Below are 48,436 nucleotides of genomic sequence, written 5' to 3' on the forward strand. Positions count from 1 at the left end.
GCAACTCGATCACCTCAGGCACCTGCCGCGCCTCTGCCGTGAAAACATCAAAAGCATTCGCCTGCGTCTTGTCCAAGGTCACCCGCAAGGACACCTCCAAAGCATAGCCAAGCGCCGCCCAATCAATCACCACCCCGCTGCCCTGCACGATCCCCTGATCTTGCAGCCGCGCAATCCGCCGCGCCGCCTTGCCGGAGGTGATATTGCACCGCTCCGCCAATTCCCCGGGGCTGAGACTCGGCTCTGCCTGCCAATAGCGCAGAATACGGCGATCCAGATCATCAAGCATGATTTTTCCGTTTTAGAGCGATACCACGAATAACTATCTTCATCCTTTCACAAATACCTCTGCGATGACAATGGCTACTGGGCGCAACTTCGCTATGGTGAGACCCAGAACGAGACAAACCAAAGGACAAGATCATGCGCGTTTACTACGACCGCGACTGCGACGTGAACCTCATCAAGGACAAGAAGGTGGCGATCCTCGGCTACGGCTCCCAAGGCCACGCCCACGCGCTGAACCTGCGCGACTCGGGTGCCAAGAACCTCGTCGTCGCCCTGCGCGAAGGCTCCGCCTCCGCTGCCAAAGCCGAGGGCGAAGGCCTCAAGGTCATGGGCATCGCCGAAGCCGCCGCTTGGGCCGACCTGATCATGTTCACCATGCCCGATGAACTTCAGGCCGAAACTTACAAGAAATACGTGCATGACAACATCCGCGAAGGTGCCGCCATCGCCTTCGCCCACGGTCTGAACGTGCACTTCGGCCTGATCGAGCCGAAAGAAGGCGTCGACGTGATCATGATGGCCCCCAAAGGCCCCGGCCACACTGTGCGCGGCGAATACACCAAAGGCGGCGGCGTGCCCTGCCTTGTGGCCGTGGACAAAGACGCCTCCGGCAAGGCGCTTGAAATCGGCCTTAGCTATTGCTCCGCCATCGGCGGCGGCCGCTCCGGCATCATCGAGACCAACTTCCGTGAAGAATGCGAAACCGACCTCTTCGGCGAACAGGCCGTGCTCTGCGGTGGTCTGGTCGAACTGATCCGCATGGGCTTCGAGACACTGGTCGAGGCGGGCTACGCCCCCGAGATGGCCTATTTCGAATGCCTGCACGAGGTGAAGCTGATCGTGGACCTGATCTACGAAGGCGGCATCGCCAACATGAACTACTCGATTTCGAACACCGCGGAATACGGCGAATATGTCTCCGGGCCTCGCATCCTGCCCTACGACGAGACCAAGAAGCGCATGAAAGACGTGCTGACCGACATCCAGAACGGCAAATTCGTGCGTGACTTCATGCAGGAAAACGCTGTGGGCCAGCCTTCGTTTAAAGCGACCCGTCGCATCAACGACGAGCACCGCATAGAACAGGTCGGCGAAAAGCTGCGCGAGATGATGCCGTGGATTTCCGCAGGCAAGATGGTGGACAAGGCCAAGAACTGAGCCAAATCTCCCCAAAGATAAGACGACATCGACCCCGGCCTCGCGCCGGGGTCTTTGCCTTTACGCCGGAGCCCCGATGAACACCACGCCTCAAATCACGCTGACAAGCTGGCTGCTGATCGCCCTTTTGGGGTTTGTCTGGGGGGGCACCTTCCTTTTTACCGAAGTGGCGCTCACCGGGATCACGCCCTTCTGGCTCGCCGCCTCGCGGATCGGGTTGGCGGCGGTGGTGATGCTGGCGCTCTGGGCCCTGCGGGGGTTCGCGCTCTTCACCGCGCGCCCCTCTGCCTCCGACATCCTCGTGCTGGTGACGATCGGCATCATCAGCTCGGCCCTGCCCTTTTCGCTGCTCGCATGGGGGCAGCAATATGTGACCTCGGGCTTTGCTGGGGTGACCATGGCTTCTGTCGCACTGATCGTCCTACCCATGGCCCATTTCCTGCTGCCGGGAGAGCGCATGACCCCGCGCAAGGTCGGCGGCTTTGTCATCGGTTTTGTCGGCGTCGTCGTGTTGATCGGCGGGCAGGCGTTTGAAAGCACCGGCGCTGCGATGGAGACGGCAGGGCGTATGGCCTGCGTCGCCGCGGCCTCTTGTTATGCGGTAAGCTCAATCCTCATGCGGCGGCTGCCTTCGGTTGATCCGATCGGGCTCGGGACGGTGCTGATGCTGATCGGTGCCGTGGTCATGCTGCCCGCCGCCTTCCTCAGCGAGGGCCCGCCGCCCCTGCCCGCGCCCAAGATACTGGCCGTGCTGGCCTTTCTCGGCCTCATCCCCACCGCAGGCGCGGCGTTTTTGCGGGTCTATGTGGTGCGCACCGCGGGGCCGGTCTTCATGTCACTGGTGAACTACCAAGTGCCGGTCTGGTCCGTCCTGCTGGGCGCGCTGGTCCTGTCAGAGCCGCTGCCAATGTCGTTGCTCTACGCGATGGCGCTGATCCTTGCGGGGGTCGGGCTCAGCCAATACGGCGCGCTGAAACGGTTGTTCCGGGGAAGCTGAGGTAGGCTCGCGGCCGACGAACGCGCCCGCGAACCCGTCGGATCAGTAGCGTCCCAAGGCCATTTTGGTCTTTGCAGTCACCTTTCCGGCACCGTTGACGGCCTTCACCACGGCCTCATAGCTGTTGCCCTTTCCCCCTGAACAGGGTGGCAGATAACCGGCAGATCGGTAGTCGCCCGTCCCCCTTGCCGCTTTGATGACCTGCACGCCACGCGGCATTTTCGCGGTCAGTCCCGGAACCGCGGGCAATTTGGCGCTACTGCCCTTTACGTTATAGCCGATTGTCCCATGCCCACCGCCGGAGGACAGAGGGCCATAACTACGGTCATTGAACTCGACCACGACCATCGCGGTCCCGGTGGGAAGACCGGTGACCTGAAAGGGCGGTGTCATCCCCTTACCGCCGAACAGGGTGCATTGCTGGCCGGCGGGGACAGTCTTGCCATTCCACGGCGCAAGAACCTGCGCCTTCATATCGGCAAATGCAGGGACGGCGAGAAACAGGGTGGCGCAGAAAGTCAGCGAAAAGCGCATTGGGGAAATCCTATAAAGTTAAACCATCAAACTATGCACGCCGACCAGATACCCATCAACCTTAAATTGTAGAGACCACCCTACCCACCGCTTCGACCACGCTATTGACCGCACGCTCCATCAGTGCCGCGTCCTCATGTTCGGCCATGACGCGCACCAAGGGTTCCGTGCCCGATTTGCGGATCAACAGCCGCCCACCCTGCGCCAAATCGCCTTCGGCCTGCGCGATGGCGGCTTTGACCTGCGCGTTTTCCAGCGGGGTCTGCCCGGCGGAGAAGCGCACGTTTTTCAGCAGCTGCGGGACCGGGTCGAATTGGTAGAGCAGTTCCGAGGCAGGTTTGCCCGAGCGGACCATCTCGGCCAGAAACTGCATCCCAGCCATCAGCCCGTCGCCCGTGGTCGCATAGTCGGTCATCACGATATGGCCCGACTGCTCCCCCCCGAGGTTGAAGCCCCCTTCGCGCATCCGCTCCACCACATAGCGGTCGCCGACGCCGGTCCGCTCCAGCCGCACACCACGGTCGTTCAGGAAACGCTCCAGCCCCAGATTGCTCATCACCGTAGCGACGAGCGCCTTGCCCGCAAGACGCTCCTCTTCGGCCCAACGCGCGGCCATCAGCGCCATGAACTGATCGCCGTCGCCGATGCGGCCATTCTGATCGATCAGGATCACCCGGTCAGCGTCGCCGTCAAGGCAGATGCCCACATCGGCACCATTGGCCACCACGGCCTCCGCCGCCGATTGCGGCTGGGTGGAACCGCAGCCGTCGTTGATGTTGAACCCGTTCGGGTCCACGCCGACGGGGATCACATTCGCCCCCAATTCCCACAGCGCCATCGGCGCCACATGGTAGGCCGCGCCATGGGCGCAGTCGATCACCACCTTCAACCCATCAAGACGCATCTGCCGCGGGAAAGAGGATTTGACCCGTTCGATATAGCGAAAGCGGCTGTCATCGATCCGCTTGGCCCGGCCAATCTGATCCGGCGCCGATGGCTCGACCCCCTCGGCGACCAGCGCTTCGATTTCCTGCTCAACCTGATCGGAGAGTTTGAACCCATCCGGGCCGAAGAACTTAATGCCGTTGTCGCTGGCCGGGTTGTGACTGGCCGAGATCATCACCCCCAGATCGGCCCGCATGGAACGCGTCAAAAGCCCCACCGCGGGTGTCGGCACCGGCCCCAGCAGCAACACGTTCATGCCGGTGCTGGTGAGGCCCGCAGTCAGCGCGTTTTCGAACATATAGCCTGACAGGCGCGTGTCTTTGCCGATGACCACACGGTGCACGCCGCTTTTCTCACGCCGGAAATAGCGCCCGACGGCGGCACCGATACGCAGCGCCATGTCGGCGGTCATGGGGTGAATATTGGCGGTGCCCCGCACGCCGTCTGTACCAAAAAGCTTTGTCATATCTATTTTCCTGCCAGTGCCGAACGATAAAGTAAAATGGATTGAATGGTTTGCGCCACATCGTGAACGCGTAAGACTTGGGCCCCGTGGTTCAGTGCCGCCAGGGCCACCGCGATGGAGCCGGGCGCGCGATCTTCCCCCGCCGCGCCGCCGCCGATCGTGCCGATGAAACGTTTACGCGACGCACCGAGCAAGATCGGCACCCCGAGGCTGTGGAACAGGCTCAGCCGCGCAAGCAGCGCGAGGTTGTGCTCCAGCGTCTTGCCAAAGCCGATGCCCGGATCGGCGATGATATTTGCGCGCGGGATGCCCTGCGCCTCAAGCGCCGCGATCCGCTCGGCCAGATAGTCATAGACGTCGAGCAGCACGTCATCATAGCGCGGGTCGCGCTGCATTGTGGCCGGGTCGCCTTGGGCGTGCATGACACAGACCGGCAGCCCCCGCGCCGCGCAGAAGGGCGCAAGCGCCGGGTCGAAGGTCAGCCCTGCCACGTCATTGACCAGATCCGCCCCCGCCGCCACGGCGGCTTCGGCCACAGCAGCCTTGCGGGTGTCGATGCTGATCGCCCCCTCCCCGGCGGCCCGCAGCCCTTCGATCACCGGTCGAACACGCGCAATTTCTTCGCCCTCCGGCACGGTCTCCGCTCCGGGGCGTGTGGATTCCCCGCCGATGTCGAGCATATCGACCCCCGCCGCCCGCATCGCCGCCCCCGCCGCAACCGCGACCTTCGGGTCGGCATGGCGGCCCCCATCTGAGAAACTGTCAGGCGTGGCATTGAGGATGCCCATCACGCGGGGGCGGTCGAAACTCAAACCCGCGATGGCTGGGCGCGGCGCGGTGAGGGCATCGCGCGCGGCGTAGGGGAGCGCATCTGCCGGAATCACGCGCGGCGCCTGCCCCCGCGACAGGACTTCAACATGGGTGAACCAGCCCCAACCGCCCGCGAGGGTCAGCGCAGCTTCGGGCCGCGCGGGGCCGATTTGAACCAAGGGGCGGTGGTAGTCGGTCATCAAACGATCTCCGCGCTGTCGACGTCAAGCAGGCGCATAGGCAGCGCCGTGCCCTCGGGCTGGTCTGCGCCGATCAGCACCAATTCGCAGCCCGATGAACTCTCGGCGAACCAAGCGGCCAAGGCGGGTGCTGCGCTTGGCGGGGCCGTGGGGCCGTCCACCGCGTCGAGCACGATCCGCGCAGGCGCCCAGATGCTGATCTGGCCGTTCTTCATCGCCCAGTCCAACTCCGTCCGGCTGCCGACCACCGCGCCCCGCGGATCGCGGGTTGAAAGCAACCAAGCGTTCTGTTCGATGGCTAAGAGGTCAATGTGGCGCTGCGCTTTCTCATCCTCGGCCTGTGGCAAAGGGGTGTCGGGGGGACCGACACAGAGGATTACCGGCTCCGCAGCGGCTTTCAATTGGTCCAGCCATCCCGGCAAACGCGCTGAAGCAATCGCCGCGTTGGAGAGATAAACCACGCGCGGCTGCGGAGCCTCTTGGCCCGCGTCCTGCGAAGCGGCCTCTTCCCGCGCGCGGACGATCTCGACCCCAAGGGCACCGGGGCCCCGGTCGAGTTTTTCAATCCGCACGAAAACCCGCATCGCTTGCGGCTCGATCAGGATACGGTCGGCCACCCGTTCGGCCAGCGTTTCCAAAAGGTTGAGCCGTTCGGCGGCAAGCTCGGCGGCGATGGCTTCGGTCACGCGGTCGTAGGATAGGATACGGTCGACATCGTCGTCCACCACACCCGTCAGGGGGGCCACCTCGACCACCACGTTAAAGCAGACCCGCTGGGTCACGTCCCGCTCGGCCTGAAAGGCACCGATCTCAACCTCGACGATATGATCGCGCAGGGAGATACGATCACGCGGCTCAGGGCCGGCCATCGTCTCTGCCCGCTCGGAAGGGTGGGCAAAGGCAAGTCGAATTTCGTCGTCGGACATCGGCAGCGCCTATCGGATCAGGGTAATGGCCCCACCGGGGGCGCTTCGATGCACATTTAGCAGGCCCACCGGCGGCAGGCCAGCACCCGAAGGCACATCCCGCCCCTCAGTTCGAGGCGGTCTTCCATGTGTGGCGATAGAAGAGGTGCTGCCCGATCCGCGCGGTCTTGGTATAGACCCGCGCCCAATTGGGGTTCACGGCAGTGGTGTGATAGTGGGTCGCGCCATTGGTCAGCTTCGGCGCGCTGCCGTCGATGATCGCACGCGCGACTTTCGAGACACGGGCAAAAGCGCGCGGCTCATTGATGACCTCTTTGTGGCCGTCGCAGGTGTAGGTGAACTGGCACTGATACTTGCGCCCGGTCCCTTGGTTGATCACGCCGCAAAGCGTGCCGGGGAAACGGGCGGATTTCACCCGGTTCATGATCACTTCGGCCACGGCGAACTGGCCCTTGACCGTCTCACCGCGCGCCTCGAAATACAGCGCTTCGGCAAGGCACTGCAATTCGGCGTTGCCTTCGGCCTTGGGCTGGCTGTCGATCCAAGCCGTGGAGAATTTCACATCTGTCGCGCTGGCCGACACGGGCTGTGCGACCATCTCCTGAAGCCGCGCCGCACCGGCGGACTTCAGACCTTGAATTTCAATCTGCGCAAGATCGCTCGCACTTTCAGAGCTGGCCTGAACCGCCAGCGGGCTGCTGCACAGCGCCATGGAAAGAACAAAAGAGATCGACCGGATAAAACGCATTATGCGCCTCGCATCATTGTTAGGGCTGCGGGGCGGATAGCCAAAAGGTTCCCGGCGGTAAACCCAACCAGACGTTACGTGCAGAAACTCGCCGAATTATGGTATAAATTGGGCTGGAGCCCGCCGCCCCTACCCGATCTTGTGGGCAATGGCGAGTTGGGCGGCGGCCAGACGTGCAACTGGCACGCGAAATGGCGAACAGGAAACATAATCGAACCCCGATTCGCGGCAAAAGGCGATGGATTCGGGGTTGCCGCCATGCTCCCCACAAATGGAAAGGGTGATTCCGGGCTGCGCCTTGCGCCCTCTTTCCGCCCCGAGTTGCAGCAATTCGCCGACCCCATCGGTATCGAGCACATGGAACGGATCCTCCGGGTAAACCCCCTGTTGCACGTAGTTCGACATGAAGCGCCCCGCGTCGTCGCGCGAGAGACCGTAGGTCATCTGCGTCAGGTCGTTGGTTCCGAAGCTGAGAAAGGCACAATGCGGCGCGATATCATCGGCGCGCAGACAGGCGCGCGGGGTCTCCACCATGACGCCAAGGCGGTAGGTAAAGCTCGCGTCACGCTCGCTGCGCACGGCGGCGGCCACGGCATCAACACTGGCTTTCACCAGTTCCACCTCGCGCCGGGCGCTGACCAGCGGGATCATGATCTCGGGCACCACCGGCTCGCCATCGCGGCTGGCCTCGATCGTGGCCTCGAAAATGGCGCGGGCCTGCATCTCGTAGATCTCGGGCACCGTGACCCCTAAGCGCACGCCGCGCAGGCCCAGCATCGGGTTATACTCCGTCATCGCCGCCACACGCCGCGTCACGTCGGACATCTGAAGGCCAAGCGCCTCGGCCAATTCGCGCTGCCCGGCTTTGTCGGAGGGCAGGAACTCATGCAGCGGCGGGTCGAACAGGCGGATGCAGACCGGCTGACCCTGCATGATGCGGAAAAGCTGGGTAAAATCCTCGCGCTGCATGGGCAGCAGACGTTCCAGCACGGCGCGGCGGTCTTCGCCGCTTTCGGCAAAGATCATCTCGCGCATCACGGTGAGGCGGCCCGGCTCGAAAAACATATGCTCGGTCCGGCACAACCCGATGCCATGGGCGTTGAAGTTGCGCGCGGTCTGGGCATCGGTCGGCGTGTCGGCATTGGCGCGAATGCCAATGTCGGCCACGTCCTCGGCCCAGCCCATCAGCCGGTTAAAGGTATCGTCGAGCGCGGCCTCCTGCATCTTGGCCGCCCCCGCCAGCACCTGCCCGGTGGAGCCATCGACGGTAACTTGATCGCCTTCGACAAAGACCCGCCCGTCGGGGGCGATGATCTGCCGTTGGGTCACCACAAAGCGCATGTTCGAGGCACCAACCACGCAAGGCAGCCCCATGCCGCGCCCGATCACCGCCGCATGGCTGGTGATGCCGCCGCGTTCAGTCAGCACGGCGGCGGCGGCATGCATGCCGCGAATATCCTCGGGCGAGGTCTCACGCCGGACGAGGATGCAAGGCTCCCCGCGCGCGGCACTGGCCTGCGCGTCGCTGGCGGAAAAGACGATCCGCCCGGTCGCCGCGCCGGGGCTGGCGGCGATGCCACGCCCGATCACGTCACGCTTGGCGCTTGGGTCGACTTGGCGGTGCAGCAGTTCCGACAGCGTGCGCGGCTGCACCCGCATGAGTGCTTCCTCGCGGCTGATGATCCCCTCATCGGCCAGCGCCACGGCGATGCGCACCGCCGCACGGGAGGAACGCGCGACCTTCACACCGTCCAAGATATGCAGCTTGCCCTGATCGATCACAAACTCGACCTGCATCTCGGCCCGCAGCCTCTTGCGCATCAGCGCCGCGTGATCCTTCAACTCGGCAAAGGCTTCGGGCACCAATTCTTCGAGCGATGGCCCGCGCGGATCGCGGGTGAGATACATCGCCGCCGCATCGCCTTCGAGCGCATCGCGGCCTTGGCTCTGGCTCAGATAGCGCCCGGTGATCTGCGGCAGGCCGGTGTCGCTGTCGACCAGTTGCAACACGCCCGAGCCGCATTGCCCCTGCCCCACGCCAAAGGCCATCTCTTGCACCACCAGACCCAGCCCCGCATCCGCAGGCGCGCCTTTCGCCTGTCGCAACAGCCGCGCCGAGGTGCCATTCCACGCCCGCGCCATTGACCGCAACACCGCCGCCAGTTGCGTTGCCGGGTCTTGGGGAAAACGCTCTTCGGTCTCGGCCTCATAGGCGCGCAGGGATTCCATCAGCGCCGCGCGGCCATCGCCATTCACATCGTCGAACATATCCGGATCAAGACGCGCGACATTGACCGCATAGGACTGCACGAAACGCGAATAAAGCGCCGCCGCTGGCCCTTCGCCGATGGTGCCAGCATAGCTTTCAAACAGCGCGTCGTTGATCCCGATGTTCAGTACCGCCCCCGGCCCGCCCCAATCGGGGTCTTGGCTGGAGGGCCGCACGCAAAGCAGCGCACCCTTCGGGAACTGATCGACCACCGCCTGCACGTCGGGCATCTGGCCCCGCGCGATCTGCTGCACCGCGTCAAAGGACAGCGCAATGGTGCGCGGCACCGGCAGGTCGAGCCGCACGAGACGTTGCAGGCATTTGGCCCGCCCGCCATGGGTGGTATTGGCAATCGGCGCGGTGGGGGTCACCAGCGTGGTATGGGGGTCGTTCTGCACTGCGGCACCTTAATCGTTCCGGTGCAGCATAGGGGTTGAGGCAGAAGGGGCAAGGGATCTCGCCCCCTCTGGGGTCAGCCGTCCAGTTTGGTCAAGTCCGCCACGGCGCTACAGATCGTGCGAATGCGGCTCAGCAGATTAAGCCGGTTGCGCCGCACGGTGGGGTTCTCGGCGTTGACCTGTACCGCCTCAAAGAAGGCATCGATCGGCCCGCGCAATTCGGCCATGGCCGCCATCGCAGTCGAGAAATCCTGCGCCGCCATTGCCGGGGTTATCTTGGCCTCTGCCTTGTCGAGTGCAGAGAAGAGGTCTTTCTCGGCCTCCGTCTCGGCAAACTTCGGATCGGCGCCAAAGGAGTATTCCACGCCATCGGCCTCTTCGGCTTGGCTGAGGATATTGTTGGCGCGTTTGAAGCCTTGGATCAGGTTTTCGCCATCGTCGGTTTTGAGCGTCTCTGACAGGGCGCGGGCGCGTTTGACCAGCAGGGTGAGATCGTCGCTGCCGTCCATGGCGATGCAGGCGTCGATGACGTCGTGACGGATGCCTTGGTCGCGGAGATAGACTTTGAGGCGGTCGTGGATGAAGCCCAGAATGTCGGCAGTGTCAGCCCGGCCCGCGTCACGGTCGCCGACGATCTCGGCGCTTTGGCCCAGTACGTCGTTCAGTGTCAGCGACACATCATTCTCAACCAAAATCCGGATCACACCCAAAGCCGCACGGCGCAGCGCGAAGGGGTCCTTGCTTCCGGTCGGTTTCTCATCAATCGCCCAGAAGCCGGTGAGCTTGTCGATCTTCTCGGCCAGCGCTACGGCAATCGACACCGGCGCGGTCGGCACGTCATCGGACGGCCCCAGCGGCGCATAGTGATCCTTCGCGGCGTCCGCGACGGCATCCGACATCCCCGCCTTGCGCGCGTAGTAGCTGCCCATCAGGCCCTGCAACTCGGGGAATTCATAGACCATCTCGGAACTGAGATCGGCCTTGGCGACGCGGGCGGCCTTCTCGGCCTCGTCAGCGTCAGCACCGACCAGCGGCGCCAACTCGCGCGAGAGCGTCGCTATGCGGTCGATCAACTCGGCCTGAGTGCCGAGCTTGTTATGGAAGGTCACGTTTTCCAGCGCCTTGACCCAAGTCTCCATGCCCGCGCCGGTGGTGACCGTGCGCAGGTCGTTGTCCCAGAAGAACTTGGCGTCCGAGAGCCGCGCGCCCAGCACTTTCTCGTTCCCGGCGAGGATCGTGGCGCCCTCGTCGGCGGTCGTGCGGTTGGCGACGGTGATGAACCGCTCGATCTGCCCCGACTTCGGGTTGCGGACCGAGAAGAACTTCTGATGCTCTTTCATGGAGGTTTGCAGCACTTCCGGCGGCAGGCCGAGGAAATCCTCGCCGATGCGGCCCATCAGCACGACGGGGTATTCCACGAGGCCCGCGACTTCGGCCAGAAGCCTTGCGTCCTCAACCACTTCCAGCCCGGCGGCGAAGGCCATGTTGGTGGCGTCATGCCAGATCGTATCAGCCCGCGCGGCGGGGTCGAGCACAACGAAGGCACGGCTGAGCTTGTCCTGATAATCCTCGAAGCCCGAGACTTCGATCTCATCGGGGGCGAGGAAGCGATGCCCCCGCGTGGTGTTCCCGGCGGTGATGCCGTCGATGGTGAGCGGCACCGTCTCGGCCCCGGCCTCATCGCTGATGACGCAGAGGATGGAATGCAGCGGGCGGACCCATTTGAGGCTACCCGTGCCCCACCGCATCGACTTGGGCCAAGGGAAGTTGCGGATGGTCTGCTCCAGCACCTCGGCCACGATCTCGGCGGCGGGGCGGCCCGGCTTCTCGATCTTGGCAAAAAGCACCTTGCCCTTGGGCGTGTCGCGCTCCTCTAGCTGGTCGCGCGTCAGACCCGCGCCGCGCAAAAAGCCTTCGATGGCTTTCTCGGGCGCGTCGGCCTTGGGGCCCTTGCGCTCTTCCACCTGTCGGGGGCTGGCGGCGAGCATGTCGCCAAGCGCCAGCGTCAGGCGGCGCGGGGTGGTGAAGACGGCGGCGGAGCCATAGGTCAGACCGGCCTCGACCAAACCATTGGTCACTAGCTTTTGCAGGTCTTCGCCCGCGCGTTTCTGCATCCGCGCGGGAATTTCTTCGGAAAAAAGTTCAATCAGCAGATCTGGCACGGGCGGCCCCCAATTCTTGCCGCGACGGCGGCGTCTCATCGGGGGCTTGGATAACGAGTGCTAGGCGGAGGGTCTAGCCCCCCGCCCCGCGTTTAATCCAACAAGGTGCGGATATCCGGGTCGGAGAATTTTGGCACCACGCGGTAGCCCGCTTCGACGAAGTTATAGACCGCGAAACCGATCAGCCCCAGCCCGGCCCCGCCCAGAAGGAAGCGCCCAAAGGCCATGCCGCGCAGGTCTTGCAGCGCCTCGCCCAGACCGCCCGCCTGTTCGGGGTTGGCCGTGAGCGCCGCATAGCCCAGCGAAAAGGCGACGAGCGCGAGAATGCCGCCATAGATGACAAGGCCGATTTTCACGATGGGGTCGATGCTTTCGGTGAAATGGGTGCGCGCCAGATGGCCCTTATACTTCCCGCTCAGCCCTTTGTAGGCGTAGTAAATCCCCGCGCCCAGCAGGATCAGCGCTCCCGCGGCCACGATATAGCGCCCGGCGGGCATGGCCATCAGCTTTTGCGTCCAGTCCTGCGCGGAACTGCCGCCGGAGTTCTTGCCGCTCAGCGCCAGAGCGAGAACCGAGACGCCGATACCGCCGTGGATCAGCCCGGTCGTGATCTGCCCCAGCCGCGCGATCAGCCCCTTGGCGTCAGTCCCGTGGTCTTCGACATCCTTCACGCCCGCAGCCACACGCCAGACCAGATAGGCAAGCAGCCCGATGCCGATGGCAAAGAGCGCGGGGATGCCATAGGGCTCATCCCGCAGCGCCGCGAGGGCGTCTTTCGTACCCGAGGCTTGGGTGCGTTTCAGGGCGGCCAAAAGCGCCAGCCCCCCGATGATCGTATAGATCACCCCGCGCGCGCCATAGCCTGCGCGCATCACCCATTTCAGCCCCTCATGTGTTTTCTCTGACATTCTTGCCCCCGTTCTATGTGGGGACAAGCGTTCGGCAGCGTCAAAAGGTTCCGCCGAAAGGGTCCGCGCGCGGGGATAAGGTCAGTCGGCGGGGCGTTCCGGGCAGGCCTCGCCCACCACGGTGCCGTCATAGGACTTCTCACCGCAGTCGTTCAGCTCATGCCAGATATAGCCGCGCCCGTCGTCGGTCAGTGCCACGATCCGGTCGACGCCGTAGTGCACGTTTTTGCCGCCGAGGAAGGTCAGCGCGCTGCCCGCTTCGATCTCAGCCGCGATGGCGGGGGCGTCGAAACAATCGAACCAGCCCGGCGCGTTGCGCGGATCGGTGTGGTCGGTCATCTCATAGGTCTCGGTCGCCATGGCGAGGCTGATGTCATGCTCGAAACAGGCGCGAAACCGGATCGGGGAACTGTCGGCGTCGATGGCCTGTAGGTTGTTCGCCGCGATCTCCTCCGCCTCCTCCGTCGTCAGAGAGACGAGTTCGACCTTGGCCTCGGGCACATCATGGTAAAAGCCATAGATCTGAAGGTAATAGAGCGCCGCACCGGCGATCACTGCGGAGACGAGGATCACGATGCCAACAATCTTGCCGCTCATGCCGCGCTGTCCGCCTCGGGCGTCCAGCCGCCGGCGCGGGTCTGCACGAAGGCATCCGCGCATTGCTTGGCCAGCGCCCGCACCCGCCCGATATAGGCCTGCCGCTCAGTGACCGAGATCACGCCGCGGGCATCCAGCAGGTTGAAGATATGGCTCGCTTTGATGCATTGGTCATAGGCTGGATGCGCCATGACGATGCGCTTGCCGGTCTTGGGGTCCTCGGCGGGTTGTTCGAGGATGAATTTGCAATGCGCCTCAGCCTCATTGAACTGATCGAGCAGCACCTCGGTATTGGCCGTGTCGAAGTTCCAGCGCGCGAATTCCTCTTCGGTCTGTTTGAAAACATCGCCGTAGGTCAGCGGGATCGGCGCGTCGGGGCTGTTGAAGGGCATGTCCATGACGTGGTCGACACCCAACACATACATCGCCAGACGCTCCAGCCCGTAGGTCAGCTCGCCCGAAACCGGGTGGCAGTCATGGCCGCCGACCTGCTGGAAATAGGTGAACTGCGAGACTTCCATGCCGTCGCACCAAACTTCCCAACCCAGACCCCAAGCGCCGAGCGTCGGGCTTTCCCAATCGTCCTCGACAAAGCGGATGTCATGCAACGCCATGTCGATGCCGATGGCTTCGAGCGAGCCGAGGTACAGGTCTTGCAGATTGGGGGGGCTGGGTTTGATCAGCACCTGATACTGGTAGTAATGCTGCAAACGGTTCGGGTTCTCACCATAGCGCCCGTCGGTCGGGCGGCGCGAGGGCTGAACATAGGCCGCAGCCCAAGGCTGTGTGCCAAGGCTGCGCAGCGTGGTGGCCGGGTGGAAGGTGCCCGCGCCCACTTCCATGTCGTAGGGTTGCAGCACCGCGCAGCCCTGCCGCGCCCAATAGCTCTGCAAAGCAAGGATGATCTCTTGGAAAGAGCGTGGTTTCTGCGCTGCGTCAGACATGGTGATTGCCCCTTAATGATGCGCGCCTTTCCTACGTCTGCAAGCCATGGGGGTCAATCACAGCTTTATCAGAATTTCGCCCCCTTTGGCATGGCATTCGCGCCGCTTTCCGGCGTAATCTGGCTCGGATTTGGTTTTGCGAGAGTTGAGTGACGATGAAGCGAATTCTACGTGCCCCCGTGGCGATCTTCTTGGCCCTGAGCCTGACCTGGGCTGGCCTTGCGCGGGCGCAATCGGCAGAGGATGTCGTTTGGGTTCAGATCGAGGCGCAACCGTCCTTGGCCGAAGCCACGGACCGGGCGCGCGCCTATGAGACCCTGTTGGATGACGTGAATGGCTTTGCCTTGGGCGGCGGTTGGTACGGCATCGCCGTGGGCCCCTACCGGCGCGAGGATGCGGAACTAGTGCTGCGCAGCTATGTGCGCGACGGTCTGGTGCCGCGCGACAGCTTCATTCAGCAATCCAGCCGTTTCCAGCAGCAGTTCTGGCCCGTTGGTGACAACGTTCTGGAAACCGGCGTGATCGACGCCCCCGTGGGCGTGGATGGCATTGCGCCAGAGGAAGCCGCCGCGGGCAGCAGCACCCCCGATGTCACGACAACCCCGCTTGATCCGGCAGGGACGGAGGGTGAAACCCAAGCCGCAGAGGCCGAGACCGCACCGGCCCCCACCCCGCCCGAACCAGATGAGACCCCGGCAGAGGCGCGCCGCTCGGAACGCGCCCTTTCGGCGCAGGAGCGCAAAGACCTGCAAATCGCCCTGCAATGGGCGGGCTTTTATGATGCCGCGATTGACGGTGCCTTTGGCCGTGGCACCCGGGCCTCCATGCGCGCGTGGCAGGGCGCCAACAGCTATGAGCCGACCGGTGTGCTGACCACGCGCCAGCGGGCGGCTCTGATGGCGCAGTATAACGCCGTGCTCGACGGGCTGGGCTTGCAACTGGTGCGCGACGAGAAGGCCGGGATCGAGATCATGATGCCTACCGCCGAGGTCGACTTCGCCCGCTACGAGCCGCCCTTTGCCCATTACGACAGCAGTGGCAACATCGGCGCGCGGGTCTTGTTGATCAGCCAGCCGGGCAATCAAGATACGCTCTATGGCCTGTACGACATCATGCAAACGCTTGAGATCGTCCCCTTGGATGGCCCGCGCGAGCGCAAGCGCAATTCCTTTGAGTTGATCGGCGAGAACGGCAGCATCATCAGCCAGACGCAGGTCTCGCTGGAGAACGGTCAGATCAAGGGCTTCACCCTGATCTGGCCCGCCGGGGACGAAGACCGCCGCCGCCGCGTGGTGGCCGAGATGTCCAAAAGCCTCACGCGTCTGCCCGGCGTGCTCGACGCCGGCGCAGGCAACAGCGACGCGCAGGCGATCGATCTGGTCGCCGGTCTGCAAATCCGCCAGCCCAAGATCGCCCGCAGCGGCTTTTTCATCGATGGCAATGGCGCGGTCGTCACCACCAGCGAAGTCGTGGCCTCTTGCGGGCGGGTGACGCTGGACGCCGATACCGACGCCACAGTGGTCGCCACCGATGAGGCGCGCGGCCTTGCACTGCTCAAACCCGAAAGCCGCCTCGCCCCGCTGGCCGTGGCCCAGTTCAGCAACGCGGCCCCGCGCCTGCAATCGGAAATATCCGTCGCGGGCTACTCCTACGAGGGCGTGCTGAGTGCCGCGACCCTGACCTTTGGCGCGCTGTCCGACCTCAAGGGGCTGAACGGCGATGAAAACCTCAAGCGCCTCTCGGTCAACGCCCAGCCCGGCGATGCCGGGGGTCCGGTCTTTGACGAGAATGGCCATGTCGTGGGCATGTTGCTGCCCCAACCGGATGCCGACCGCAAACTGCCCGAAGACGTGAGCTTTGCGCTCGATGGCGATGTGATCCTAAATGCAGCGCAGGAGGCCGGGCTAGGCAGCAAACAGGCGCAGGGGGCCACAGGCCCGATCGCGCCGCGCGACCTGACCCTGCGCGCGCAGGGGATGACCGTCTTGGTCAGCTGCTGGGAATAACGCGGCGGGCTCAGCCCCAAACGACAAAGACAAAGGGCGGTGCCATCGGCGCCGCCCTTTCGCGTTTCAAGCGCGCCAGAACTTGGCGGTGAACATGACGTAGACCGCCATCAGCTCCAGCCGTCCGATCCACATGGCGATGATCAATATCCACTTCGCCGTGTCATTAAGGCTGCTGAAATTCCCCGCCGGGCCGATGATCTCTCCCAAGCCCGGGCCGATGTTCGCCAGCGCCGCCGCCGCCCCCGAAACCGAGGTGACGAAATCCAACCCCGTGAGGCTCAGCGCGACCGAGATCAGGCCGAGCGAAACGACGAAGAACATGAAGAAGGACATCACCGAGCTTAGCACGTCCGCCCCAACCGGGCGGCCATCGTAGCGCGGGGTAAAGACGCCATGGGGCGAGCGGATCCGCCGCAACTGCGCGCGGATCGAGGCAAAGAGCAATTGATAGCGGAAGATCTTGATCGAACAGGTAGTCGACCCCGCGCAGCCGCCGATCAAGCCGATGAAAAAGAACAACGCCACGGCAAAGCTGCCCCATTGCATATAGTCAGCCGAGGCATAACCGGTGCCCGAGATGATGGAAGTGATGTTAAAGATCGCCTCCCGCAAGACCCGCTCGGATTCGTAGGTCGTGCCGCTGCGCAGAACGAAAAAGACGATCACCACCAGAAAGGTCATCGTCATGAAAAAGCCGCGCACCTGCGGATCGCGGTGCAGCGCCACGGGGTTGCCGTTGATAAGCTGCACATAGCGCACGAAGGGCAGCGCCGCGAGGATCATGAAAATCGCGGCGACATATTCGGCGGGGCCGGAAAAGGTGCTGAAGGAGGCGTCGTAGTTGGAAAAACCACCCGTTGAGACCGTGGTCAGCGCATGTACGGTCGCGTCAAAGGTGGTCATCCCAAGGGCCAGATAGCTCAGCATGCAGGCCAGCGTGAGCCAGAGGTAGATCACCGAAATCTGCGTTGCGATCTGCCCCGCGCGGGGCAGGATTTTCCCGAAAGTGTCGAAGGATTCGGATTTGAAGATCTGCATACCACCGACCCGCAACTCAGGCAGGAAGACCATGGCGACAACAACGATACCGATGCCGCCCAGCCATTGCAGAATGCCGCGCCAGATCAGCAGACCTTTGGGCAGGTCTTCCAACCCGGTCAGCACCGTGGCCCCGGTGGTCGTCAGCCCCGACATCGCCTCGAACATCGCGTCGGTCACGCTGGCCTCGGTCGCGCCCAGCACGAAAGGCAAGGCCCCGAAGAGCGGCAGCATCAGCCAGACGCCGGTGGTCAGCATGAATGTCTGTTGAATGGTGAGCCCTTCACGGACTCCATTGGCGCTGGCGAGGGCGATCATACCGCCACCCAGCGTCGTGATCAGCGCGCTTTCGACAAAGACCCACCACTGGCCCCGGCCTTCGGCCAGATCGACCAAGATCGGGATGATCATGGCAAGGCCGAGCACGGCCACCAAAAGGCCCACGACATATCCGACAGGTCGTATATCCAACATGCGCGCAGCGTTGGCTTGGCCGCTCGTCGCTGTCAAGCCGAGACGGGACCGGGGCGCGATTTGGCCCCGGTCCGTGGCGTCTTAGATGTAGTAGAGGTCTTTGAAAACGTGGTGAACGATGTCGTCACGCTTGATGCCCATGGCGGCCAGTTCTTCGTCGCTTTTCGCTTGCAGGCCTTGGACCTGCTCAAAACGGCGTTGGGCGGTGGAGCCCATCATGATGCCATGGCCGATCCCCGCGAAAAAGCGGCGCAGACCGGCGCCGGCGCGCCGCAGCCCTTCGAGGGGAGAGACGGAGTGGGCGGGGTGAGCAGTGCTCTGGTAGGTCATCTGATTGCCTTTGCAATTTCCAGTATTTCGATGACCGTTAGATAGACAATGCTGCGCCGCAGCAGAACCGACGTTTTCGCATAGCCGCTGGTCGGGACTTGCAGGGCTGACAGGGCGACATTCACCATTTCCGCGCTAAGACAGGCGGAATGCCCCGCAAAGGGGCGCGGCGCGGGCTGCGAACAACCAATGCGCGATTGCCGCGCCGTCCGGGGTCAGCCGACGTGGAAGAGCGTGTTGAAAAGCTTGGGGTCGATGCTCTGCGCGGCAAAGGTCTCACCTTGGGTCAGCACGCTGATCGCATCGTGGCTGTGCAGGCTTTCTTGATGGCTGGCGACGATGCGGAAATCGCCCACCCGACCATCGGCCAAAAGCTGTTCGCAAAACAGCCGCGCGGCATCCTCGACAAAGATCGGATTGGCGGCGTTAAGCTCTGCAAACGCCTGTTCGTCTTCGCGTTTGACCATAACCTGCGTCTCGGTCGGCACGGCGCGGCGGCAAATCTCGATCAGGTCTTCGAACCACAGGCAATCGCCCTCGTCCCGCGTCTCGACCGATATCCGCGCGACGGAGCGCTGCGAATGCGGCGTCGCCAGTTGCCCGCGGGTCTGGCGCGCGTGTTCGCTCAGTTCCAGCGAACAGGGGCAGGTGCTGGAATAGACATAGTCGAGATGCACGATCTTCTTGCGCTCGCCGTTCTGTTCGACCAACTCCAGCGCGATGTCGTAATACTGATAGCCCGTGAGGCCCGAGCGCAGGCTGCCGATCTTCATCGGGAAGGAAAAGCGCATCTGAATTCGCGCATCCAAGCTCTCCAGATCGGCCTTGTAATCGTCCAGCGCCGCTTCGATCACCTCGAAGCTAAAGGTCGCCTCGGCATGGCGGTAGAAACTGCGCATGATGCGGGACATGTTGATGCCCTTCTTCTCCGCATCGAGCGAGACCGTGCCGGTGACCGAGGTCTCAAGCCGCAGATCCCCGCCCTCGCGGCTGCGATAGCGGATCGGCAGGCGAAAGTTCGAGATGCCGACATGCTGGATCAACTGTTGCGCGCCGCGGATCAGGCTGGAGGGGCCGTTTTGCAGGTCCGGCAGGCTGGCGCGGTAGTTGTCGCCCGCCGTGAAATCTTCGGGATAGGCGCGGCTAAGGGCGGGATATTCGGCGGGGGCCAGCATCCGGGCCATGGCCGGGTCCAGCGCCGCAATCTCAGCCGGGGTGGCCGTTTCGGCCCAAGCGCGCAGCGTGGCGAGCGCGGATTGCGCCGCCTCCCGGTCCGGTGTCTCGGACATCTCAGTCACGATGTTCATTGCGCGGCCCTCCGGTCTGTCGCTTTCAATGTATGATGCGCGGGACCAAAATGCCACCGCGCCCGCGACACATCAGGTCAGGCTTGCGCCGCCGCATCCAAGGCTTGCAGCAGATCGGCCTTGAGATCGCCGCTATATTCCAGCCCTACGCTGATCCGCACCAGCCCCGGCGTGATGCCCAAAAGGTCTTTGGTGTCCTGCGGCAGACGCTGGTGGGTCGTGGTGGCCGGATGGGTGACGATGGTCTTGGCGTCGCCAAGATTGTTTGAGATCACCCCCACCTGCAACGCATTCAGGAAAGCGAAAGCCGCCGCCTTGCCGCCTTTGAGGTCGATGGACAGCACCGTGCCCCCTGCCCCCATCTGGCGCATCGCCAGTGCGTTCTGCGCATGGCCCGCAAGGCCCGGGTAAAGCACCCGCGCCAAGGCCGCGTGACCTTCCAGCGCCTCGGCCAATTCCTGTGCGCTGGCCGCCTGCGCCCGCACCCGCAGGTCAATGGTCTCCAACCCTTTGAGCATGATCCAAGCCGTGAAGGGGCTCATCGAGCCGCCGGTATGTTTCATGTAAGGCTCAAGCGTGCCGCGGATGAACTCGCGGCTGCCCAGCACCACGCCGCCAAGCGCGCGGCCCTGCCCGTCGATATGTTTGGTCGCGGAATAGACCACCACATCTGCCCCCTGCGAGATCGCGCGCGAAAAGACCGGCGTGGCAAAGACATTGTCGACCACCACCAGCGCGCCCTTGGCATGGGCAAGCTTGGCCACGGCCTCGATGTCGATCACTTCAAGCGTGGGGTTGGCCACGGATTCAAAAAACACCGCGCGGGTGTCCTCGCGGATCGCGGCCTCCCAAGCGGAGAGGTCGCTGCCGTCGACGAAAGTGACCTCCACCCCGTAGCGGCCAAGGATCTCTTCCAGCACATAGATACAAGACCCGAATAGCGCCCGGGCCGAGACGACATGATCGCCCGCCTTCAGCATCGAGATCAGCGCGCCCGAGACCGCCGCCATGCCGCTGGCGGTGGCAAAGGCATCCTCGGCCCCTTCCAAAGTGGCGATACGGTCCTCGAACATGGCGACCGTGGGGTTGCCATAGCGGGCATAGATGAACTCATCCGGACCGATCTCTTCGAAACGCGCCTCGGCCTGTTCGGCGCTGTCATAGACGAAACCTTGGGTCAGGTAGATCGCTTCGCTCACCTCGCCATATTGGCTGCGGCGGGTGCCTGCGTGGATCGCTTGGGTGCGCGCGTGACGGTCGTTGCTCATCTCTCTCATCCTTCCGGCCCGACCTCGCGGGCATAAAAAAACCCCAGACGCGGCCAAGCGAAAGGGGTCTTTCATCCTGACCTTTTAGCGGCATGTTTAACGTGGCCCACAATCCGGTAACAAATCGCCACGCGGGGTGGATTACGCCGCGCGACGCTACAGGTCAACAGTTTCGCGCGGGGCCTTCGTTAAATTTGAGCGGATCAGCCTTGGTCTTTCTTTTCGCCGTAGGCTTCGAACAGCTTGCCCTGCGCCATGAAGAAAACGAAAATCGCCGCCGTCAGGCCGAAGGTTTTAAAGTAGACCCATGTGTCAGTCGAAAAGAACCGCCAGATCACCTCATTCGCCAGCGCCAGACCAAAGAAGAAATACATCAGCCGTTTGGTCAGCAGCATCCAGCCCTCATCGCGCAGGGGCATCATCTCTTCCATGACGTATTTGAGGTAGGATTGCCCGCGAAGCAGGCCGACGGCCAGAAGGCCGCCGAAAAGCACATAGATCAGCGTCGGCTTCATCTTGAAGAAGCGGTCGTCGTTCAGCCAGACCGACAGCCCGCCAAAGATCACCACCAGCACCACGGTGGCGACCTGCATCCGGCTAAGCTTGCCCGTCAGCGCCCAAAGCGCGCCGGTCGAGAGTACCAGCAGCGGCACGAACATCGCGGTGACGACGATAAAGCCGTCATACTCCGTCCCGCCGAAGGTATAGGTGTTATCCTTGAGCCACAGATAGGCCACGAGGAAGGCCAAGACCGGCCCGTATTCCAAGCCTGCCCGCAGCATTGGGTTGATCTCTCTTGGTTCTGACATGCCTGTTCCTTTAGCCGCCCATTTCAACAATCACCGCCCCGGCTGCGATCAGCGCCATCAGCGCGATGCGGCGCGGGCCGACGGTTTCTTTCAGCACCAGCACCCCGATCAGCGCGGCAAAGACGGTCGAGGTCTCGCGCAGCACCGCCGCCTCGCCCACCTTGTCGAGCCGCGTGGCCAGCATGACCGACCCGAAACTCGCAAAAGCGATGATCCCGCCGATAAAGCCGCGCAGCATCAGCGGCGCCACCTCGGGCGGGTTCTCCATCGCGTGCCAGCGCCGCCATGCGATCACCGGCATCACCAACCCGTCGATCATGAAAAACCATGCGAGGAAGGTGAAAGGATCCGCCGTGGCGCGGATGCCGTATGCGTCATATGTGGTGTAAAGCGCCACGAACAAGCCCGTCAGCACCGCCAGCCCGAGCGCTGCGTGCAGCGTGTCGCGCGCGGCGACCAGATTGCGCAGGTTATAAAGAGCAAGGCCGAAGATGCCACTTAGCAGCACCGCCACGCCAAGCCATTGCACCGCGTTAAACCGCTCACCAAAGATCAAATAAGCGCCGACCACGGCAAAGAGCGGCCCCGTCCCGCGCACCACAGGGTAAACCACCGTATAAGCGCCCTTGGTATAGGCCCATGCCTGCAACAGCTTGTAGATAACATGGATCACGAAAGCGCCGAGGAAGATCACCCACATATGCGGCTCGGGCCAAGGCACGACGAAAAGCGCAAAGGGGGCCGCCATCACGCCATAAGAGACATCGATCGCCCCGCGCGTGAGCCAAGGATCATGCCGCCCCTTTTGCAGCGCGCCGAAAACCGCGTGCAGGAAGGCCGCCGAAAGCGCCAGCCAAAGAGCTGCGGTATGGCCCGCCGGGGTGCCTTCGATCGACAGGATCCAATCGGTCATCGCGGAACCACCACGGCGGCGAGAGGTTTATATCTCAAAGCCTTTATCACCAACGGAATTTCCATGTTTGAAAGCCTGATCGCGGATCTCACCCACAGTTTTTCCAAAGTGCCGGTTACCGTGGCCGCGGCGCGGCTGCTCATGGCGGCCTTTCTGGCGGGTATCGTCGGGTATGAACGCGAGCGGCGCGACAAACCTGCGGGTCTGCGGACGCACATCATGGTGGCCATCGCCGCCTGTCTCTTCATCATCATCGGGCAAGAGCTTGGCAGTCTGGAGTTTGGCGATGGCGACCAAATGCGCTTCGATCCCTTGCGCCTCATTGAGGCGGTGACCGCAGGTGTCGCCTTCCTCGCGGCGGGGATCATTTTCACCTCGAACGGCGAGGTGCGCAACATCACCACCGGCGCGTCGATGTGGCTGGCCGGGGCCATCGGCCTGTCCTGCGGCGCGGGGCAAATCCTGCTGGCCTGTTTGACCGCAGGGGTCGTGGTGCTGGTTCTCACCGTTCTGCGCTGGATCGAACGAAAGCTTGGCACCCATGACTGAACGGGGCCGCCGCCTCCGGCGACCGGGGTTTCGTCAGCCATCCGTGCCCACCAAGGCGGCGGCGAATTCTTCCGGATCGAAGGGAGACAGATCGTCAATCTGCTCACCCACACCCACGGCATGAATGGGCAGGCCAAATCGATCCGCCAGCGCCACCAGCACCCCGCCTTTGGCGGTGCCGTCGAGCTTGGTCATCACCAGACCGCTGACATCGGAAATCTCTTGAAAGACTTTCACCTGATTGACCGCGTTCTGCCCTGTCGTCGCATCCAGCACCAATAGGGTGTTATGCGGCGCACTCTCATCCTTCTTGCGGATGACGCGCACGATCTTGGCCAATTCCTCCATCAGGTCGCCCCGGTTTTGTAAACGGCCCGCGGTGTCGATCAACAGCAGGTCGGCCCCCTCTTCCTGCGCGCGGCCCATGGCGTCAAAGGCAAGGCTCGCCGGGTCGCTGCCCTCGGGCGCGGTCAGCACGGGCACGTCGGCGCGTTCGCCCCAGACCTGCAACTGCTCGACCGCCGCGGCGCGGAAGGTATCCCCCGCGGCGATCACGACCTTCTTGCCCGCCGCACGGAATTGCGAGGCCAATTTGCCGATGGTCGTCGTCTTGCCCGAGCCGTTCACGCCGACCACCAGCACCACCTGCGGGGTCTTGGCATAGAGCGGCAGGGGCCGAGCCACAGGCTCCATGATGCGGCTGACTTCGCTGGCGAGCAGCTGTTTGATCTCTGCCACCGAGAGTTTTTTTCCAAAGCGCCCTTCGGCCATGTTGGCGGTGACCCGCAGCGCCGTGTCGACGCCCATGTCGGCGCTGATCAGCAGCTCTTCGAGCTGTTCGAGCATCTCGTCATCCAGCGTCCGGCGCACCACGGGCTGTGCGGCACCGCGCCCCATGAGACGGCCCAAAAGGCCCGGTTTGGCGGCGGCGGCCTCGGCTGGGGTTTCGTCCAGCGCCGGGGCGACGGGGGTCATCGCTTGGCGCAGGTCGGTCGCCGCGGGAACTTCCTCCGGGGTCGGGGTGGGCTCAGGATCAGCGGCGGGGGGGGCCTGCGCGGGCGTGGGGTCCGGCTGGGCCTCAGACGGTTCGGGCTGCGGTTCAGGCGCAGGCTGCGGTTCGGGCTCTGGGAGGGTCTCAGGCTCGGGTTCCGGGGCGGGTTCAGGCGCGGGGGTCGGCTCTTCCGCCTCCCGCTCTGCCGCCAACATTGGGCCGCTGTCCTCCTGCCCGTCGGGCATCACGTCAGAGGCCGCGCCGGGCTGGTCCATCACCGCATCCACGGGGGCCGCTTCGGCCTCCGCCTCTCCGCCATCGCTGACGATTGCCTCCAACCCCTCGTCAAGTTTGGACGAGGATTTGAACAAGCGGTCCTTGAGCTTCGTGAAGAAGGCCATCGGCGTCTCCCATGCAGTTTCGTCTTGATCTATAGGCTTGCCCGCGCAGATGGAAGGGCGCCCAGGCAGATCAAGCCCGCCGGGAGGGGGCGGGGTCAGATTTCATCGGGGAAATGCTGCATCACCAGCCGGATCGGGTTCGGCGCCGCCTGCCCCAGCCCGCAGATCGAGGCATCGACCATGGCGGTCGACAACTTTTCCAGTAGAGCTTGGTCCCAGCGGTCCACCTGCATCAGCTTCACCGCCTTTTCACAGCCGACCCGGCAGGGCGTGCATTGGCCACAGCTTTCATCCTCGAAAAACCGCAGCATGTTGAGGGCGGCGGCCCGTGCGCTGTCGTGTTCCGACAGGACAACCACCGCCGCCGAGCCGATGAAAGACCCATGTGGCTGCAACGTGTCAAAGTCCAACGGCAGCTCCGCCATCGACGCGGGCAACAGCCCCGAGGACGGGCCACCCGGTTGATAGGCTTTGAACAGATGGCCCTCTGCCATGCCCCCCGCCGCGGCGATGATATCGGTGATGGTCGAGCCTGCGGGCAGCAGATACATCCCCGGGCGCGCCACACGGCCCGAAACGGAATAGCTGCGCAGCCCTTTGCGGCCATTCTTTTCGACCCCGTTCAACACCTGCGGCCCCTCGCGGCAGATGCGGGCGATCCAATGCAGGGTCTCGACATTATGCACCAAGGTCGGGCGGCCAAAGACACCGACCTGCGCCACATAGGGCGGGCGGTGGCGCGGCAATCCGCGCTTGCCTTCGATGCTTTCGATCATGGCGCTTTCCTCGCCGCAGATATAGGCCCCCGCCCCGCGGCGCAGATCGACATAGCCGGGCGCGATGAGGCCCGCGCCTTCCAGAGCGGCAATCTCACGGCGCAGGATCTCCAGCACCGCCGGGTATTCGTCGCGCATGTAGAGAAAGACCTTCTCCGCCTCCACCGCCCAAGCGGCGATCAACATGCCTTCGAGGAAGAGATGCGGCCTGCGTTCGAAATACCAGCGGTCCTTGAAGGTGCCCGGCTCGCCCTCATCGCCATTCACCGCCAGATAGCGCGGGCCGGGATTGCCGCGCACGAAGCCCCATTTCTTGCCCGAGGGGAAACCCGCCCCGCCAAGACCGCGCAGCCCAGCCTGCAACAATTGCTCTTGCACCGCCTCCCAATCGCCCCCCTGACGCAGGTTCAACAGCGCGTCGTAACCCCCTGATGCCGCGTAGGTTTCGTAAATCTCATAGTCAGGCAGGCGGGCATGGGTATCTCCGGCGCCAATGGCCGCCAGCACTTTCTCGGGCGTCGCGTGGTCGATATGGTTATGCCCCAGTTCCAGCACCGGCGCAGTGTCGCAGCGCCCCATGCAGGGCGCGCGCAGGACGCGCACTTCGGTCGGGTCTAGCCCCTCCTCCAACGCGGTTTTCAAGGCCTGCGCCCCGGCCAGCTCGCAAGACAGAGAATCGCAAACACGAATGGTCAGTGCGGGCGGCGGTGTCTCGCCCTCTTTCACCACGTCGAAATGCGCGTAGAAACTGGCGACCTCATAGACCTCGGCCATCGACAGGCGCATCTCTTCGGCCAAGGCGCGCAGATGCGCGGCCGACAGGTGGCCAAAGCGGTCTTGGATCAGATGCAGAAACTCGATGAGCAGATCGCGGGCGCGCGGGCGGTCGCCCAACAGCGCGCGGACCTCATCCCACGCCGTATCCTGCAACTGCCGCCCCTTGGGGTGATGCCGCCCCTTGCCCTTGCCGGATTTCCAAACGCCCTTTCGCGGCTCCCCCGCCGCAGCCTTGCCGTGATCGTCCAGCGCCATGTCTCTCCCCCCGCCTTGCTTTCCGCCTTGGTAACAAATCCAAAGGCCGAGGCGCGATCAAAAAGCGACAATCGCGCGGGTGTTTGCGTTGTGCGCGGCCCCTGCGGCGGGCAAAATGACGCGGACCGTGCCGATTAGCGCGGCTTTGCAGGGGAAAACGCATGCTGTGGTATGTGATCGCAAGTTTGACACCGGCGGTACTGATCGCCGCCGCCGCCCTCTGGGGCGGCGTCTGGCCCGTGCTGGCGCTTTTGTCGATCACGGTGCATGTGGCCTTTATGGACCGGTTGGGCCGCGCGCTGCGCCTTTCCGATAGCTCAGGCCGCGCCCTGACGCTGACCTTGGCCGCCGCGCATTTCCTGCTGCTGCCGCTCGGGGTCTGGGCTATTGGCGCAGCCCCGCATCTTGAGGGGCTGGACCGCGCCCTGATCTTTGCCGCCCTTGGCCTGTTTCTGGGCCAGATCAGCAATTCCAACGCCCATGAGTTGATCCACGCCAGCCGCCGCCTGCCCCGGCGGATCGGCACGGCGATCTATATCTCGCTGCTGCACGGGCATCACGTCTCGGCCCATCTGCGGGTGCATCATCCCGCCGCCGCCACCCCGGCTGATCCCAACTCCGCGCCCAAGGGCATGGGGTTCTGGCGGTTTCTGCTGAGCGCAAGCTTGGGGGAGTTTCGCGCCGGGTGGCAGGCCGACAATGCGCAGCGGGCGCGCAAGACGGGGGCGCAGGGGCTGCACCCTTACGCACTCTACCTCATTGGCGCGGCGCTGGCGCTGCTCACGGCGCTGCTGCTGGGCGGGGTCGCCGGGCTGCTCGCCTATATCGGGCTGGCAGCCTATGCACAGATGCAACTGCTGCTGTCGGACTATGTGCAGCACTATGGGCTACGGCGGGAGCAGCGCCCCGATGGCCGGTTTGAGCCGATGGGCCCGCAGCACAGTTGGAACGCGCCGAAATGGTACTCCGCCGCGATGATGCTGAACGCCCCGCGCCATTCGGACCACCACATGCGCCCCGCCCGCGCCTTCCCGGCACTGGAAGTAACGCATGAGATGCCGAAACTGCCCTATTCCCTGCCCGTGATGGCGGTGATCGCCCTCGTTCCCCCGCTGTGGCGGCGGGTGATGGACCGACGCGTGGCGCGGTGGCATCAGCGCTGACCCCACTGGCGCGGGGCGCGGGCTTCTGGCAGGCTCGTGGCATGAGACATGCCCTCGCCCTGATCTGCGCCTTCCTTCCGCTGCCTGCCTTGGCCGAGATGTCGGCGGCGGAGTTCGAAGCCTATACGGAAGGAAAAACGCTCTATTTCGGCCAGTCCGGCGCGCCCTATGGGGCGGAAATCTATCACGAGAACCGGCGCGTCCAGTGGTCCTTTCTCGATGGCCATTGCAAAGAGGGGCGCTGGTATGAGGCCGATGGGCTGATCTGCTTTGTCTATGAAGACGACCCCGCCCCGCAATGCTGGAGCTTTACCGAAAGCCCGACCGGGCTGGTCGCGCGGTTCGAGAATGACCCGGCCGAGACCGCGCTTTATGAGGCGCGGGAGATGACTGAGCCGCTGCTGTGCCTTGGGCCGCAGGTCGGGGTCTAGGCCAGTTCAGCCCGCGCCTTTGACGGGCAGCCGACCGTCGGCGAATTCGATCTCCAGATGCGCCGCCTTCTTGGCAGCCTCCGCACTGGTCACCACATCACCATCGCCCCGCACCACGGCGAAACCACGGGCCAGCGTTTCGCGGTAGCCGAGCGTGCCGAGCGTGCGGCCCATCGCGTCGATCTGGCGGCGGCGGCGGTCCTGATCGGCGCGGCCTGCGCGCGCCAGCCGGGCCAGCACCTCTTTCAACCGTTGGTCTTGACGCGACAGGTCACGGCGCAAAACCTCAGGGCGGAAGGTTTGGGTGCGGTCCAAAAGCCGCTCCCGGCGGCGGAGGATCTGACGGTGCAGCACCTCGGGGTGGAACCGGTTAATCCGCGCGGCCAGCCGTTCGCGTTGCCCGGCCAGATTGCGTTGCCACGCCGGGTCTAGCCGCGCCGAGAGCTGCGCCAGACGTTGGCGATCCGCCTCCAACTGGCGACGCAGGGTGCCGGGGCGCAGAGCGCCAGACATATCAGCCAGCTTGACGCGGCGGCCTTGGACGCCCGCAATCAGCGCGGGGGCCAGTTTCTCCCCCCCGCGATCAAGACGCTGGCGCGGCCCCTCCAGCAGCGTGTCGGCCCGGGGCAGGGCCCGCGCCAGATCCCGCATCCGCTGGCCCCGGCGGGTCAACCCTTGGCTCAGCGCCTGCCGCATCCTCGCGCCCTGCCCCTCCAGCCATGCCGCCAGCTCATGCCGCACCGGCACCGCCAATTCCGCCGCCGCTGTCGGCGTGGGCGCGCGTTTATCCGAGACGAAGTCGATCAGCGTCGTGTCGGTCTCATGCCCCACGGCAGAGATCAGCGGAATGTCCGAAGCCGCCGCCGCGCGGGCGACGCTTTCCTCGTTAAAGCCCCAGAGGTCTTCGACCGAGCCACCGCCACGGGCCACGATGATCAACTCGGGCCGGGGCAATGCGCCACCGGGGGTGAGCCGGTTGAACCCTTGGATGGCGCGCACCACCTCGGGCGCGCATTTCGCGCCCTGAACGGCGACCGGCCAGACCAGCACCTTGCGCGGGAAACGATCCCGCAGCCGGTGCAAGATGTCACGGATCACCGCCCCCGAGGGCGAGGTCACAACGCCGATGATCTCGGGCAAATAGGGCAGCGGGCGTTTGCGTTCGGGGGCGAACAGCCCCTCCGCCGCCAGCGCCGCCTTTCGTTTCTCCAACAGCGCCATCAGCGCGCCCATGCCCGCCGGTTTAATGTCCTCAATGACGATCTGATATTTCGACTGACCGCCAAAGGTGGTGATGCGCCCGGTGGCAATGACCTCCATCCCCTCTTCAGGCTGGGTTTCAAGCCGTGCGGTCACGCCTTTCCAGATCACGCCCGAGATGACTGAGCGGTCATCCTTGAGGTCGAGATAGACATGGCCCGAACGCGGGCGGCTGACGCGGCCCACTTCACCGCGAATCCGCACATGGCCGAACTCCCCCTCGATCACCCGTTTGATCGCGCCCGAAAGCTCGGTCACCGTGAATTCGGGGCTGTTGCCACCGGGGGCGGGGTCGTCGAACAGATCCATCTGGGCACCTTGTGTCTGTGGGCCCCCCAGCTTAGAACGCGGAGCAACGAAGTCCAAGGGAGTGCGCGGCATGAATATCCTGATCCTCGGCAGCGGTGGCCGCGAACATTCACTTGCTTGGGCGGTTATGCAGAACCCCAAATGCGACAAGCTGATCGTGGCACCGGGCAATGCGGGGATCGCGGCCATCGCGCAATGCGCCAAGCTCGACATCATGGATGGCGCGGCGGTTGTGGCCTTTTGCGAGGGCAATAACATCGATTTCGTCATCATCGGCCCCGAAGCGCCCCTCGCCGCGGGTGTGGGCGACGATCTGCGCGCGGCGGGTTTCGATGTCTTTGGCCCCTCCAAAGCGGCAGCGGCTCTGGAGGCTTCCAAAGCCTTCACCAAGGAAATCTGCGACGCCTGCGATGCGCCCACGGCGGGCTATGGCCATTTCACCGATGCCGCCAGCGCCCGCGCCTATGTGGAAAAGCAAGGCGCGCCGATTGTGATCAAGGCCGACGGTCTGGCGGCGGGCAAGGGTGTCATCATCGCCATGAGTGACGCCGAAGCCCTCGCCGCCGTGGATGAGATGTTTGACGGCGCCTTTGGCGAGGCAGGCGCCGAGGTCGTGATCGAAGAGTTCATGGAAGGCGAAGAGGCGTCTTTCTTCGTGCTCTGCGACGGGGAGACGGTGCTGCCCATCGGCACGGCCCAAGACCACAAGCGCGTCGGCGAAGGCGACAGCGGCCCCAACACCGGCGGCATGGGCGCCTATTCCCCCGCCCCGGTGCTGAGCGACGAGATCGCCGAACGCGCGCTGGAAGAGATCATCCGCCCCTGTATGGCCGAGATGGCGAAACGCGGGATGCCCTATCAGGGCGTGCTCTATGCCGGTTTGATGATCAAAGACGGCCAGCCGCGTCTCGTGGAATACAATGTCCGTTTCGGTGATCCGGAATGCCAAGTGCTGATGATGCGCCTCGGCGCGCAAGCGTTCGACCTGATGCAGGCCACGGCCAAGGGGGCGCTTGCCGATATGCAGGTGAACTGGGCCGAAGATCACGCGCTGACCGTGGTGATGGCCGCCAAAGGCTACCCCGGTGACTATGAAAAGGGCAGTGAGATCAAGGGCCTCTCCTCCCTCCCAGAGGACAGCGCCAATATGGTGTTCCACGCGGGCACCAAAGCGCAGGACGGGGCGATCTTGGCCAATGGCGGCCGCGTGCTGAACGTCACCGCGCGTGGGGCCACTTTGGCCGAAGCGCAGGAGCGCGCCTATGCAATGGTCGATGGGATCGATTGGCCCGAAGGGTTCTGCCGCCGTGACATCGGCTGGCGTGCGCTGAGCTAACAGACGACTTAGGCCACCCCAGCACGCTCACTTACAGCCAAGCGCCGTGGCAAAGCTCTCGGCCCCATCAAAAGGGCCGATATCGCGCCGCGCAAGCTGTCCGTCCTTCAGGCTTACCCCCACCACACGTTCCCAATCGGCATCCGCCAGCACCATTTCCGGCCCCGCACCGCAATCGCGCAGACCGCCTGAGATATGCCGCTTTCCGATGCGATGATTGGTCAGCCCCGTCATCTGCGCGATTTCGCTGAGCCGCCCATCGGCAAAGCGCCAGACCCGCAGCACCCGCGCCAGATGGGGCCGGTCGATATAGGCGATCTCGACCGCGCCGTCGCCATCCAGATCGGCGGCACCTATGGGGGCGAGCCACCGGTTGCTTTGGCCGATATGCGGGGTCTCGGTGATCTTGCCCTCGGGGCCGTAGATCGCCAGCGCCGCGCCACGATTGACGTCCGTCTCGACCACCAGAACCTCGGGCGCGCCATCGCCGGTCACATCCACGAGCCGGGGGGCGATATCTTCGAAAACATGGTCGCGCGGCAGATGGAAGCGCCGCGCACCGCCATCTGTCAGAGAGACCTGCAAGCCGCCCCATTCCAGCGCGTCGCCAAGAATGCCATGGGCGTAGCGCCCCGTGGGCGCGATGTAATGCGCGGCGGTGATGGTCTCCGCCGCCGCATCTGTTGCGATCAGCGCCAGCAGTGCCGCGCCGATCGCCCGCATCAGATTTGCTTTTCCGGCATCTGCACGCGCAGACCGTCCAGCGCATCGGTGACCTTGATCTGGCAGGTCAGACGCGAGCGCGCGGGATCGGGCTCGAAGGCGAAGTCGAGCATGTCTTCTTCCATGTCGTCCATCGGCGGCAGTTTTTCGGCCCAAGCCGGATCGACATAGACATGGCAGGTGGAGCAAGCGCAGGCCCCGCCACAGTCGGCTTCGATGCCGGGAATGTTATTGTCCCGCGCGCCTTCCATGACGGTGAGACCATTGGCCACCTCGACCACATGTTCGGTGCCGGAGTGTTCGACATAGGTGATTTTGGCCATGATGATGCCCTTTCGTCCTAAAAGTTCGGCCTTGTTTAACGGGCTATGGCAGCCGGTTCCAGCCCCCTTTTCGCAAGGTCACGGCGCGCCCGACATTGCGGTGGGCAAGGCCCACGCATCCGGCTAGTCTGCCCCCGAACAACAGGCGAGCCCGAGAGACCGGCATGACACAGCCCCTCCCCCCCAGAACCGCGCGGCGCTGCGCCGCTTTGCTGCTGGCCGTCGCGGCCTTGGCGGGCTGCGAGACGACGGCACCGGCCACGCCCCGCCCTGAGCCGGGGGTGCTAGAGGCCACCCGCCACGGCCCCGCAGGCGCGCCGGAAGGGAGCTGCTGGGGCCGCACGGTCAGCCCTGCGGTGATCGAGACGGTGACCGAACAGGTCGAAGTAACCCCGGCCAAGATGAACCCCCATGGCAGCATCGCCAATCCGCCCGTCTACAAGACAGAGACACGGCAAGAAATCGTGCGCGCGCGGGTCGACAATTGGTTCGAAACGCCCTGCCCCGATGTGCTGACGCCCGAGTTCAACAGCAGCCTGCAACGGGCGCTAGAGGTGCGCGGGTTCTACGCGGGGCCGATCACCGGTGAGATGGACAGGGCAACTCGGGCAGCCGTCCGCCGCTATCAGGCCCAAGAAGGGCCGAATAGCGAGGTCTTGTCGCTGACCACCGCCCGGGCGCTCGGGCTGGTCGCGGTGCCCCGGCAAGGCGGCTGACTGCCAACGGAAAAGGGCGCCCGCAGGCGCCCTTTCCAAACCATTCCGGCAGATCACTCCGCCAATGACAGCGCCACGAAGCGTGGGTCGCCACCCCGGCGTACCAGCAGCAGCAGGGAGCGGCGGCCCGCCTCTTTCGCCGCGGCGATCCGGGCTTCGAGATCAGCAATGCTCGACACCTGCTCCTGCCCCGCTTCGGTGATGATGTCGCCCATGCGCAGGCCCTTCTCGAAGGCCTCCGATGTTTGATCCACATCCGTCACGGCAAGGCCGGTCATATCGTCATCGGCCCCGAGTTCCGCGCGCAGGTCGTCTGTCAGCGGCATCAGGGTCAGGCCCATCAGCATGGTCGACTGCGGCTCGGCCTCGGCCCCCTCATCGGCGTTCTCGTCCATACCGGCGGGAACCGCGCCATCGGCCTCTTCGCGGCGGCCAAGTACGACCTTGATGGTCTGGGTCTTGCCGTCACGCAGCACGGTCACGCGCACCGTCGCGCCCACGGGGCTGTTGCCCACCTGACGGACGAGACCACGGGTATCGACCACTTCGACACCGTCGAAGGATTTGATCACGTCGCCGGTTTTCAGCCCCGCTTCACGCGCAGGCCCCTCGGGCACATCGGTGATCAGGGCGCCGACGGCTTTCTTGAGGCCCATGGCATCGGCCACGTCATCGGTCACGTCTTGAATGCGCACGCCCAGCCAGCCGCGGCGGGTCTCGCCGTATTCCTGCAGTTGGTCGATCACGCGGGTGACCACATTCGACGCCATCGAAAAGCCGATGCCGATGGAGCCGCCGTTGGGCGACAGGATCGCGGTGTTCACCCCGATCACCTCGCCATCCATGTTGAACAGCGGCCCGCCGGAGTTGCCCCGGTTGATCGCGGCGTCGGTCTGAATGTAATCATCATAGGTGCCCGACAGCGCCCGGTTGCGCGCTGACACGATGCCAGCCGAGACCGAAAAGCCCTGCCCAAGCGGGTTGCCCATGGCAATCACCCAGTCCCCCACCCGCGCGGCGTTGCTGTCACCGAAAGAGACGAAGGGCAGCGGCGCGTCCGCTTCGACTTTCAAAAGCGCGATGTCGGTCTTGGGGTCGGTGCCGATGACCTCGGCAACCAATTCCTCGCCCGAGAAGAATTCGATGGTGATCTCATCCGCGCTTTCGATCACGTGGTTGTTGGTCACAACATAGCCGTCTTCGGAAATCACGAAACCCGAGCCAAGCGCAGAAGAACGGCGGGGCCGGTTGCCCTCACCATTGTTGCGATCCTGAAACTCGCGAAAGAAGTCTTCGAAGGGCGAGCCTTCGGGCACGATGCCCTGCGGCCCAGTGCGGCCCTCAACCGTGGTGGAGGTGGTGATATTGACCACCGAAGGGCTGATCTTCTCGGCCAGCGGGGCGAGGCTTTCGGGTTTGGCCAGCGCCATGCTGGCTTGCAGGATCAGGAGGGTCAGCGCCATCACCCCCATTGCCATCGCTCGCATCCATTGGGTGTGTTGTGCTGTTGTGGACAGGGAAACCGCCTTGGCCTGCATTCATCGTCTCCTGATTGTTCCTGTTGTTGCCAACGTGGGCAGAGTGCATTCCGAAAGGACGCGCTGCAACAGCAAAGATGGGGCCGATCACGGGCATTTCAACGGGTGGGAATGTGACGATTTGCGCCCCCGGCCTGCGAGGTCGTGGGCAAAACGGACGCCGTTTCACCCCGCCCGCGCGGCGTCAAAACCCCAACTGAAAGGCGAGCCAAACCAAGATCAACCCGGCCACCACCGCCAGCGCGCCAAGCTGGCGCAGCGCGGCCTCAGGGATGCGTCGGAGCATTTCGAGCATCTGTTCCAAAAACGAAGGGGCCAGTGCGTACACCAGCCCCTCGAAAATCAGAACCGACCCTAGAGCCAGTAGAACCAGCGTCATTCTTCCAGCGCCGCTGGCAGATCTGTCTCAGCCTCCGGTGCGGCGGGGGCTGGCGTGGCGGGGGCCGCGGGGGCGGCCTCCTCCTGCGTATCCTCTGCCGCGGCGGCGTTATCTGCCTCCGGTGCGGACTCAGCCGCGGGCGCATCGGCGGCAGGGGCCTGCGGCAGTGCAATCACATCGACCGAGGTCGTGGCGCTGCGATCCGACCGCAGGTAGTTGAAGAACTCACTATCCGGCGACATCACCATAGTGGAGTTCTGCCCCTGCAAAGCCTGCTCATAAGCGCTGAGCGAGCGGTAGAATTCAAAGAATTCCTGATCCTTGCCATAGGCCTGCGCGAAGATGTTGTTCCGCTGCGCGTCCGCCTCACCTTCGATGATCCGCGCGTCACGACGGGCCTCCGAGAGGATCTCTTCGTAGGTACGATCGGCAAGAGCGATGACACGCTGCGCGGCTTCGCGGCCACGGGCGCGTTCGTCGGTCGCTTCACGCTCACGCTCGGCGATCATCCGTTGCAGGGTCGCGTCGAAGTTCTGCTCGGGCAGGTTTGTCTGACGCAGACGCACGTCCACCACCTTGAGGCCAAGCGCCTGCGCGCGTGCATCGGCGCGAACACGAATCTGCTCCATCAGGTCGGCCCGTTCGGGCGACAGGATGGTGTTGGATGTCACGCCCTGCGAACCAAGCACGGCACGGATTTGGCTTTCCATGATGCCGCCCATCTCGCTTTCAGCCTGACGTTCGCCGCCCGCACCCAAAGCTTGCCGGTACTGCACCATATCGTCGATGCGGTAGAGCACGAAGGCGTCGATCTCAAGGCGCCGGTCATCGGCGGGGGTGACTTCGATCACCGGGGTTTCCAGCGACAGGATGCGGTCTTCGTAGCGCACGACCTCATCCAAAAGCGGGACTTTGAACCCAATGCCCGGCTCGTTGCGGACCTGTTTGATCTGGCCAAAACGCAGCACCAGCGCCTTCTCGCGCTCGTCCACCACGAAGACAGCCGACAGGATGCCCACGATGGCGATCACCAAGATGGGGATGATAAGACTTGTTTTCCGCATCAGTTCGACCCTCCGCCGCGCCGCAATTCATTGAGTGGCAGATAGGGAACAACGCCCTGCCCGCCTTGGCCGCTGCCGTTTTCGAGGATGATTTTATCCACGTCGCCCAGCACCTTTTCCATGGTCTCAAGATACAGACGTTTGCGCGTCACGTCGGGCGCGTTGCGGTATTCTTCCAAGACGGCTTCAAAGCGGCTGGCCTCACCCACAGCGTCGTTCACGACGCGGGCGCGGTAGCCTTCGGCGGCTTCCAGAAGCTGCGCGGATTCACCACGCGCCTCGGCTGTGCGGCGGTTGGCATAGGCGTCGGCCTGACGCTCCACCCGGTCACGCTCCTGCTCGGCGGCTTGCACGTCGCGGAAAGCATCGACGACCGACTGCGTGGTGGTGTTGCCATTGGCATCGGTGACCTGCACGGTCTGGCTGGGCGGGTCGACCTTGTTCACGTTGACACGCAGCACGTTGATGCCGGTATTGCGGTTGTCGAGGGTGTTCTGGATCAACTCCTTCACCCGATCCGCCACCGCGCCACGATCCCGGTTGAGGATCGGCGCCAGTTCGGATTGCGCAATGACTTCACGCATGGCGGATTCCGAGATCGCCCGGACCGAAGCTTCGGGATCGCGCAGCGAGAATTTGAAGTCGCGCGCGTTCTTGATGTTCCAGACCACTTGGAAGTCGATGTCGACGATGTTCTCGTCCGTGGTCAGCATTAAGCCTTCGTTGCCGCCGCCGCCGCGCCGCACGCCCAACTCCTCGGTGCGGTTGGTGGTGACGTCAAACACCTCTGCCGTGACCAGCGGCCATGGGGCAAAGTTCAAACCCTCGGTGCCGATGCCGGAAAATTCGCCCAAGAACAGTTCGATCGACTGCTGTTCAGGCCGCACGGTGTAGAAGCTGGCAAAGCCCCAAAGCGCCACACCGGCCAAAAGCGCGATGCCAATGGTCGAACGTGTCACGCCCGGCCCACCAGTGCCGCGGCCGCCGCCGCCGGTGCCATTGCCCCGGTCGCCGCCACGTCCGCCCATCAAGACGCGCAGCTGCTCTTGCCCCTTGCGCACCAGATCGTCGATCTCGGGCATCTGGGGGCGGTCACCGCCCTGCCCGCGTGGACCCTGCGGCCCGTCGTTGCGACCCCCGTTGCCCCGGTCTCCGCCGTTGCCCCGGTTGCCGCCTCCGCCGCCCCCCCAGGGGCCTTGCGAATTTCCTGCCATTGATATGTTCCCCTCTGGGCCGCCCATGCGGCCTATCGTTCCAAAAATTGTACGCTTTCGCGTGATATTCAAGCCGTGCGAGTCGGATTACGCATGGTCACCAGTTCTTCGGACATGGTCGGGTGCACCGCGCAGGTGGCGTCGAACTGCTCTTTCGTGGCGCCCATCTTGACCGCGATGCCGACCATCTGGATCAATTCGCCCGCGTTGGGTGCGACGATATGACAGCCCAGCACCACCCGCGTGTCGGCGCAGACAATGAGTTTCATCAGCACCCGGTCGGCCTTGCCCGCAAAAGCGCCCTGCATCGGTTTGAAAGAGGTCGCATAGACCTCAATCGGCCCCGCCTCCCGCGCGGCCTCCTCGCTCAGCCCCACGGTGCCCATCTCGGGTTGGGTGAAGATCGCCGAAGGCACCAGATCATGATCCACCGGCGTCGGATTGCCGCCAAAGACGGTTTCGACAAAGGCCATGCCTTCGCGGATCGCCACCGGGGTGAGGTTGATCCGGTTGGTCACATCGCCGATGGCATAGACCGAGGGCACGGCGGTCTGGCTGTACTCATCCACCTCGATCTCACCGCTGCGGCCCAGCTTCACTCCCAGTTCTTCCAGCCCCATGTCATCGCTGTTAGGGCGACGGCCCGTGGCAAAGAGCACTTGGTCGAACATCTTTTCGGTGCCGTTGGTCGGCTTGACCTTCATCGGGCCGCTGCCGTCTTCGTGGCTCGGCGTCATCTCCAGAATGTTGGTGCCCAGATGCAGGTCGATCCCCTTTTCCTGCATCATCTCGGCCACCATGCCGCGGGCTTCGTCGTCAAAGCCGCGCAGGATCTGCGCGCCGCGGTAGTATTGCGTCACCTCGACGCCCAAACCGTTGAGAATACAGGCGAATTCACAGGCGATATAGCCGCCGCCGATGATCAGGATCGACTTGGGCAGTTTTTCTAGATGGAACAGATCGTCAGAGACCAGTCCCAGTTCCGCATTCTCGATCTCGGGGCGCACGGGGCGGCCGCCGCTGGCGATGAGGATGTGTTTCGCGGTCTTCTCGGTGCCGTCGAACAGGGCCACGGTATGGGGGGCCTTGATCCGCGCGCGGGCGTCGAATGTGTCAACGCCGGAGTTCTTCAGAAGCTTGCGATAGACACCTTCGAGGCGGTCCAACTCAGTGTTCAGACGACCTTTGAAGTCATGCCAGTCGAAGGGCCCGGCCTTAAGATCCCAGCCAAAACATTTCGCCTCATCCACCACATCGGCATAGCCCGAGGCGAAGACCATCAGCTTTTTCGGCACGCAGCCCCGGATCACGCAAGTGCCGCCATAGCGGTCTTCCTCGGCCAGTCCGACCTTGGCGTCATGTTCGCCCGCCGCGACACGCGCCGCGCGCACACCGCCCGAGCCGCCACCGATGACAAACAGGTCGTAGTCGAATTCATTCTTGGCCATTTGGCGCCTCTCTTAGTCGTTTTGGGTCTTGCGCGGGATCGCGCATATTTCGGTGTTGCGCGGGGTCGCGCGTGTCTCGCTGTGTCGGCGTTAATCGCTCAGGTCGGAAAACAGGTTGTCGGTCTCGACGAATTCCAAACGGTCGGTCGCCACGGTGCCTTCATTTATGTCGCGCACCTCTACCCTGCCATCCCCGTAACCGATCACAACCGCGTCACAGATATCTATGAACAGGCCGTTTTCCACCACGCCGGGCATCTGGTTCAGCACCAGCGCCAATTGCCGTGCGTTGCCGATGCGCCCCAGCCGCAGGTCTAGGATATAGTTCCCCTCGTCGGTGATAAAAGGCACCTCGCCATTCATCCGCAGGGTCGAGCTTTGGCCCAGCACATCCATCGAGATCAGCGTCTCTTCGACCAGCGCCTGCGTAGTCTGCCAGCCAAAGGGAATCACCTCGATCGGCAGGGGGAATGCGCCCAGATGATGCACCTCTTTGCCGATATCGGCGATCACCACCATCTGGTCGCTGGCCGTCGCCACGATCTTTTCTTGCAGCAAGGCCCCGCCGCCGCCCTTGATGAGGTTCAGGTCACCGTCGAATTCATCCGCCCCGTCAATCGTCAGGTCGAGCCATTTCGCCTCATCGAGAGAGATCACCTCGATCCCCACATCCCGCGCCAGTTGCGCGGTGCGCGAGGAGGTCGGCACGCCTTTGATCCGCAGCCCATCGTCGCGCACCATCTCGCCCAGACAGCGGACCAGCCACGCCGCCGTCGATCCGGTGCCAAGCCCCACGCGCATCCCGTCTTCCACGAATTCGCACGCCCGTTTCGCGGCCACGAATTTGGCCTTGTCGATCGGTGATAGGTCTCCGGACATCGGGTGCTCCCTTGCAGGCGTTTGCCGCGTTATAGGGCGAATTGGCATAGGGTGCGAGGGGCAAGTCGGCGGTTTTTGGCGGTGCCGCACGCCGACAGGACGGGCAGAGCGCACGGCCTGTCGCTTTAGACGCGCCACGGGGCGGCGGGAAATGGTTGGATTGGGCCCAGGCCGCTTGCAATGCGCCAGAGGTCTGGGCGATACCCGTCCCACCGCGCCCGCCACCCGCAACCATAAAAGGGTCCGCCATCTGATGTTTCTTTCGGTCTTCGACATGTTCAAAGTGGGCATCGGCCCCTCGTCTTCGCATACCATGGGGCCGATGGTGGCAGCGGGGCGTTTCCTTGACCAGATGCGCGCATCGCCCTTCCAATTCGCCGGGCTGCGCGCCTCGCTGCACGGCAGTCTCGCCTTTACCGGCGTCGGCCATGCGACCGACCGCGCCACGATCCTCGGCCTCGCCGGGTTCACGCCCGAGGACTATGACGCCGATGCCGCCGAAAAGGTGTTGGAAGAGATCAAACAGACCCGCCGCATCAACGTCGACGGTCTGCCCGAACTGCGTTTCGACCCTGAGCGCGACATGATCTTTGACTACGACACCAAACTTGCGGGCCATGCCAATGGCATGATGCTGATGGCCACCGATGCCCAAGGCGACGTGACCTTACGCGAGACCTATTATTCCATCGGCGGCGGCTTCGTGATGACCGAAAAGGAACTCGCCGCAGGCAAGGACACGGATGAGGGCGCGCCGGTGCCCTTCCCCTTCAAGTCCGCCGCGGAAATGCTTGAGATGTCGGCCAAATCCGGCAAAACCATCGCGGGCATGAAACGCGCCAATGAAGAGGCGCGCGGCGGGGCCGAGAACCTGCGCGCCGGGTCGAAACGGCTGTGGCAGGTCATGCGCGACTGCATCGACCGGGGGCTGACCTCCGAGGGCACCCTGCCCGGCGGGTTGCAGGTGAAACGCCGTGCCAAGGGCATCTACGACGCGCTGATGGCGGAGCGCGGACAGAACCAATCCGCCCCGCATACGATCAACGATTGGATGAGCGTCTATGCCATGGCCGTCAACGAAGAGAACGCCGCGGGCGGGCAGGTCGTGACCGCGCCGACCAACGGGGCCGCAGGCGTGATGCCGGCGACCTTGCGCTATTACCTCGACCATGTGCCCGGCGCGTCAGAGGCGCATATCGAAGACTTCCTGCTCACCGCCGCCGCGATTGGCGGGCTGGTGAAATACAACGCCTCCATTTCGGGGGCCGAGGCGGGCTGTCAGGCCGAAGTCGGCAGCGCCGCCGCCATGTCCGCCGCCGGGCTCTGCGCCGTGATGGGCGGCACCCCGCAGCAGATCGAAAACGCCGCTGAAATCGCGCTGGAGCATCACCTCGGCATGACCTGCGACCCGGTGAAAGGGCTGGTGCAGGTGCCTTGTATCGAGCGCAACGGCCTGGGCGCGATCAAGGCGGTCTCGGCGGCCTCTCTGGCGCTGCGCGGCGACGGCACGCATCTTGTGCCGCTCGATGCCTGTATTGAGACCATGCGCCAGACGGGTGCGGACATGAGCGAGAAATACAAGGAAACCTCCCTCGGCGGGTTGGCGGTGAATGTGCCGAACTGCTGAAGCTGCGCAAATTTGCACAGGCCCCGTTCGCCGGGGCCAATTGTTGAGGTGACCGCCGCCCCCTATCTTCCGAGCAACTGCAAAGGAGAGCATCATGTCCCTCAGACCCACATTGGAAACCCGCCGCGCCACGCCCACGATGGAAGGCGCCGGGGTGAAACTGCACCGCGCTTTCGGCTTCCACGACCCGTCGGAGCTTGATCCCTTTCTGCTGTTCGACGACTTCCGCAACGAACATCCGCGCGACTTCGAGAAAGGCTTCCCTTGGCACCCGCACCGCGGGATCGAGACGATTACCTATGTGCTCGAAGGCACTGTGGCCCATGCAGATTCGCTCGGCAACACCGGCGATCTGAACGCGGGCGACGTGCAGTGGATGACCGCCGGTTCGGGCATCCTGCACCAAGAAATGCCGCGCGGGAACGACAAGGGGCAGATGCACGGCTTCCAGCTTTGGGGCAACCTGCCCTCGGCCCAGAAGATGACCGCGCCGCGCTATCAGGATATGAAATCCGCCGAGATCCCGGTGGTGACCGATGACGACGGCACAAGGGTCAAGATCATCACGGGCGAGTTCTGGGGCAAACGCGGCCCCGTCGACGGCATCGCGGCCGATCCGCAGTATCTGGATATCTTCGTGCCTGCGGGCGTGAAAAAGACCTTTCGGATCGACACCTACCGCCGGGCTTTTGCCTATGTCTTCCAAGGCGCGGGCGCTTTCGCCGATGCCTCCGCCCCTTCGGGCGTGCTGCTGGAGAAAGAGGTCGCCGGCGAGGAGGTCAACATCCGCGACATGTCCGGGGACCGCACGCTCATCCGCTTTGGCACCGGCGATGAGGTCACGGTGCAGGCCGGTGAGGAAGGCGTGCGTTTTCTGCTGATCTCGGGCGCGCCGATTGAAGAGCCCGTCGCATGGCATGGGCCGATCGTGATGAACACCCGTGCCGAGATACAGCAGGCGATGCGCGACCTCAACAACGGGACCTTCATCCGCCCCGCCCATTGACCCAAAGGGCCGTGGCCGGTCAGACGGTCACGGCCTTGCGCACCATATCCCAATATTGTGCGACGACCTCGTCCAGCGACAGCCGTCCGCCCGCGCGGTACCAAGTGTTCACCCCCGTCAGCATGGCGATAATCGCCAGCGTCACGATCTTGGTGTCGGCGACGGCGAAATCGCCGCTCGCCACCCCGGCGCGCAGGATCGTCTCTAACCGGTCCTCATAGTCGCGGCGCAGGCGCTCGATCACGGCGAAATTCTCCTCCGTCAGATTGCGCAGCTCCATATAGGCGATGAAAACCTCATCGGGCCGGTCTGCGTGAAACCGGATGTGGAAGGCCACGAAATCCCGCAACTGCTGCATGGCGGGGCGGCTGGGGTCATGGGGTGTTTCGGCCAGCAGGTCGGTCATATGCGCCTGCATCAGGTCAAACAGCAGGCTCTGCTTGTCGGGCGTGTAGTTATAAAGCGCCCCGGCCTGCACGCCGACTTCGGCGGCGATGGCGCGCATCGACACAGCGGCATAGCCACCCCGTGCGAAAAGCCGCAGCGCGGCTGCGCGGACACGCGGGCCGGTGATATCGGAGTGGGAGCCTGTGGTTCTTGCCATGGCGGCAATTTAATGAACAAGCGTTCAAAAGCAAACCCCGCTTGCGCGAAGATCACGGCTGGGGCAGAACGAGGCATGACCCAAGCGCGCCCGCCCCGCCCTCTTTCAACCATCGCCCTGCTTCTGGGCGTCTCGCTGCTGGCGGGCTGCACGCAGTTTCCCGAACTCGACCGCACCATCACGCCTGAACTGGAGGCCGCCCCCTACCCCGATCTGGTCCCGATCGACCCGCTTCTGGCCAAGGCCACCGCCGGGCGGATCGACCCTGCGCGGACCGAAGCGGCGCTCACGGGGCGTGCGGCCAATCTTGAAGCCCGCGCGGCGCGCGTCAGCCGCACAAGCGCCCAATCCGCCAGTGCCGCGCGGGTGGCGCGGCTCAGGGCGCGTGCTGCCGAACTCCAGCGCGCCCGCCAAGCCGCCGAGGACAGCGAAAGCGCTGAATAAACGGGCATCCCCGTGATGCGTATGCGCGTTGCACGCAGGCGCCGAACCCGCTACATCGCGGCTATGCCCGGCCCCGCCTGCCGGGCCTTTCGGATCAGACCAGAAGGACCACCGCCATGTCTAAGCCGCTTCGCCTCGGGATTGCCGGATTGGGAACCGTGGGCGTGGGTGTGCTGCGCATTCTGCGCCAACAGGCCGCCCTGTTAGAGGCCCGCACCGGCTGCGCGATGACGGTCTCGGCGGTTTCGGCCCGCACGCGCAACAAGGACCGCGGACTGTCGCTTGCGTCTTATGACTGGGAAGACGATCCCGTCAAATTGGCCACCCGCGACGACGTGGATGTGTTCGTCGAGCTCATGGGCGGCGCGGATGGCCCCGCCAAGGCCGCGACCGAAGCTGCGCTGGCGGCGGGCAAGCATGTGGTCACCGCCAACAAGGCGATGCTGGCGATCCATGGCCAAGCCTTGGCCGAACAGGCCGAGGGCGCGGGCGTGGCCCTGCGCTATGAGGCGGCTGTGGCGGGCGGCATCCCGGTCATCAAGACGCTGATGGAGGGGCTCGCCGGGAATGAGATCACCCGGATCATGGGGGTGATGAACGGCTCGTGCAATTACATCCTGACGCGGATGGAGGACTCGGGCAAAACCTATCAAGAGATCTTTGCCGAGGCCGATGGGCTGGGCTATCTCGAAGCCGATCCGCAATTGGACGTGGGCGGCATCGACGCGGCGCATAAACTGGCGATCCTGTCCTCCATCGCCTTTGGCACCAAGATCGACTTTGACGGCATCCAGCTTGAGGGGATTGAGCGAGTCGCCATCGAAGACATCCGCGCCGCCGCCGACATGGGTTATAAGATCAAACTGCTGGGCGTGACCCAGAAAACCGGCCGCGGGCTGGAGCAGCGGATGATGCCCTGCCTCGTGCCGCAAACATCGCCTTTGGGGCAGCTTGATGGCGGCACCAATATGGTGGTGATCGAAGGCGATGCCGTGGGCCAGATCGTGTTGCGCGGTGCCGGTGCGGGTGAAGGGCCAACGGCCAGCGCCGTGATGGCCGATGTCTGCGACATCGCGCGCGGGTTGCGCGGGCCGGTCTTTGGCCAGCCTGCCGGAACGCTTGAGCAAACCATCCCCGCCAGCAGCCAACGCCCCGCCCCCTACTATCTGCGCATGGCGCTGGTCGACAAACCCGGCGCGCTGGCGAAAATCGCCACGGTGCTGGGCGAAGCGGGTGTGAGCATCTACCGGATGCGCCAGTATGAGCATTCCGACACTTCTGCCCCGGTTTTGATCGTGACGCATAAAACCAGCCGCGACGCGCTGCTGGAAGCGCTGGCGAATATGGACAAGACGGGCGTGCTGGCCGGTGAACCGGTGGCGCTCCGGATCGAAGAGGTCTGAGGCTGAGAGCCATCGCCTGCCCGCGGGCGGGCGATGAGACGGTGCTTCGTGCCACTTTATGGCTCAACCCTAATGTGCGCCCGCCGGGGCGCACCCAGCCCCACCAAATCGCCTACCCTGTCGCACCAAAGGTGCGCCTAGATAGACGGGCACGCCTTCGGCGTGACAAGGCGGGCAGGCGATGGCCCGGCGCCTACGGCTTGTTCCCGGGCCGGGGTGGCAGTTTCGGCTGAAGCGGCAGCCCCTTCCACAACCCAAAACTTGCCCCGAGGCCCGCGCGAGGGTACAGGACAGAAAACACATTGCACCCAAGGATACTCCATGACCGCTTCCGCCGAATTCCAAGACCGCATGCTCTCTCTGGGCCTCGCCCGCGTTTCCGAAGCCGCCGCGCTGGCCTCGGCCAAGCTGATCGGCAAGGGTGACGAGAAAGCCGCCGACCAAGCCGCCGTGAACGCCATGCGCGAACAGCTCAACATGCTCGACATCGCGGGCGTCGTGGTCATCGGCGAAGGTGAGCGGGACGAGGCCCCGATGCTCTACATCGGCGAGGAAGTCGGCACCGGCAAGGGCCCCGGCGTGGACATCGCGCTGGACCCGCTGGAAGGCACCACGCTGACCGCCAAGGACATGCCCAACGCGCTGACCGTGATCGCCATGGGCCCGCGCGGCTCCATGCTGCACGCGCCGGACACCTATATGGACAAGCTCGCCATCGGCCCAGGCTTCGAGACCGATGTCGTCACCCTCGACATGAGCCCCGGTGAGCGTGTCGAAGCGCTGGCCCGCGCCAAGGGCTGCGCGGCGTCCGACATCACCGTTTGCATCCTCGAACGCCCCCGCCACGCCGACATGATCGCCGAGGTCCGCGCCACCGGTGCCGCCATCCGTCTGATCACCGATGGTGACGTGGCGGGCGTGATGCATTGCGCCGACCCCGAAACCGGCATCGACATGTATATGGGCCAAGGCGGCGCGCCCGAGGGCGTCTTGGCCGCCGCGGCGCTGAAATGCATGGGCGGGCAGATGTATGGCCGCTTGCTGTTCCGCAACGAAGACGAAAAGGGCCGCGCCGCCAAGGCCGGGATCACCGAGTTCGACCGCATCTATTCGCGCGACGAGATGGTCACCCAAGACGTGATCTTTGCCGCGACAGGCGTCACCGGCGGCAACATCCTGCCGGGCGTGAAACGCGAGCCGGGCTGGCTGACTACCGAGACGCTGATCATGCGCTCGCGTACCGGTTCGGTCCGCCGCATCAACTACCGCACCCCGGCGGAGTGAGGGCCAGACTGGCCCTCCCCACCCCCTTCCATAACGGCCAAATGAGGTCCGCATGAGCTTTCTCGGTGTCGAAACATCTTTGACCGGGCGGCGCTGGATCGGTCCTGACGTGGAACTGACCCGGGCGGCGGAACTGCTGGTGCAGCGCGCGGGCCTGCCCGATCCGGTGTGCCAAGTGCTGGCGCGCCGCGGCGTGGTCGATACCCAAGCGGCGGGCTTTCTGGCCCCCGCTTTGCGCGACCTGCTGCCCGATCCCCGCTCCCTGCGCGATATGGAGGCGGCAGCGACGCGGTTTCTTTCGGCCCTGCAAAACCGCGAACGCATCGCGATTTTCGCGGACTATGACGTGGACGGCGGCTCTTCCGCCGCGCTGCTGCTGGTCTGGCTGCGCGACATGGGCCACCGTGCAACGCTCTATATCCCTGACCGTATCGACGAGGGCTATGGCCCCAATGACGAGGCGATGGCCTCCCTCGCCGCTGAGCATGACCTGATCGTCTGCGTCGACTGCGGCACGCTGTCCCATGGCCCCATCGCCGCCGCCAAGGGCGCGGATGTCATCGTGTTGGACCACCACCTTGGCGGCGAAACGCTGCCCGATGCGCTGGCCGTGGTGAACCCCAACAGACAGGACGAAGACGGCACGCTGGCGCATCTCTGCGCCGCTGCCGTCGTGTTCTTGATGCTCGTCGAAGTGGGGCGGCAATTGCGCGAAGCGGGGCGCAAGGGGCCGGACCTGATGGCGATGCTCGATTTGGTGGCGCTGGCCACTGTCGCCGATGTGGCCCCACTCACCGGCGTCAACCGTGCTTTCGTGCGTCAGGGGCTCAAGGTCATGGCCCGGCGCGCGCGGCCCGGTCTTGCCGCCCTGTCGGATGTGGCGCGGATGGACACGGCCCCCACGGCCTATCACCTCGGATTTCTACTCGGCCCCCGCATCAACGCGGGCGGGCGCATTGGCCAAGCCGACCTTGGCGCACGGCTTTTGGCCACCGCCGACCCGCATGAGGCCGCCGCATTGGCCGAACGCCTCGACCAGCTCAATACCGACCGCCGCGAGGTTGAGGCCGCCGTGCGCGCCAGCGCCATGGCACAGGCCGAAGAACGCGGCTTTGACGGGCCGCTGGCATGGGCCGCCGGCCCCGGCTGGCACCCCGGCGTGGTGGGCATCGTCGCCTCGCGCCTGAAAGAAGCCGCCAACCGCCCCTCCATCGTCATTGGTGTCGAAGACGGCATCGGCAAAGGCTCGGGCCGCTCGATCAGCGGCATCGACCTCGGCGCGCCAATCCAACGCCTTGCCGCCGAAGGGCTGCTGATCAAGGGCGGCGGGCACAAGATGGCCGCAGGCCTGACCGTGGCGGAAGACAAGATCGACGCGGCGATGGCGCGCTTGGGCGAATTGCTCACCAAACAGGGCGCGCATTTGGCAGGCCCCGCCGACCTCAACCTCTGCGGCATGATGATGCCCGGCGCAGCCACCGTGGAGCTGGCCGAGATGGTCGACCAAGCCGGCCCCTTCGGCGCCGGCGCCCCTGCCCCGCGCTATGCCTTTGCGGACATGCAAATCCGCTTTGCCAAACGCGTGGGCGAGAACCACCTGAAAGTGAGCTTTGGCGACGGCCTCGGCGCGAATCTAGAGGCGATTTCCTTTGGCGCCTACGACGGCCCCCTCGGCCCCGCGCTGGAAAACCACGGCGGCGCGCGTTTCCACCTCGCAGGCCGTCTCGACATTAACAATTTCCGCGGTCGGCGCACCGTTCAACTGCGTTTGGAGGACGCGGCGCGGGCCTGAAAACTTTTTCTGAAGAAACTTCATTTTTCCGCTTGCAGCCCCCCGCAGTATTACTTAAACGTCCGCTCACAGACAGAGCAGCACACACTAAACGCTGCACTGACATGACAAAAGAGTGGCCCGTTCGTCTATCGGTTAGGACGCCAGGTTTTCAACCTGGAAAGAGGGGTTCGATTCCCCTACGGGCTGCCACTTACTCTCAAATTTCCTTATATCGTTGGACTTTTTGCCTTCTTGTGTCCCACGATTTTCAGGGCATGGGACACCATTGCTGTCGCGCGCCTTTTCTGCGCGGTCAAAACTGGCCACGCTCAGCCTCTCCCGATCGACGTCCTGCACATAGGGTGCGGATGACTTAACGTCGGAATGAGATAGGCGTGCCGCAATCTCGTAAACACTCGCACCAGAATGGGCCAACTCGTGGGCAGTTGCCTTACGAATCCCATGCTGGGAGAGCGCAGCTCTTTTTTCGATAACCTTCTTCCCGGTTTTTTTGTCTTCCACCTCAACATCCCGAGTCAGCCCTGACTGAACAACCCACTTGGAAACCCGATTACTGAAGGATTTTTTTGTCGAGAAAGGCTTGCCTCTTGATGTAAGCATAAAAGTATCTGCGTCTTGTGGCCCGACCTCAAGCTCCTCCGCGAGCTCTCTCATCAGTGGAACAATGACTTCCTTTGAACCTGCCTTCTTGGGCTGCCACTTAAGGAAAGCTCTTCCGTCTTTAAGTAGGATGTTGCGCGGCCCCAAGATGCTTACATCTTCAATCCGACCCGCCGTATTTTTCGACAGATAGAACCATCGACGTGCCATGGTCCCTCGGTAATCCCCCCCGATGTTAAGGGGATGCGGAAGTAGAATTTTCTCGGCAGGATGAACGAGGAGATTCCGATGAAGAAGACACGTTTTACCGAGGCCCAGATCATGGGCGTGCTGCGCCAGATGGAAGGCGGCGTTCCTGCTGCCGAGTTGTGCCGTGAACATGGCATGAGCAGTGCCACGCTTTACAAATGGCGGGCCAAATATGGCGGTATGGATGCGAGCCTGATCAGCGAGATGAAGGCGATGGCCGAGGAGAACCGCCGCCTGAAGCGTATGTTTGCTGATGTCAGCATGCAAAACGACCTGCTGAAGGAGGCGCTCGGAAAAAAATGAAGCGGCCAGCTCAACGCCGAGAGTTGGCCGTGAAAGCGGTGGCGATGAAGGGGGTCAGCATTGCGCTGGCGTGCCGGGCGTTCGACGTCAG

General features: G+C 64.0%; 43 protein-coding genes, 1 tRNA gene, 2 pseudogenes and 1 riboswitch (1 of these 47 running past the window's edge). Of the genes and pseudogenes, 16 read left to right on the forward strand and 30 right to left on the reverse strand.

The window, feature by feature from the left end; genetic code table 11:
* Positions 1-289, reverse strand: the 5' portion of a protein-coding gene (locus ACGYLD_RS12920; RefSeq protein ID WP_271693356.1) for an Lrp/AsnC family transcriptional regulator. Its footprint begins 167 nt before the window's first position; 289 of the gene's 456 nt are visible here — the first part of the coding sequence; it begins with the start codon at positions 287-289; its stop codon lies off the left edge, out of view.
* 134 nt (positions 290-423) lie between these two features.
* Between ACGYLD_RS12920 and ilvC the strand changes: the two genes are divergently transcribed.
* Positions 424-1,446, forward strand: a complete 1,023-nt coding sequence (gene ilvC, locus ACGYLD_RS12925) for a ketol-acid reductoisomerase (protein ID WP_168611968.1) — start codon at positions 424-426, stop codon at positions 1,444-1,446.
* A 76-nt stretch (positions 1,447-1,522) separates the two neighbouring features.
* Positions 1,523-2,443, forward strand: coding sequence for a DMT family transporter (locus ACGYLD_RS12930; RefSeq protein WP_271693355.1), 921 nt, complete (start codon positions 1,523-1,525; stop codon positions 2,441-2,443).
* 42 nt (positions 2,444-2,485) lie between these two features.
* Here the strand turns inward: ACGYLD_RS12930 and ACGYLD_RS12935 are convergent, their stop codons facing one another.
* The 10 genes from ACGYLD_RS12935 to ACGYLD_RS12980 all read right to left on the reverse strand — a co-directional run bounded on the left by ACGYLD_RS12935 (position 2,486) and on the right by ACGYLD_RS12980 (position 14,350).
* The gene (locus ACGYLD_RS12935) at positions 2,486-2,977 is read right to left on the reverse strand and encodes a hypothetical protein (protein WP_271693354.1); all 492 of its coding nucleotides are present in this window, start codon (positions 2,975-2,977) and stop codon (positions 2,486-2,488) included.
* Positions 2,978-3,038: 61 nt separating this feature from the next.
* Positions 3,039-4,388, reverse strand: coding sequence for a phosphoglucosamine mutase (glmM, locus tag ACGYLD_RS12940; protein WP_271693353.1), 1,350 nt, complete (start codon positions 4,386-4,388; stop codon positions 3,039-3,041).
* 2 nt (positions 4,389-4,390) lie between these two features.
* Complete coding sequence (gene folP, locus ACGYLD_RS12945) at positions 4,391-5,398, reverse strand: dihydropteroate synthase (protein WP_271693352.1); 1,008 nt, start codon at positions 5,396-5,398, stop codon at positions 4,391-4,393.
* Complete coding sequence (locus ACGYLD_RS12950) at positions 5,398-6,324, reverse strand: dihydroneopterin aldolase (RefSeq protein ID WP_271693351.1); 927 nt, start codon at positions 6,322-6,324, stop codon at positions 5,398-5,400. The genes folP and ACGYLD_RS12950 overlap by 1 nt, the downstream gene beginning before the upstream one ends.
* 106 nt (positions 6,325-6,430) lie before the next feature.
* Complete coding sequence (locus tag ACGYLD_RS12955) at positions 6,431-7,072, reverse strand: cell wall hydrolase (RefSeq protein ID WP_271693350.1); 642 nt, start codon at positions 7,070-7,072, stop codon at positions 6,431-6,433.
* Positions 7,073-7,201: 129 nt separating this feature from the next.
* Entirely contained in the window at positions 7,202-9,739 is a 2,538-nt protein-coding gene (gene ppdK / locus ACGYLD_RS12960) for a pyruvate, phosphate dikinase (RefSeq protein ID WP_209217889.1), read from the reverse strand.
* 74 nt (positions 9,740-9,813) lie between these two features.
* Complete coding sequence (gene glyS / locus ACGYLD_RS12965; RefSeq protein WP_271693349.1) at positions 9,814-11,901, reverse strand: glycine--tRNA ligase subunit beta; 2,088 nt, start codon at positions 11,899-11,901, stop codon at positions 9,814-9,816.
* A gap of 92 nt (positions 11,902-11,993) precedes the next feature.
* Positions 11,994-12,809 carry a DUF1206 domain-containing protein gene (locus ACGYLD_RS12970; protein WP_271687773.1) on the reverse strand — a complete coding sequence of 272 codons (816 nt, stop codon included), beginning with the start codon at positions 12,807-12,809 and terminating at the stop codon, positions 11,994-11,996.
* 81 nt (positions 12,810-12,890) lie between these two features.
* A complete protein-coding gene (locus tag ACGYLD_RS12975; RefSeq protein ID WP_394402767.1) occupies positions 12,891-13,406 on the reverse strand; it encodes a DUF6446 family protein in 516 nt (171 codons plus the stop codon).
* Entirely contained in the window at positions 13,403-14,350 is a 948-nt protein-coding gene (locus tag ACGYLD_RS12980) for a glycine--tRNA ligase subunit alpha (protein WP_271687775.1), read from the reverse strand. The genes ACGYLD_RS12975 and ACGYLD_RS12980 overlap by 4 nt, the downstream gene beginning before the upstream one ends.
* Before the next feature lie 155 nt (positions 14,351-14,505).
* On the opposite strand from ACGYLD_RS12980, the gene ACGYLD_RS12985 reads away from it, so the two are divergent.
* Positions 14,506-16,356 carry a serine protease gene (locus ACGYLD_RS12985; protein ID WP_394402769.1) on the forward strand — a complete coding sequence of 617 codons (1,851 nt, stop codon included), beginning with the start codon at positions 14,506-14,508 and terminating at the stop codon, positions 16,354-16,356.
* A gap of 66 nt (positions 16,357-16,422) precedes the next feature.
* Here ACGYLD_RS12985 and ACGYLD_RS12990 read toward each other — a convergent pair whose 3' ends face one another.
* The 6 genes from ACGYLD_RS12990 to ACGYLD_RS13015 form a co-directional block, all read right to left on the reverse strand.
* The gene (locus ACGYLD_RS12990) at positions 16,423-17,871 is read right to left on the reverse strand and encodes a TrkH family potassium uptake protein (protein WP_271693345.1); all 1,449 of its coding nucleotides are present in this window, start codon (positions 17,869-17,871) and stop codon (positions 16,423-16,425) included.
* Between the two features lie 81 nt (positions 17,872-17,952).
* Positions 17,953-18,201: a hypothetical protein gene (locus ACGYLD_RS12995; protein ID WP_067262845.1), complete on the reverse strand. Its 249-nt coding sequence runs from the start codon at positions 18,199-18,201 to the stop codon at positions 17,953-17,955.
* A gap of 215 nt (positions 18,202-18,416) precedes the next feature.
* Entirely contained in the window at positions 18,417-19,508 is a 1,092-nt protein-coding gene (gene folE2 / locus ACGYLD_RS13000; protein WP_271693344.1) for a GTP cyclohydrolase FolE2, read from the reverse strand.
* 77 nt (positions 19,509-19,585) lie between these two features.
* Positions 19,586-20,776, reverse strand: a complete 1,191-nt coding sequence (metZ, locus tag ACGYLD_RS13005; protein WP_067262840.1) for an O-succinylhomoserine sulfhydrylase — start codon at positions 20,774-20,776, stop codon at positions 19,586-19,588.
* Between the two features lie 64 nt (positions 20,777-20,840).
* Positions 20,841-20,917, reverse strand: a riboswitch (SAM riboswitch).
* Positions 20,918-20,979: 62 nt separating this feature from the next.
* The gene (locus ACGYLD_RS13010) at positions 20,980-21,585 is read right to left on the reverse strand and encodes an inner membrane-spanning protein YciB (protein WP_209217881.1); all 606 of its coding nucleotides are present in this window, start codon (positions 21,583-21,585) and stop codon (positions 20,980-20,982) included.
* 10 nt (positions 21,586-21,595) lie between these two features.
* Positions 21,596-22,498 carry a DMT family transporter gene (locus ACGYLD_RS13015; protein WP_271693343.1) on the reverse strand — a complete coding sequence of 301 codons (903 nt, stop codon included), beginning with the start codon at positions 22,496-22,498 and terminating at the stop codon, positions 21,596-21,598.
* A 63-nt stretch (positions 22,499-22,561) separates the two neighbouring features.
* Here ACGYLD_RS13015 and ACGYLD_RS13020 point away from each other — a divergent pair, with 63 nt between their 5' ends.
* The gene (locus tag ACGYLD_RS13020; protein ID WP_394402772.1) at positions 22,562-23,047 is read left to right on the forward strand and encodes an MgtC/SapB family protein; all 486 of its coding nucleotides are present in this window, start codon (positions 22,562-22,564) and stop codon (positions 23,045-23,047) included.
* Positions 23,048-23,080: 33 nt separating this feature from the next.
* Here the strand turns inward: ACGYLD_RS13020 and ftsY are convergent, their stop codons facing one another.
* Both ftsY and ACGYLD_RS13030 read right to left on the reverse strand, forming a co-directional pair.
* Positions 23,081-24,439: a signal recognition particle-docking protein FtsY gene (ftsY, locus tag ACGYLD_RS13025; protein ID WP_271693341.1), complete on the reverse strand. Its 1,359-nt coding sequence runs from the start codon at positions 24,437-24,439 to the stop codon at positions 23,081-23,083.
* Positions 24,440-24,534: 95 nt separating this feature from the next.
* The gene (locus tag ACGYLD_RS13030; protein WP_271693340.1) at positions 24,535-26,247 is read right to left on the reverse strand and encodes an NAD(P)H-dependent oxidoreductase subunit E; all 1,713 of its coding nucleotides are present in this window, start codon (positions 26,245-26,247) and stop codon (positions 24,535-24,537) included.
* A gap of 161 nt (positions 26,248-26,408) precedes the next feature.
* Between ACGYLD_RS13030 and ACGYLD_RS13035 the strand changes: the two genes are divergently transcribed.
* Positions 26,409-27,410: an alkane 1-monooxygenase gene (locus tag ACGYLD_RS13035; protein WP_271693339.1), complete on the forward strand. Its 1,002-nt coding sequence runs from the start codon at positions 26,409-26,411 to the stop codon at positions 27,408-27,410.
* A gap of 41 nt (positions 27,411-27,451) precedes the next feature.
* Positions 27,452-27,841, forward strand: a complete 390-nt coding sequence (locus ACGYLD_RS13040) for a hypothetical protein (protein WP_271693338.1) — start codon at positions 27,452-27,454, stop codon at positions 27,839-27,841.
* A 6-nt stretch (positions 27,842-27,847) separates the two neighbouring features.
* On the opposite strand, the gene xseA is transcribed toward ACGYLD_RS13040, so the two are convergent.
* Positions 27,848-29,410, reverse strand: coding sequence for an exodeoxyribonuclease VII large subunit (gene xseA / locus ACGYLD_RS13045; protein WP_271693337.1), 1,563 nt, complete (start codon positions 29,408-29,410; stop codon positions 27,848-27,850).
* Between the two features lie 70 nt (positions 29,411-29,480).
* On the opposite strand from xseA, the gene purD reads away from it, so the two are divergent.
* Positions 29,481-30,746, forward strand: a complete 1,266-nt coding sequence (purD, locus tag ACGYLD_RS13050) for a phosphoribosylamine--glycine ligase (RefSeq protein WP_271693336.1) — start codon at positions 29,481-29,483, stop codon at positions 30,744-30,746.
* A 27-nt stretch (positions 30,747-30,773) separates the two neighbouring features.
* On the opposite strand, the gene ACGYLD_RS13055 is transcribed toward purD, so the two are convergent.
* The gene (locus tag ACGYLD_RS13055; protein WP_271693335.1) at positions 30,774-31,469 is read right to left on the reverse strand and encodes a VCBS repeat-containing protein; all 696 of its coding nucleotides are present in this window, start codon (positions 31,467-31,469) and stop codon (positions 30,774-30,776) included.
* Positions 31,469-31,792: a 2Fe-2S iron-sulfur cluster-binding protein gene (locus ACGYLD_RS13060; RefSeq protein WP_067266186.1), complete on the reverse strand. Its 324-nt coding sequence runs from the start codon at positions 31,790-31,792 to the stop codon at positions 31,469-31,471. The genes ACGYLD_RS13055 and ACGYLD_RS13060 overlap by 1 nt, the downstream gene beginning before the upstream one ends.
* Positions 31,793-31,956: 164 nt before the next feature.
* Between ACGYLD_RS13060 and ACGYLD_RS13065 the strand changes: the two genes are divergently transcribed.
* Positions 31,957-32,508: a peptidoglycan-binding protein gene (locus ACGYLD_RS13065; RefSeq protein ID WP_271693334.1), complete on the forward strand. Its 552-nt coding sequence runs from the start codon at positions 31,957-31,959 to the stop codon at positions 32,506-32,508.
* Positions 32,509-32,561: 53 nt separating this feature from the next.
* On the opposite strand, the gene ACGYLD_RS13070 is transcribed toward ACGYLD_RS13065, so the two are convergent.
* The 6 genes from ACGYLD_RS13070 to rpiA form a co-directional block, all read right to left on the reverse strand.
* On the reverse strand, positions 32,562-33,995 hold the full coding sequence (locus tag ACGYLD_RS13070; protein ID WP_394402782.1) for a Do family serine endopeptidase: 1,434 nt from the start codon (positions 33,993-33,995) through the stop codon (positions 32,562-32,564).
* 235 nt (positions 33,996-34,230) lie between these two features.
* Entirely contained in the window at positions 34,231-34,425 is a 195-nt protein-coding gene (locus tag ACGYLD_RS13075; RefSeq protein WP_271693332.1) for a DUF2065 domain-containing protein, read from the reverse strand.
* Complete coding sequence (gene hflC, locus ACGYLD_RS13080; protein ID WP_271693331.1) at positions 34,422-35,489, reverse strand: protease modulator HflC; 1,068 nt, start codon at positions 35,487-35,489, stop codon at positions 34,422-34,424. Before hflC ends, ACGYLD_RS13075 begins: the two co-directional genes overlap by 4 nt.
* On the reverse strand, positions 35,489-36,703 hold the full coding sequence (hflK, locus tag ACGYLD_RS13085; protein ID WP_271693330.1) for an FtsH protease activity modulator HflK: 1,215 nt from the start codon (positions 36,701-36,703) through the stop codon (positions 35,489-35,491). Before hflK ends, hflC begins: the two co-directional genes overlap by 1 nt.
* A 68-nt stretch (positions 36,704-36,771) precedes the next feature.
* On the reverse strand, positions 36,772-38,151 hold the full coding sequence (gorA, locus tag ACGYLD_RS13090; RefSeq protein ID WP_394402777.1) for a glutathione-disulfide reductase: 1,380 nt from the start codon (positions 38,149-38,151) through the stop codon (positions 36,772-36,774).
* A 90-nt stretch (positions 38,152-38,241) separates the two neighbouring features.
* Positions 38,242-39,030 (reverse strand): ribose-5-phosphate isomerase RpiA, encoded by a 789-nt coding sequence (gene rpiA, locus ACGYLD_RS13095; protein WP_067266197.1) that lies wholly within the window; start codon positions 39,028-39,030, stop codon positions 38,242-38,244.
* A 253-nt stretch (positions 39,031-39,283) separates the two neighbouring features.
* Here rpiA and ACGYLD_RS13100 point away from each other — a divergent pair, with 253 nt between their 5' ends.
* Both ACGYLD_RS13100 and ACGYLD_RS13105 read left to right on the forward strand, forming a co-directional pair.
* Positions 39,284-40,657, forward strand: a complete 1,374-nt coding sequence (locus tag ACGYLD_RS13100) for an L-serine ammonia-lyase (protein WP_168612716.1) — start codon at positions 39,284-39,286, stop codon at positions 40,655-40,657.
* Positions 40,658-40,751: 94 nt separating this feature from the next.
* Complete coding sequence (locus ACGYLD_RS13105) at positions 40,752-41,663, forward strand: pirin family protein (protein WP_067266199.1); 912 nt, start codon at positions 40,752-40,754, stop codon at positions 41,661-41,663.
* Between the two features lie 19 nt (positions 41,664-41,682).
* Here the strand turns inward: ACGYLD_RS13105 and ACGYLD_RS13110 are convergent, their stop codons facing one another.
* Entirely contained in the window at positions 41,683-42,267 is a 585-nt protein-coding gene (locus ACGYLD_RS13110; protein WP_271693328.1) for a TetR/AcrR family transcriptional regulator, read from the reverse strand.
* 75 nt (positions 42,268-42,342) lie between these two features.
* Here ACGYLD_RS13110 and ACGYLD_RS13115 point away from each other — a divergent pair, with 75 nt between their 5' ends.
* The 5 genes from ACGYLD_RS13115 (at position 42,343) to ACGYLD_RS13135 (ending at position 47,382) form a co-directional block, all read left to right on the forward strand.
* Positions 42,343-42,711 (forward strand): hypothetical protein, encoded by a 369-nt coding sequence (locus tag ACGYLD_RS13115; RefSeq protein ID WP_271693327.1) that lies wholly within the window; start codon positions 42,343-42,345, stop codon positions 42,709-42,711.
* A gap of 116 nt (positions 42,712-42,827) precedes the next feature.
* Entirely contained in the window at positions 42,828-44,114 is a 1,287-nt protein-coding gene (locus tag ACGYLD_RS13120) for a homoserine dehydrogenase (protein WP_271693326.1), read from the forward strand.
* 321 nt (positions 44,115-44,435) lie between these two features.
* Positions 44,436-45,398, forward strand: coding sequence for a class II fructose-bisphosphatase (gene glpX / locus ACGYLD_RS13125; RefSeq protein ID WP_209218967.1), 963 nt, complete (start codon positions 44,436-44,438; stop codon positions 45,396-45,398).
* 52 nt (positions 45,399-45,450) lie between these two features.
* Positions 45,451-47,190 carry a single-stranded-DNA-specific exonuclease RecJ gene (gene recJ / locus ACGYLD_RS13130; protein ID WP_271693325.1) on the forward strand — a complete coding sequence of 580 codons (1,740 nt, stop codon included), beginning with the start codon at positions 45,451-45,453 and terminating at the stop codon, positions 47,188-47,190.
* Positions 47,191-47,307: 117 nt separating this feature from the next.
* Positions 47,308-47,382: transfer RNA gene (locus tag ACGYLD_RS13135), tRNA-Glu, on the forward strand.
* 150 nt (positions 47,383-47,532) lie between these two features.
* Here ACGYLD_RS13135 and ACGYLD_RS13140 read toward each other — a convergent pair.
* Positions 47,533-48,174 (reverse strand): annotated as a pseudogene (locus ACGYLD_RS13140) (tyrosine-type recombinase/integrase); the annotation flags it as partial.
* Between ACGYLD_RS13140 and ACGYLD_RS13145 the strand changes: the two are divergent.
* Positions 48,082-48,436 (forward strand): annotated as a pseudogene (locus tag ACGYLD_RS13145) (transposase); the annotation flags it as partial. The pseudogenes ACGYLD_RS13140 and ACGYLD_RS13145 overlap by 93 nt on opposite strands.

It is taken from the genome of Sulfitobacter sp. 1A12056, from assembly GCF_043558125.1.
Taxonomy (GTDB): domain Bacteria; phylum Pseudomonadota; class Alphaproteobacteria; order Rhodobacterales; family Rhodobacteraceae; genus Sulfitobacter; species Sulfitobacter faviae.

Excerpts from the sequence above, each read along its gene's own strand:
- ACGYLD_RS13075 (WP_271693332.1), bottom strand. The coding sequence starts at position 34,425 with ATGACGCTGGTTCTACTGGCTCTAGGGTCGGTTCTGATTTTCGAGGGG.
- folE2 (WP_271693344.1), bottom strand. The coding sequence starts at position 19,508 with ATGAACATCGTGACTGAGATGTCCGAGACACCGGACCGGGAGGCGGCG.
- ACGYLD_RS12935 (WP_271693354.1), bottom strand. The coding sequence starts at position 2,977 with ATGCGCTTTTCGCTGACTTTCTGCGCCACCCTGTTTCTCGCCGTCCCT.
- ACGYLD_RS13060 (WP_067266186.1), bottom strand. The coding sequence starts at position 31,792 with ATGGCCAAAATCACCTATGTCGAACACTCCGGCACCGAACATGTGGTC.
- ACGYLD_RS13120 (WP_271693326.1), top strand. The coding sequence starts at position 42,828 with ATGTCTAAGCCGCTTCGCCTCGGGATTGCCGGATTGGGAACCGTGGGC.
- recJ (WP_271693325.1), top strand. The coding sequence starts at position 45,451 with ATGAGCTTTCTCGGTGTCGAAACATCTTTGACCGGGCGGCGCTGGATC.
- ACGYLD_RS13040 (WP_271693338.1), top strand. The coding sequence starts at position 27,452 with ATGAGACATGCCCTCGCCCTGATCTGCGCCTTCCTTCCGCTGCCTGCC.
- ACGYLD_RS12930 (WP_271693355.1), top strand. The coding sequence starts at position 1,523 with ATGAACACCACGCCTCAAATCACGCTGACAAGCTGGCTGCTGATCGCC.
- ACGYLD_RS12975 (WP_394402767.1), bottom strand. The coding sequence starts at position 13,406 with ATGAGCGGCAAGATTGTTGGCATCGTGATCCTCGTCTCCGCAGTGATC.
- metZ (WP_067262840.1), bottom strand. The coding sequence starts at position 20,776 with ATGAGCAACGACCGTCACGCGCGCACCCAAGCGATCCACGCAGGCACC.
- rpiA (WP_067266197.1), bottom strand. The coding sequence starts at position 39,030 with ATGTCCGGAGACCTATCACCGATCGACAAGGCCAAATTCGTGGCCGCG.
- ACGYLD_RS13010 (WP_209217881.1), bottom strand. The coding sequence starts at position 21,585 with ATGTCAGAACCAAGAGAGATCAACCCAATGCTGCGGGCAGGCTTGGAA.
- folP (WP_271693352.1), bottom strand. The coding sequence starts at position 5,398 with ATGACCGACTACCACCGCCCCTTGGTTCAAATCGGCCCCGCGCGGCCC.
- ilvC (WP_168611968.1), top strand. The coding sequence starts at position 424 with ATGCGCGTTTACTACGACCGCGACTGCGACGTGAACCTCATCAAGGAC.
- ACGYLD_RS12970 (WP_271687773.1), bottom strand. The coding sequence starts at position 12,809 with ATGTCAGAGAAAACACATGAGGGGCTGAAATGGGTGATGCGCGCAGGC.
- ACGYLD_RS13110 (WP_271693328.1), bottom strand. The coding sequence starts at position 42,267 with ATGGCAAGAACCACAGGCTCCCACTCCGATATCACCGGCCCGCGTGTC.
- ACGYLD_RS13030 (WP_271693340.1), bottom strand. The coding sequence starts at position 26,247 with ATGGCGCTGGACGATCACGGCAAGGCTGCGGCGGGGGAGCCGCGAAAG.
- ACGYLD_RS13115 (WP_271693327.1), top strand. The coding sequence starts at position 42,343 with ATGACCCAAGCGCGCCCGCCCCGCCCTCTTTCAACCATCGCCCTGCTT.
- ftsY (WP_271693341.1), bottom strand. The coding sequence starts at position 24,439 with ATGGCCTTCTTCACGAAGCTCAAGGACCGCTTGTTCAAATCCTCGTCC.
- purD (WP_271693336.1), top strand. The coding sequence starts at position 29,481 with ATGAATATCCTGATCCTCGGCAGCGGTGGCCGCGAACATTCACTTGCT.
- hflC (WP_271693331.1), bottom strand. The coding sequence starts at position 35,489 with ATGCGGAAAACAAGTCTTATCATCCCCATCTTGGTGATCGCCATCGTG.
- gorA (WP_394402777.1), bottom strand. The coding sequence starts at position 38,151 with ATGGCCAAGAATGAATTCGACTACGACCTGTTTGTCATCGGTGGCGGC.
- ACGYLD_RS13055 (WP_271693335.1), bottom strand. The coding sequence starts at position 31,469 with ATGCGGGCGATCGGCGCGGCACTGCTGGCGCTGATCGCAACAGATGCG.
- ACGYLD_RS13035 (WP_271693339.1), top strand. The coding sequence starts at position 26,409 with ATGCTGTGGTATGTGATCGCAAGTTTGACACCGGCGGTACTGATCGCC.
- ACGYLD_RS12980 (WP_271687775.1), bottom strand. The coding sequence starts at position 14,350 with ATGTCTGACGCAGCGCAGAAACCACGCTCTTTCCAAGAGATCATCCTT.
- ACGYLD_RS13100 (WP_168612716.1), top strand. The coding sequence starts at position 39,284 with ATGTTTCTTTCGGTCTTCGACATGTTCAAAGTGGGCATCGGCCCCTCG.
- ACGYLD_RS12995 (WP_067262845.1), bottom strand. The coding sequence starts at position 18,201 with ATGACCTACCAGAGCACTGCTCACCCCGCCCACTCCGTCTCTCCCCTC.
- glmM (WP_271693353.1), bottom strand. The coding sequence starts at position 4,388 with ATGACAAAGCTTTTTGGTACAGACGGCGTGCGGGGCACCGCCAATATT.
- ACGYLD_RS13020 (WP_394402772.1), top strand. The coding sequence starts at position 22,562 with ATGTTTGAAAGCCTGATCGCGGATCTCACCCACAGTTTTTCCAAAGTG.
- ACGYLD_RS13105 (WP_067266199.1), top strand. The coding sequence starts at position 40,752 with ATGTCCCTCAGACCCACATTGGAAACCCGCCGCGCCACGCCCACGATG.
- ACGYLD_RS12985 (WP_394402769.1), top strand. The coding sequence starts at position 14,506 with ATGAAGCGAATTCTACGTGCCCCCGTGGCGATCTTCTTGGCCCTGAGC.
- glpX (WP_209218967.1), top strand. The coding sequence starts at position 44,436 with ATGACCGCTTCCGCCGAATTCCAAGACCGCATGCTCTCTCTGGGCCTC.
- ACGYLD_RS12990 (WP_271693345.1), bottom strand. The coding sequence starts at position 17,871 with ATGTTGGATATACGACCTGTCGGATATGTCGTGGGCCTTTTGGTGGCC.
- ACGYLD_RS12955 (WP_271693350.1), bottom strand. The coding sequence starts at position 7,072 with ATGCGTTTTATCCGGTCGATCTCTTTTGTTCTTTCCATGGCGCTGTGC.
- ACGYLD_RS12950 (WP_271693351.1), bottom strand. The coding sequence starts at position 6,324 with ATGTCCGACGACGAAATTCGACTTGCCTTTGCCCACCCTTCCGAGCGG.
- ACGYLD_RS13070 (WP_394402782.1), bottom strand. The coding sequence starts at position 33,995 with ATGCGAGCGATGGCAATGGGGGTGATGGCGCTGACCCTCCTGATCCTG.
- xseA (WP_271693337.1), bottom strand. The coding sequence starts at position 29,410 with ATGGATCTGTTCGACGACCCCGCCCCCGGTGGCAACAGCCCCGAATTC.
- hflK (WP_271693330.1), bottom strand. The coding sequence starts at position 36,703 with ATGGCAGGAAATTCGCAAGGCCCCTGGGGGGGCGGCGGAGGCGGCAAC.
- ACGYLD_RS13065 (WP_271693334.1), top strand. The coding sequence starts at position 31,957 with ATGACACAGCCCCTCCCCCCCAGAACCGCGCGGCGCTGCGCCGCTTTG.
- ACGYLD_RS13015 (WP_271693343.1), bottom strand. The coding sequence starts at position 22,498 with ATGACCGATTGGATCCTGTCGATCGAAGGCACCCCGGCGGGCCATACC.